General features: G+C 72.4%; 60 protein-coding genes (2 of these 60 only partly in view). 41 read left to right on the forward strand and 19 right to left on the reverse strand.

Annotation, left to right across the window (positions count from 1 at the left end):
• The 4 genes in view from P0Y31_RS13595 to P0Y31_RS13610 are tightly spaced (at most 17 nt apart) and all read left to right on the forward strand, a layout consistent with a single transcriptional unit that may run on beyond the window.
• Positions 1-1562, forward strand: the 3' portion of a protein-coding gene (locus P0Y31_RS13595) for an ABC transporter substrate-binding protein (RefSeq protein WP_275870222.1). 163 nt of this gene lie to the left of the window's left edge; only the last 1562 of its 1725 coding nucleotides appear in the window; the start codon falls outside the window, past its left edge; it ends in the stop codon at positions 1560-1562.
• Positions 1559-2452: an N-acetyl-1-D-myo-inositol-2-amino-2-deoxy-alpha-D-glucopyranoside deacetylase gene (mshB, locus tag P0Y31_RS13600; RefSeq protein ID WP_275870225.1), complete on the forward strand. Its 894-nt coding sequence runs from the start codon at positions 1559-1561 to the stop codon at positions 2450-2452. Before P0Y31_RS13595 ends, mshB begins: the two co-directional genes overlap by 4 nt.
• Positions 2449-2940 (forward strand): flavin reductase family protein, encoded by a 492-nt coding sequence (locus tag P0Y31_RS13605; RefSeq protein ID WP_275870228.1) that lies wholly within the window; start codon positions 2449-2451, stop codon positions 2938-2940. Before mshB ends, P0Y31_RS13605 begins: the two co-directional genes overlap by 4 nt.
• Positions 2941-2957: 17 nt before the next feature.
• The gene (locus tag P0Y31_RS13610; protein ID WP_275870230.1) at positions 2958-4643 is read left to right on the forward strand and encodes a VanW family protein; all 1686 of its coding nucleotides are present in this window, start codon (positions 2958-2960) and stop codon (positions 4641-4643) included.
• A gap of 31 nt (positions 4644-4674) precedes the next feature.
• Here the strand turns inward: P0Y31_RS13610 and P0Y31_RS13615 are convergent, their stop codons facing one another.
• Together P0Y31_RS13615 and P0Y31_RS13620 are read right to left on the reverse strand one after the other, a co-directional pair.
• Entirely contained in the window at positions 4675-5088 is a 414-nt protein-coding gene (locus tag P0Y31_RS13615; protein WP_275870232.1) for a VOC family protein, read from the reverse strand.
• A 32-nt stretch (positions 5089-5120) separates the two neighbouring features.
• Complete coding sequence (locus tag P0Y31_RS13620) at positions 5121-6164, reverse strand: GNAT family N-acetyltransferase (RefSeq protein ID WP_275870235.1); 1044 nt, start codon at positions 6162-6164, stop codon at positions 5121-5123.
• Positions 6165-6184: 20 nt separating this feature from the next.
• Here P0Y31_RS13620 and fdxA point away from each other — a divergent pair, with 20 nt between their 5' ends.
• The 3 genes from fdxA (at position 6185) to P0Y31_RS13635 (ending at position 9057) form a co-directional block, all read left to right on the forward strand.
• Complete coding sequence (fdxA, locus tag P0Y31_RS13625; protein WP_275804680.1) at positions 6185-6511, forward strand: ferredoxin; 327 nt, start codon at positions 6185-6187, stop codon at positions 6509-6511.
• A 3-nt stretch (positions 6512-6514) separates the two neighbouring features.
• Positions 6515-7648, forward strand: coding sequence for a succinyldiaminopimelate transaminase (gene dapC / locus P0Y31_RS13630; RefSeq protein WP_275870237.1), 1134 nt, complete (start codon positions 6515-6517; stop codon positions 7646-7648).
• A gap of 113 nt (positions 7649-7761) precedes the next feature.
• Positions 7762-9057, forward strand: a complete 1296-nt coding sequence (locus P0Y31_RS13635; protein WP_275870240.1) for a citrate synthase — start codon at positions 7762-7764, stop codon at positions 9055-9057.
• Positions 9058-9174: 117 nt separating this feature from the next.
• Here P0Y31_RS13635 and P0Y31_RS13640 read toward each other — a convergent pair whose 3' ends face one another.
• Positions 9175-10089, reverse strand: coding sequence for a hypothetical protein (locus P0Y31_RS13640; protein WP_275870243.1), 915 nt, complete (start codon positions 10087-10089; stop codon positions 9175-9177).
• Complete coding sequence (gene dapD, locus P0Y31_RS13645; RefSeq protein WP_275870245.1) at positions 10076-11008, reverse strand: 2,3,4,5-tetrahydropyridine-2,6-dicarboxylate N-succinyltransferase; 933 nt, start codon at positions 11006-11008, stop codon at positions 10076-10078. Before dapD ends, P0Y31_RS13640 begins: the two co-directional genes overlap by 14 nt.
• A 63-nt stretch (positions 11009-11071) precedes the next feature.
• Between dapD and dapE the strand changes: the two genes are divergently transcribed.
• The 7 genes from dapE (at position 11072) to P0Y31_RS13680 (ending at position 16913) form a co-directional block, all read left to right on the forward strand.
• The gene (gene dapE / locus P0Y31_RS13650; protein WP_275870248.1) at positions 11072-12160 is read left to right on the forward strand and encodes a succinyl-diaminopimelate desuccinylase; all 1089 of its coding nucleotides are present in this window, start codon (positions 11072-11074) and stop codon (positions 12158-12160) included.
• 10 nt (positions 12161-12170) lie between these two features.
• A complete protein-coding gene (locus P0Y31_RS13655; RefSeq protein ID WP_275870251.1) occupies positions 12171-12959 on the forward strand; it encodes a TIGR00730 family Rossman fold protein in 789 nt (262 codons plus the stop codon).
• Between the two features lie 76 nt (positions 12960-13035).
• Positions 13036-13422 (forward strand): DivIVA domain-containing protein, encoded by a 387-nt coding sequence (locus tag P0Y31_RS13660; protein ID WP_275870254.1) that lies wholly within the window; start codon positions 13036-13038, stop codon positions 13420-13422.
• Entirely contained in the window at positions 13419-13889 is a 471-nt protein-coding gene (locus P0Y31_RS13665) for an SRPBCC family protein (RefSeq protein WP_275870257.1), read from the forward strand. Before P0Y31_RS13660 ends, P0Y31_RS13665 begins: the two co-directional genes overlap by 4 nt.
• Positions 13886-14464 (forward strand): DNA-3-methyladenine glycosylase I, encoded by a 579-nt coding sequence (locus tag P0Y31_RS13670; RefSeq protein ID WP_275870260.1) that lies wholly within the window; start codon positions 13886-13888, stop codon positions 14462-14464. The genes P0Y31_RS13665 and P0Y31_RS13670 overlap by 4 nt, the downstream gene beginning before the upstream one ends.
• Positions 14461-15654 (forward strand): hypothetical protein, encoded by a 1194-nt coding sequence (locus P0Y31_RS13675; protein WP_275870263.1) that lies wholly within the window; start codon positions 14461-14463, stop codon positions 15652-15654. The genes P0Y31_RS13670 and P0Y31_RS13675 overlap by 4 nt, the downstream gene beginning before the upstream one ends.
• Positions 15654-16913 carry a mannosyltransferase family protein gene (locus tag P0Y31_RS13680; RefSeq protein WP_275870522.1) on the forward strand — a complete coding sequence of 420 codons (1260 nt, stop codon included), beginning with the start codon at positions 15654-15656 and terminating at the stop codon, positions 16911-16913. Before P0Y31_RS13675 ends, P0Y31_RS13680 begins: the two co-directional genes overlap by 1 nt.
• A 12-nt stretch (positions 16914-16925) precedes the next feature.
• Here P0Y31_RS13680 and P0Y31_RS13685 read toward each other — a convergent pair whose 3' ends face one another.
• A complete protein-coding gene (locus P0Y31_RS13685; RefSeq protein WP_275870265.1) occupies positions 16926-17738 on the reverse strand; it encodes an enoyl-CoA hydratase-related protein in 813 nt (270 codons plus the stop codon).
• Between the two features lie 27 nt (positions 17739-17765).
• Here P0Y31_RS13685 and P0Y31_RS13690 point away from each other — a divergent pair, with 27 nt between their 5' ends.
• A complete protein-coding gene (locus P0Y31_RS13690; protein WP_275870268.1) occupies positions 17766-19493 on the forward strand; it encodes an aminotransferase class V-fold PLP-dependent enzyme in 1728 nt (575 codons plus the stop codon).
• Here P0Y31_RS13690 and P0Y31_RS13695 read toward each other — a convergent pair.
• Entirely contained in the window at positions 19482-20282 is an 801-nt protein-coding gene (locus P0Y31_RS13695) for a PaaX family transcriptional regulator C-terminal domain-containing protein (RefSeq protein WP_275870271.1), read from the reverse strand. The two genes, P0Y31_RS13690 and P0Y31_RS13695, sit on opposite strands and share 12 nt — an antisense overlap.
• A 151-nt stretch (positions 20283-20433) precedes the next feature.
• Between P0Y31_RS13695 and P0Y31_RS13700 the strand changes: the two genes are divergently transcribed.
• The 3 genes from P0Y31_RS13700 to P0Y31_RS13710 all read left to right on the forward strand — a co-directional run bounded on the left by P0Y31_RS13700 (position 20434) and on the right by P0Y31_RS13710 (position 22607).
• Entirely contained in the window at positions 20434-20607 is a 174-nt protein-coding gene (locus tag P0Y31_RS13700; protein WP_275804659.1) for a DUF3117 domain-containing protein, read from the forward strand.
• 117 nt (positions 20608-20724) lie between these two features.
• Entirely contained in the window at positions 20725-22254 is a 1530-nt protein-coding gene (locus tag P0Y31_RS13705; protein ID WP_275870273.1) for a leucyl aminopeptidase family protein, read from the forward strand.
• Positions 22251-22607, forward strand: coding sequence for a hypothetical protein (locus P0Y31_RS13710; protein WP_275870276.1), 357 nt, complete (start codon positions 22251-22253; stop codon positions 22605-22607). The genes P0Y31_RS13705 and P0Y31_RS13710 overlap by 4 nt, the downstream gene beginning before the upstream one ends.
• Before the next feature lie 71 nt (positions 22608-22678).
• On the opposite strand, the gene P0Y31_RS13715 is transcribed toward P0Y31_RS13710, so the two are convergent.
• Positions 22679-23311, reverse strand: coding sequence for an O-methyltransferase (locus P0Y31_RS13715; protein ID WP_275870278.1), 633 nt, complete (start codon positions 23309-23311; stop codon positions 22679-22681).
• Between the two features lie 22 nt (positions 23312-23333).
• Between P0Y31_RS13715 and sigE the strand changes: the two genes are divergently transcribed.
• From sigE to P0Y31_RS13735, 4 genes are read left to right on the forward strand one after another with little or no spacing between them, the layout of a single operon-like run.
• Positions 23334-24188 (forward strand): RNA polymerase sigma factor SigE, encoded by an 855-nt coding sequence (gene sigE / locus P0Y31_RS13720; RefSeq protein WP_275870280.1) that lies wholly within the window; start codon positions 23334-23336, stop codon positions 24186-24188.
• Complete coding sequence (locus P0Y31_RS13725; RefSeq protein WP_275870283.1) at positions 24185-24859, forward strand: hypothetical protein; 675 nt, start codon at positions 24185-24187, stop codon at positions 24857-24859. The genes sigE and P0Y31_RS13725 overlap by 4 nt, the downstream gene beginning before the upstream one ends.
• Positions 24856-26475 (forward strand): trypsin-like peptidase domain-containing protein, encoded by a 1620-nt coding sequence (locus P0Y31_RS13730; protein WP_275870286.1) that lies wholly within the window; start codon positions 24856-24858, stop codon positions 26473-26475. The genes P0Y31_RS13725 and P0Y31_RS13730 overlap by 4 nt, the downstream gene beginning before the upstream one ends.
• Before the next feature lie 19 nt (positions 26476-26494).
• Complete coding sequence (locus tag P0Y31_RS13735; protein ID WP_275870288.1) at positions 26495-26863, forward strand: twin-arginine translocase TatA/TatE family subunit; 369 nt, start codon at positions 26495-26497, stop codon at positions 26861-26863.
• Positions 26864-26947: 84 nt separating this feature from the next.
• Here the strand turns inward: P0Y31_RS13735 and P0Y31_RS13740 are convergent, their stop codons facing one another.
• Genes P0Y31_RS13740 through P0Y31_RS13755 form a run of 4 tightly spaced genes read right to left on the reverse strand, consistent with a single transcriptional unit; the run spans position 26948 to position 30517 of the window.
• Positions 26948-28093, reverse strand: coding sequence for an Mrp/NBP35 family ATP-binding protein (locus P0Y31_RS13740; RefSeq protein WP_275870291.1), 1146 nt, complete (start codon positions 28091-28093; stop codon positions 26948-26950).
• A gap of 10 nt (positions 28094-28103) precedes the next feature.
• A complete protein-coding gene (locus P0Y31_RS13745; protein ID WP_275870293.1) occupies positions 28104-28673 on the reverse strand; it encodes a DUF1003 domain-containing protein in 570 nt (189 codons plus the stop codon).
• Complete coding sequence (locus P0Y31_RS13750) at positions 28666-29940, reverse strand: CBS domain-containing protein (RefSeq protein WP_275804642.1); 1275 nt, start codon at positions 29938-29940, stop codon at positions 28666-28668. The genes P0Y31_RS13745 and P0Y31_RS13750 overlap by 8 nt, the downstream gene beginning before the upstream one ends.
• A gap of 10 nt (positions 29941-29950) precedes the next feature.
• On the reverse strand, positions 29951-30517 hold the full coding sequence (locus P0Y31_RS13755) for a hypothetical protein (protein WP_275870296.1): 567 nt from the start codon (positions 30515-30517) through the stop codon (positions 29951-29953).
• Positions 30518-30569: 52 nt separating this feature from the next.
• On the opposite strand from P0Y31_RS13755, the gene P0Y31_RS13760 reads away from it, so the two are divergent.
• The 3 genes from P0Y31_RS13760 (at position 30570) to P0Y31_RS13770 (ending at position 33734) form a co-directional block, all read left to right on the forward strand.
• Entirely contained in the window at positions 30570-31673 is a 1104-nt protein-coding gene (locus P0Y31_RS13760) for a CoA ester lyase (RefSeq protein ID WP_275870299.1), read from the forward strand.
• The gene (locus P0Y31_RS13765) at positions 31670-32560 is read left to right on the forward strand and encodes a CoA ester lyase (RefSeq protein WP_275870301.1); all 891 of its coding nucleotides are present in this window, start codon (positions 31670-31672) and stop codon (positions 32558-32560) included. The genes P0Y31_RS13760 and P0Y31_RS13765 overlap by 4 nt, the downstream gene beginning before the upstream one ends.
• A 253-nt stretch (positions 32561-32813) precedes the next feature.
• Complete coding sequence (locus P0Y31_RS13770; RefSeq protein WP_275870303.1) at positions 32814-33734, forward strand: L,D-transpeptidase family protein; 921 nt, start codon at positions 32814-32816, stop codon at positions 33732-33734.
• A gap of 7 nt (positions 33735-33741) precedes the next feature.
• Here P0Y31_RS13770 and P0Y31_RS13775 read toward each other — a convergent pair whose 3' ends face one another.
• Positions 33742-34533, reverse strand: a complete 792-nt coding sequence (locus P0Y31_RS13775) for an alpha/beta hydrolase-fold protein (protein ID WP_275870306.1) — start codon at positions 34531-34533, stop codon at positions 33742-33744.
• A 44-nt stretch (positions 34534-34577) separates the two neighbouring features.
• Positions 34578-35417, reverse strand: a complete 840-nt coding sequence (locus P0Y31_RS13780; protein ID WP_275870308.1) for an RIO1 family regulatory kinase/ATPase — start codon at positions 35415-35417, stop codon at positions 34578-34580.
• 251 nt (positions 35418-35668) lie between these two features.
• Here P0Y31_RS13780 and P0Y31_RS13785 point away from each other — a divergent pair, with 251 nt between their 5' ends.
• From P0Y31_RS13785 to P0Y31_RS13800, 4 genes are all read left to right on the forward strand, one after another.
• A complete protein-coding gene (locus P0Y31_RS13785; RefSeq protein ID WP_275870310.1) occupies positions 35669-36562 on the forward strand; it encodes a trypsin-like serine protease in 894 nt (297 codons plus the stop codon).
• A 124-nt stretch (positions 36563-36686) separates the two neighbouring features.
• Complete coding sequence (locus tag P0Y31_RS13790) at positions 36687-37889, forward strand: acyl-CoA dehydrogenase family protein (RefSeq protein WP_275870313.1); 1203 nt, start codon at positions 36687-36689, stop codon at positions 37887-37889.
• A 72-nt stretch (positions 37890-37961) separates the two neighbouring features.
• On the forward strand, positions 37962-38606 hold the full coding sequence (locus tag P0Y31_RS13795; protein WP_275804624.1) for a general stress protein: 645 nt from the start codon (positions 37962-37964) through the stop codon (positions 38604-38606).
• Positions 38607-38652: 46 nt separating this feature from the next.
• A complete protein-coding gene (locus P0Y31_RS13800) occupies positions 38653-39387 on the forward strand; it encodes a PIG-L deacetylase family protein (protein WP_275870316.1) in 735 nt (244 codons plus the stop codon).
• Between the two features lie 3 nt (positions 39388-39390).
• Here the strand turns inward: P0Y31_RS13800 and P0Y31_RS13805 are convergent, their stop codons facing one another.
• A complete protein-coding gene (locus P0Y31_RS13805) occupies positions 39391-40893 on the reverse strand; it encodes an aminopeptidase P family protein (RefSeq protein ID WP_275870318.1) in 1503 nt (500 codons plus the stop codon).
• A gap of 207 nt (positions 40894-41100) precedes the next feature.
• On the opposite strand from P0Y31_RS13805, the gene P0Y31_RS13810 reads away from it, so the two are divergent.
• Both P0Y31_RS13810 and P0Y31_RS13815 read left to right on the forward strand, forming a co-directional pair.
• Positions 41101-41577, forward strand: a complete 477-nt coding sequence (locus P0Y31_RS13810; protein ID WP_275870320.1) for a MarR family transcriptional regulator — start codon at positions 41101-41103, stop codon at positions 41575-41577.
• 144 nt (positions 41578-41721) lie between these two features.
• Positions 41722-42264, forward strand: coding sequence for a MaoC family dehydratase (locus P0Y31_RS13815; protein ID WP_275870322.1), 543 nt, complete (start codon positions 41722-41724; stop codon positions 42262-42264).
• 161 nt (positions 42265-42425) lie between these two features.
• Here P0Y31_RS13815 and P0Y31_RS13820 read toward each other — a convergent pair whose 3' ends face one another.
• Positions 42426-43463, reverse strand: a complete 1038-nt coding sequence (locus tag P0Y31_RS13820; RefSeq protein ID WP_275870324.1) for a hypothetical protein — start codon at positions 43461-43463, stop codon at positions 42426-42428.
• Positions 43464-43506: 43 nt separating this feature from the next.
• Here P0Y31_RS13820 and P0Y31_RS13825 point away from each other — a divergent pair, with 43 nt between their 5' ends.
• From P0Y31_RS13825 to P0Y31_RS13855, 7 genes are all read left to right on the forward strand, one after another.
• The gene (locus tag P0Y31_RS13825) at positions 43507-44358 is read left to right on the forward strand and encodes a PHP domain-containing protein (protein ID WP_275870326.1); all 852 of its coding nucleotides are present in this window, start codon (positions 43507-43509) and stop codon (positions 44356-44358) included.
• On the forward strand, positions 44355-44969 hold the full coding sequence (locus P0Y31_RS13830) for a MarC family protein (RefSeq protein ID WP_275870328.1): 615 nt from the start codon (positions 44355-44357) through the stop codon (positions 44967-44969). The genes P0Y31_RS13825 and P0Y31_RS13830 overlap by 4 nt, the downstream gene beginning before the upstream one ends.
• 9 nt (positions 44970-44978) lie before the next feature.
• Positions 44979-45839 carry a PD-(D/E)XK nuclease family protein gene (locus P0Y31_RS13835; protein WP_275870330.1) on the forward strand — a complete coding sequence of 287 codons (861 nt, stop codon included), beginning with the start codon at positions 44979-44981 and terminating at the stop codon, positions 45837-45839.
• Positions 45840-45844: 5 nt separating this feature from the next.
• Entirely contained in the window at positions 45845-46414 is a 570-nt protein-coding gene (locus P0Y31_RS13840) for a GNAT family N-acetyltransferase (RefSeq protein ID WP_275870332.1), read from the forward strand.
• Positions 46415-46515: 101 nt separating this feature from the next.
• The gene (locus P0Y31_RS13845; protein ID WP_275870334.1) at positions 46516-47298 is read left to right on the forward strand and encodes a ParA family protein; all 783 of its coding nucleotides are present in this window, start codon (positions 46516-46518) and stop codon (positions 47296-47298) included.
• 96 nt (positions 47299-47394) lie between these two features.
• The gene (locus tag P0Y31_RS13850) at positions 47395-48447 is read left to right on the forward strand and encodes an NAD(P)-dependent alcohol dehydrogenase (RefSeq protein ID WP_275870336.1); all 1053 of its coding nucleotides are present in this window, start codon (positions 47395-47397) and stop codon (positions 48445-48447) included.
• An 8-nt stretch (positions 48448-48455) separates the two neighbouring features.
• Positions 48456-49016: a GNAT family N-acetyltransferase gene (locus P0Y31_RS13855; protein WP_275870338.1), complete on the forward strand. Its 561-nt coding sequence runs from the start codon at positions 48456-48458 to the stop codon at positions 49014-49016.
• 143 nt (positions 49017-49159) lie between these two features.
• Here the strand turns inward: P0Y31_RS13855 and P0Y31_RS13860 are convergent, their stop codons facing one another.
• Positions 49160-50662 (reverse strand): DEAD/DEAH box helicase, encoded by a 1503-nt coding sequence (locus P0Y31_RS13860; protein ID WP_275870340.1) that lies wholly within the window; start codon positions 50660-50662, stop codon positions 49160-49162.
• Between the two features lie 193 nt (positions 50663-50855).
• On the opposite strand from P0Y31_RS13860, the gene P0Y31_RS13865 reads away from it, so the two are divergent.
• A complete protein-coding gene (locus P0Y31_RS13865) occupies positions 50856-51584 on the forward strand; it encodes a ferritin-like fold-containing protein (protein ID WP_275870342.1) in 729 nt (242 codons plus the stop codon).
• A 129-nt stretch (positions 51585-51713) separates the two neighbouring features.
• Here P0Y31_RS13865 and P0Y31_RS13870 read toward each other — a convergent pair whose 3' ends face one another.
• The 3 genes from P0Y31_RS13870 to P0Y31_RS13880 all read right to left on the reverse strand — a co-directional run bounded on the left by P0Y31_RS13870 (position 51714) and on the right by P0Y31_RS13880 (position 53133).
• Positions 51714-51983 (reverse strand): GlsB/YeaQ/YmgE family stress response membrane protein, encoded by a 270-nt coding sequence (locus tag P0Y31_RS13870; protein WP_275804597.1) that lies wholly within the window; start codon positions 51981-51983, stop codon positions 51714-51716.
• A 203-nt stretch (positions 51984-52186) separates the two neighbouring features.
• The gene (locus P0Y31_RS13875; RefSeq protein WP_275870344.1) at positions 52187-52411 is read right to left on the reverse strand and encodes a DUF3107 domain-containing protein; all 225 of its coding nucleotides are present in this window, start codon (positions 52409-52411) and stop codon (positions 52187-52189) included.
• 65 nt (positions 52412-52476) lie between these two features.
• Positions 52477-53133, reverse strand: coding sequence for a TetR/AcrR family transcriptional regulator (locus P0Y31_RS13880; RefSeq protein WP_275870346.1), 657 nt, complete (start codon positions 53131-53133; stop codon positions 52477-52479).
• Positions 53134-53197: 64 nt separating this feature from the next.
• On the opposite strand from P0Y31_RS13880, the gene moeB reads away from it, so the two are divergent.
• Together moeB and P0Y31_RS13890 are read left to right on the forward strand one after the other, a co-directional pair.
• The gene (moeB, locus tag P0Y31_RS13885) at positions 53198-54415 is read left to right on the forward strand and encodes a molybdopterin-synthase adenylyltransferase MoeB (protein WP_275870348.1); all 1218 of its coding nucleotides are present in this window, start codon (positions 53198-53200) and stop codon (positions 54413-54415) included.
• Positions 54416-54419: 4 nt separating this feature from the next.
• Positions 54420-54645 carry the 5' portion of an MGMT family protein gene (locus P0Y31_RS13890; RefSeq protein WP_275870350.1) on the forward strand. It continues 119 nt past the right edge of the window, so 226 of the gene's 345 nt are visible here — the first part of the coding sequence; it begins with the start codon at positions 54420-54422; its stop codon lies beyond the right edge, outside the window.

Consider the following 54645-nt stretch of genomic DNA (forward strand, 5'->3'; position numbering starts at 1 on the left):
TGACCTCGCAGAAGGACATGGCCTTCGCGGGGAGGGTCTTCATGCGCACGCTCACGGCGTTCCCGGCCGGTGCCGACGCCGCTGAGCAGAGCCGCCTCGTGGGCGACCTGGCCACGGACACCGGCCGGCCGAGCAAGGACCTGCGGACCTGGTCGTTCACGCTGCGCGACGGCGTGTCCTGGCAGGACGGCTCGCCGGTCACCTGCGAGGACGTGCGCTACGGCGTGGCCCGCTCGTTCGCCGAGCCCATCGCCACCGAGGGCCTGAACTACCCGCTGGCCGCGCTCGACCTGCCGAGGAAGGCCGACGGCAGCGCCACCTACCGCGGGCCATGGAGCGGCGGGGGCGGCTCCGGTGCCAAGGCCTTCGACAAGGCGGTGTCCTGCAAGGGCCGCACCATCACGTTCCGGCTCACGGAGCCGCGCGCCGACTTCAGCCAGATGGTCTCGCTGGCGCCCTTCGCCCCCTACAAGAAGAGCGCCGACAAGAGGGAGGCGTCCAAGCACGCCGTGTTCTCCAACGGGCCCTACCTGCTCAAGGGCGGCTGGGACGAGGGCACGGGCGGCACCTTCGAGCGCAACCCCCACTGGCAGCAGGCGTCCGACCCGGTGCGCCGACCGACCGCGGCGCGGATCCGCTACCAGGAGGGGGTGGAGGCGCAGACCGCGACCCAGCACATCATGGCCGACGACGACGAGAACCGGCGCGCCGTCGCGCTCGACTCGGCCCCACCGGCCATGCAGCACAGCATCACGAGCAGTGACGGCCTGCGAAGCCGGTCGGTGAACCCCCGTCTCGCCCTGGTCGACTACCTGGCCGTCAACGTGGCGCGCGGCCCGCTCACCAAGGCCGAGGCCCGCCAGGCGCTGGCGGTGGCCACCAACCGCGAGGGCTACGTCACCGCCCTGGGTGGCCCCACCGCGGCGACGCCGGCGTACTCCGTCGTGGGGGGCGCGGTGCCGGAGCACCCCGGCAGCGACCTGCTCGAGGCGGGGCCACGGGGCAACACGGCGGTGGCCCGCGCGCTGCTGCGGGACAGCGGCCTGACCCTGCCCGTGCGGCTGCGGGTCGCCTACCGGTCGACCCCGACGGCCGACAAGGCCATGGCAGCGCTGGAGAACGGCTGGGAGGCCGCGGGCTTCGACATCGCGCTCCAGCCGGTCGAGAAGGACTACTTCGCGGCCGTCTCGTCGCCGGGACGCACCCGGGAGAGCGAGGTCATCTGGGCCAACTGGGCGGCCGACTGGCCGTCGGCCTCGACCGTCCTCCCCCCGCTCTTCGACAGCAGGATCAACCTCTCGGCCGCTGGCTCCGGGCGCGACTACGGCCGCTTCTCCGACGACAAGGCCAACGCGCGGATGACCGAGATCCAGGGCGTCCGCGACCGCACCCGGCGCGAGCAGGCCTGGGCGGAGCTCGACTCCAGCCTCGTCCGCGCCGGCGTCTACGTCCCCCTGGTGCAGCACCGGGCCCTGTTCACCGCGGGTTCCGAGGTGACGGGCCTGGCCGCCAACGAGGCGCTCGGCGGCTGGGTCGACCTCGCCCGGGTGGGTGTGCGGTGAGCAACGGACGTGAGGTGCTGCTCTTCGTCCACGCCCACCCCGACGACGAGAGCCTCGCCACGGGAGTGGCGCTCGCACACCACGCCCGGCAGGGCCACGAGGTGCACGTGCTCACCTGCACGCTGGGGGAGGAGGGCGAGATCATCCCCGCCGACCTGGCCCACCTGGCGTCCGACCGCGACGACGCCCTCGGTCCGTGGCGCCGTGAGGAGCTGCGCAGGGCCATGGCGACGCTGGGGGTGCACCACCGCGTGCTCGGGGAGGACCCCGGGCGAGGGGTCCTCTCCCGCTGGCGCGACTCCGGCATGGCCGACACCCCGACGGCCGCCAACCCGGCGGCCTTCGTGAACGCCGATCCCGCCGAGGCGGCAGCCCTCGTCGCCGCCGTGGTCGCCGAGGTCCGGCCCTCGGTCGTGGTGACCTACGACGCGCACGGCGGCTACGGCCACCCCGACCACATCCAGGTGCACCGGGTCACCTGCGCCGCCGTGGCAGGCCTCCCCGAGCGCGAGCGCCCCGCCCTGTATGCCGTGGTGACGCCGCGGTCGTGGGCGCTGGAGGACCGCGCCTGGCTGGAGGAGCACGTGCCCGCAGGCTCCGGCTGGCGCGTCCCGGGCCCGGGTGACCCCTTCCCGCCCTCCGTCGTCGACGATGGAGCCGTGACCCACGAGATCGTCGACCCCTCGGTGCTGCCCCTGCAGACCGCGGCCCTGCGCGAGCACCGCACGCAGGTCAGCGTGGGCGAGGGCTGCTTCGCGCTGTCCAACGACGTCGCCGCCCGGCTCCCCGGCCGCGAGGGGTTCGCCCTGCTCGACCCGTCGACCGGGGGCCTGGTGCCCGCCGCCGACGGTGTGCGCAGGACCTCGCTGCTTCCCGGTGAGGACGCATGAGGGAGGAGCCCACCCAGGACCGCTTCCGCCTGGCCATGGGCCGCTTCGCCACCGGTGTCAGCATCCTCACCACCGTGTCGGGCGGCCACGACCACGCGATGACCGCCAACGCCATCGCCTCGGTGTCCATGGACCCGATGCTCGTCCTCGCTTGCATCGAGGTCGACGCCCGGTTCCACGACGCCGTCAAGGACGCGGGCACGTGGGGGGTCAGCGTGCTGGCTGCCGACCAGCGGCCCACCGCGGACTGGCTCGCCACCCAGGGCCGCCCCCTGCACGGCCAGCTCGACCGCGTGCCGCACCACCGCGGCACCACGGGGGTCGCCCTGCTCGACGGCGCCTTGGCAACGATTGAGTGTCAGACCACCGACATCCACCCCGCTGGCGACCACAGCATCGTGGTGGGCGAAGTAGTGTCGCTGGGAGTTGCCGAGCACCCCGGGGCGGCACTGATGTACTACCGCAGCCGGTACGGGTCCCTGGCGTGAGAGAAGAGAGTGTCCTAGTGCGACGTGGTGAACGGGGCGGGGCCGCCCTGCGCCTGGCCATTGCCCTGGCCGTCCTCGCGGCCGGGTACATCGGCCTGGCCGCCTTCCTGGGCCGGCACGTCCCCGCCAACGCCTCCGTGGCCGGCATCCCGATCGGCGGGAAGTCACCCGCCGACGCGGAGGCGACCCTCAAGCGGCAGCTGGCCTCGCAGGCGTCCGCGCCCGTCCGGCTCGAGGCCGGGGGCAAGACCATCGACATCGACCCCTCCGCCGCCGGACTGTCGCTCGACCTCGAGGAGACCCTGCAGGGGTTGAGCGGCTTCTCCCTCAAGCCCGGCGACATCTGGAACAAGCTCAACGGTGGCGAGGACCAGCCCCTGAGGACCGATGTCGACCGCGACCGCCTGCGCGCCGTGCTCACGGAGACGGCCAAGGGGGTCGACAAGGGCGCCCAGGAGGGATCCATCACCTTCCCCGGCGGACAGGTCAAGGTCGTCGCGCCCGTGTCAGGGGTGTCCCTGCAGGTCGAGGAGACGGGCGACGCCATCGCCGCGGCCTGGCCCACGACCAAGCCCGTCAAGGGGGTCGTCAACACCGTCGCGCCCAAGGTCTCCGCGGAGGAGATCCAGCGGGCCCGCACCGAGTTCGCGTCCAAGGCGATGTCCGCGCCCCTGCGCGTGGCGGTGGGCCGGACCGCGCTCGTCCTGCGGCAGGCGGAGTTCGCACCGGCCATCACCCTGAAGGCCGACGGCGAGGGCCGTCTCGCGCCGGCCTACGACAGCAAGAAGCTGCTCGCCGCCGTGCGGGCGGCGGCCGCGGAGAAGGGGCTGGAGCCCAAGGCGCAGGACGCCACCTTCCGGTTGCAGGGCGGCAAGGCGGTGCTCGTGCCGGCGGTGACCGGGCTGCAGATCGACGAGAAGTCGCTGGTCGACGCCTTCGGGCCCGCGCTCACCTCGAGCAGCCGCACCCTGAACGCCAAGACCACCGTCGTCCAGCCGGAGCTGACGACGGAGGAGGCCCGGAAGATCGCGCCGAAGCAGGCCATCTCGACCTTCACGACGTACTTCCCGAACAACCCGCCGCGCACCGAGAACATCATGATCGCGGCGCGCACCCTCAACGGGGCCTTCGTGCCCCCGGGCAAGTCGTTCAGCCTCAACGAGCGTCTGGGCCAGCGCACCGGTGCCAAGGGCTACAACCCGGCCCCGGTCATCATCAACGGCCGGCTCACCAAGGACTACGGCGGCGGCATCTCCCAGCTGTCGACGACGCTGTTCAACGCGATCTTCTTCTCCGGTGCCCGCATCGAGGAGCACCACCCGCACAGCTTCTACATCGCCCGCTACCCCGAGGGCCGCGAGGCGACCATCTCCTGGCCGGACGTCGACAACCGGTTCACCAACGACACCGCGGGCGGCATCCTCATCCAGTCCTACGTCTCCGGCAACAGCGTTACGGTGACCTTCTACGGCACCAAGACGTGGGACGTCCAGGCCACCAAGGGGCCGCGGCGCAACATCGTCAAGCCCAAGAAGATCGTCGACGACAAGCCCACCTGTGTGCCGCAGGAGCCGACTCCCGGCTTCGACGTCACGGTGACCCGGATCTTCAAGAAGGGCGGCGCAGAGGTGAAGCGCTCGACCTTCAACACCCACTACATCCCCGAGGACGACGTCACCTGCACCCACCCGAAGGCGCAGTAGGCGACGGGGCTCCGCCCGCCGTGCTGCGCGGTCACCGAACCAGGTGCGCGTAGGGGTCCGGTCGCTCGGACTCGCTCCTCAGCACGCAGAACTCGTTGCCCTCGGGGTCGGCCAGCGTTGCCCACCCGGTGCCGGGTCCGCGGTGGTCGCGCAGGTCGTGGACCATGGAGGCACCCATGGCCAGCAGACGGTCCACCTCCTCGTCCATGGTCCGGTCCGTCGGCCAGAGGTCGAAGTGGATCCGGTTCTTGACCGCCTTGCCCTCCGGCACCTCGATGAAGAGCACGCGCTGCCGGCCGTCGGGGGAGAAGACCATGCACTCCTCGTGCCCGGGCTCGTTGGGGTCGCGGGGGTCCTCGGAGAAGCCGAGCACCTGTCCCCACCAGACGGACTGGGCGTGGGCGTCCCGGGAGTCGACGGTCGTGTGCGAGATTCGAGAGGTCATGGCGACACCCTGTCGTTGCCACGGGCGACGCGCTACCGGGTTTGCGGTGCGGTGAGGTACGCGTACGACGAGTGGGTGTCGAAGCCCATCCGCCGGTAGAGCCCGGTCGCCGTGGCGTTGTCGTGCTCGACCTGCAGGTGGATCAGGTGGACACCCTCGCGGCGCACCTGCGCGGCGAGCTGGGCGGTGAGGTGCGCGGCCAGGCCGCGACCGCGGTATGCCGGGTCGGTCCAGACCGCGCCGAGCCCCGCCCACCCGTGCGCGATGCCCAGGCGTCCCAGTGCGATCGGTGTGGTGCCGGCCGCGTCCGGGGGCCGCAGCCCGAGCTGCTGGGACAGGCCGCCGCCGGGGGCGATGTGGCCGAACAGCTGGCGCGGGCTGCCCATGAGCACCTGCTCGGTCACACCCGGCACCGTCGTCCTGGTCCGCTGGTAGGCCTTCAGCCAGTCTCCGGCTGGCTCGGGGCGGGTGAGGACCGCCGGCCCGCCGGGGTCGGCGGCCGCGACCGTGTCGGTGGTGGCCGTGAGGTTCAGCGTGAGGCTGCCGACCGTGTAGCCGCGGCCCAGCAGCACCCGGCCGAGTGCGTCGCCGGCCGGGTCGAAGCCGTGCGGACCCGCGACGACGAACTTCGCCGGGAGGCCGCGCGCGGCATACCAGCGCTCCGCCTCGCCGACGGCGTCCTCGAGCGGCAGCCCCGGGTCGCCGAGGGGCACCACCGAGTTCCCGCGCTGCGTGAAGCCCGACGACGCGCGCAGCTGCCACTCCCCGAGCCGCTCACGCTCCACGGCTCCCCAGGACGGGACGGACACGCGCTGCAGGTCCTCGATGCCGATGGCCCGGTGCGGGGCGCCCCGCCGGGTGGGCTTCGGGGGCACCTCCTTGGCCGCGACCAGCCGGGCCCGCTCGACGACCACGAGGCCACGCGAGGTCTCCACGGTGAGGGTGCGCTCGTCGCTGGCCGTCAGGGTGCCGACGGTGTCGGTGAGGGTGGCTCCGGTCGCGGCGTCGGCGGTCTCGAGCCGCCACCTGACGACGACACGGCCGCCGACGGGGAGTGCTGCGGCGAGGTCGGACACGGGTGCATAGTATGTGCGCTATGACCTACGTGATCGCCCAGCCTTGCGTCGACCTGAAGGACAAGGCGTGCATCGAGGAATGCCCCGTCGACTGCATCTACGAGGGCGAGCGGTCCCTGTACATCCACCCCGACGAGTGCGTCGACTGCGGTGCCTGTGAGCCGGTCTGCCCGGTCGAGGCGATCTACTACGAGGACGACGTCCCGGAGCAGTGGGCCGACTACTACAAGGCCAACGTCGAGTTCTTCGACGACCTCGGCAGCCCCGGCGGCGCCGCCAAGCTGGGTCTGATCAACAAGGACCACCCGATCATCTCCGCGCTGCCGCCGCAGGAGCACGACGAGTGACCTGTGCTGCTTCCTGACTTTCCCTGGGACTCGCTCGCTCCGTACACGGAGCGGGCGAGTGCCGTCTCCGCCGACCTGCCGGGCGCGGGCCTGGTCGACCTCTCGGTCGGCACGCCGGTCGACCCGACCCCCGCCGTTGTGCAGGACGCGCTGCGGGCCGCTGCGGACGCGCCCGGCTACCCCCAGACCTGGGGCACTCCGGCGCTGCGTGAGGCCGTGGCCCGGTGGTTCGAGCGGCGCCGTGGGGTGCCGGGGCTCGACCCGGACGGCGTGCTGCCGACCATCGGCAGCAAGGAGCTCGTCGCGTGGCTGCCGAGCCTGCTCGGCCTGGGCGCGGGCGACGTCGTCGGCTTCCCGCGCGTCGCCTACCCGACCTACGACGTCGGCGCCCGGCTGGCCGGGGCAGTGCCCACCGTCGTCGACGGCCTGGCGGCGCTGGGGCCGCTCACGCCTTCGACCACGCCGAAGCTGTTGTGGCTCAACAGCCCTGGCAACCCCACCGGCAAGGTGCTCGGGGTCGAGCACCTCGCCAAGGTGGTCGCCTGGGCCCGCCGCCACGGCGTGGTCGTCGCCAGCGACGAGTGCTATGCCGAGCTCGACTGGCGGGAGCGGGACCCCTCGAGCGAGGAGCCCCCGACGACGCCGAGCATCCTCGACCCGCGGGTGACCGACGGCAGCCACGAAGGGCTGCTCGCCGTCTACTCGCTGAGCAAGCAGTCCAACCTCGCCGGCTACCGTGCGGCCTTCGTGGCCGGCGACCCCTCGCTCGTCGGGCGGCTGCTCGAGGTGCGCAAGCACGCGGGGATGATCATGCCGGCGCCGGTGCAGAGCGCCATGGCCGCGGCCCTCGACGACGACACCCACGTGGCCGAGCAGAAGGCGCGGTACGCCGCCCGGCGCGCCCGCCTCAAGCCTGCCGTCGAGGGCGCCGGCCTGCGCGTCGACGACTCCGAGGCGGGGCTCTACCTGTGGTGCACCAGGGGTGAGGACGCCTGGGCGACCGTCGGCTGGCTGGCCGACCGCGGCATCCTCGTGGCCCCGGGGACGTTCTACGGTGCCGCGGGTAGCCAGCACGTGCGAATCGCCTTGACTGCCAGCGACGAGCGGATCGAGGCGGCCGCGGAGCGCCTGGCCTGACGGGCGCGTCCGGACTGCCCGTTTTTTCGCCTCGGGAGCACCTGGGGTACCGTCGCTGTTGCGCTGGGCGCGCCAAGCCAGGGTGCCCGCATTCACACTTCGAGGATGGGTTGATGAGCAACGACGGATCCGGTGCCACGCTGAAGACCGGGGACAGCGAGCTGTCCCTCCCTCTGGTCAAGGCCACCGAGGGCAACCACGGATACGACGTCTCCAAGCTGCTGAAGGAGACCGGCAACGTCACCCTCGACATCGGGTTCGTCAACACCGCCTCGTGCACCAGCGCGATCACCTACATCGACGGCGACGAGGGCATCCTGCGCTACCGCGGGTACCCGATCGAGCAGCTGGCCGAGAAGTCGAGCTTCCTCGAGACCTCCTACCTGCTCATCTACGGCGAGCTCCCGAGCCCGCAGCAGCTGAGCGACTTCGACCAGCGCATCCGCCGTCACACGCTGCTGCACGAGGACCTCAAGGCGTTCTTCGGCGGCTTCCCCCGCGACGCCCACCCGATGCCGGTGCTGTCGTCGGCCGTCTCCGCGCTGTCGACCTTCTACCAGGACAGCCTCGACCCGTTCGACGAGGAGCAGGTCGAGATCTCGACGGTGCGGCTCATGGCCAAGCTGCCGACGATCGCGGCGTACGCGTACAAGAAGAGCGTCGGCCAGCCGTTCCTCTACCCGGACAACTCGCTGTCGCTGACCGAGAACTTCCTGCGCATGACGTTCGGCTTTCCCGCGGAGCCCTACGACCTCGACCCCGACATGGTCAAGGCGCTCGACCTGCTGCTCATCCTCCACGCCGACCACGAGCAGAACTGCTCGACCTCCACGGTGCGCCTCGTCGGCTCCTCGAACGCGAACCTCTTCGCCTCCATCTCGGCCGGCATCAACGCGCTCTTCGGCCCGCTGCACGGCGGCGCCAACCAGTCGGTGCTCGAGATGCTCGACGGCATCCAGAAGGCCGGCGGCGACGTCGACGCCTTCGTGCGCAAGGTGAAGAACAAGGAAGACGGCGTGAAGCTCATGGGCTTCGGCCACCGCGTCTACAAGAACTACGACCCGCGCGCGGCCATCGTGAAGGAGACCGCCCACAAGATCCTGAACAAGGACGGCGTCTCCGACCCGATGCTCGACATCGCCTTGAAGCTCGAGCAGACCGCGCTCGAGGACGACTACTTCGTCGAGCGCAAGCTCTACCCGAACGTCGACTTCTACACGGGCCTGATCTACAAGTCGATGGGCTTCCCGACCCGGATGTTCACCGTGCTCTTCGCGCTCGGCCGCCTGCCCGGCTGGATCGCCCAGTGGCGCGAGATGATCCAGGACCCGCAGACGAAGATCGGCCGCCCCCGCCAGATCTACGTCGGCGCCACCGAGCGCGACTACGTCGCTCTCGACCAGCGCTGACGGCTCGGTCGCTCCAGGCCGAACACGAGGCCCGCACCGTGGGACACGGTGCGGGCCTCGTTCTGTCCTCCGCGCGCCCTGCGCGCGGATCCTGGGCGGGTGCCGGTCGGCTCGGGGTCAGGCTGCGGGCGGAGCCGCGAAGGTGATGGTCACCGTGCGGGCGGCGCCCGACCCGGAGACCTTCTGCCACGACCAGCCGTCCTCGTCACGGGTGCGGGTCCACTGGCGGTCGCCGACGCGCACGCGGGTGACACCGTGGGCGCTGGCCTTGGCGACGGCCCACGACCCGACGTTCCACGCCTGCAGGTCCGAGCCGGCCCTGACGGTGATGGTGCGGCCCTGCGGCGTTCCCCGGACGCCGAGCTCGGTGCGCAGCGCGGCGGCCAGCCCCTCCGGGTCGCCGGCCTCGGCCGGGTCGAGGCGGCAGCCGAGACCGGCGGGGGAGTGCCCGCTGAGGGCCGACGCGAGGATGCGGCCCTCCTGCTCGTGGTCGGCGTATGCCGCTGGGTAGGCGCTCTTCTGCACCTCCTGGGCGACCTTGGTGATCTCCATCTGCTCGTAGCCCTTGACCTTCTCCAGCGCGTCGTAGAAGGCGTTCGTGGCGTAGACGGGGTCGAGGATCTGCTGCTCGGTGCCCCAGCCCTGCGAGGGCCGCTGCTGGAAGAGGCCGAGCGAGTCGCGGTCGCCGTAGCGCAGGTTGCGCAGCTTCGACTCCTGGATGGCCGTCGCGATCGCGACGGTCGCCGCCCGCGGGGGCATGCCCCGCTTCACCGCCAGGGCGGTGAGGGTGGCGGCATACCCGGTCTGTGAGGGGTCGAAGTCGACACTGTTGCCCATGGCGGTGGCCTGGCAGCGGGGGCCGCCGAAGTTGTGCAGGAAGCCCTGCACCCCCACGTAGCCGGCCACGACGAGCCCGAGGGCGAACAGGGCGAGCACCGCTCGGGTCAGGATGCGCCGGCCGCGCGAGCGGGGCTGCTCCTCGGAGAGGACCAGCCCGCCGCGCCTGGTGCCGCCTCGCCTAGTCGTTCGCATGCAGCGCGGAGTTCAGGACGATGCCGTGGCCGTCGCGGGCGCGGGCCTCGACGGTGCCGGTGACGGAGTTGCGCAGGAAGAGCAGGCTGTCCTGGCCGGAGAGCTCGAGGGCCTTGACGACCTGGCCGTCGGGCAGGGTCACCTTGGTCCCGGCGGTCAGGTAGAGCCCCGCCTCGACGACGCAGTCGTTGCCGAGCGCGATGCCCAGGCCCGACTCCGCGCCGAGCAGGCAGCGCTCGCCGATGCGCACCCGCTCGGTGCCGCCACCGGAGAGCGTCCCCATCGTGGAGGCGCCGCCGCCGATGTCGGAGCCGTCGCCGACGACCACGCCCTGGCTGATCCGTCCCTCGACCATGGACGTCCCGAGGGTGCCGGCGTTGAAGTTCACGAAGCCCTCGTGCATGACCGTGGTGCCCGGCGCCAGGTGGGCTCCGAGACGGACCCGGTCGGCGTCGCCGATGCGCACGCCGGCCGGCACGACGTAGTCGGTCATGCGCGGGAACTTGTCGACCCCGAACACCTGCACCGGACCGCGAGCACGCATCCGGGCACGCGTCATCTCGAAGCCCTCGACGGCACAGGGGCCCTGGCTGGTCCAGACGACGTTGGCCAGCTTCCCGAACAGGCCGTCGAGGTTGACGGTGTTCGGCTCGACCAGGCAGTGGGACAGCAGGTGAAGGCGCAGATAGGCGTCGGAGGCGTCGGCTGGGGCGGCGTCGAGGTCGATGACGGTCTGCACCAGCTCGCGGCGCACCCGGCGGACCTCGTCCTTGCCGACCAGCGCCTCGAGCTCCTCGGGGGCGGAGGCGTCCGCCGGCGCCTGGCCCAGCGCGGGCTCGGGGTACCAGGTGTCGAGGGTGACACCGTCGTCGGTGATGGTCGCGAGTCCGAATCCCCATGCGCTGCGCTCGTTGCTCATGCGGGACAGCGTAGGCGAGTCGGATGGGCGGACGGTGCACCGGCGCTGGCTAGGCTGGCGCCCATGAGCGCAGCGCCCACCACCGTGCCCACCCTCGACCTCTCGGTCGACGTCACGACCCTGACGGCCGCCCTGTGCGACATCGAGTCGGTCAGCCACGACGAGGCGACCATCTGCGACGCGATCGAGGCGGCACTGGGCCCGCTGGCGCACCTCGAGGTCACCCGCATCGGCAACTCCGTGGTCGCCCGCACGTCACTCGGACGTCCCCAGCGCGTCGTCCTCGCCGGACACATTGACACCGTGCCGCTGACCAAGGACCCGGTGAACCTGCCGACGCGACGGGAGGGCGACGACCTCGTGGGGCGTGGCACCGTCGACATGAAGGGCGGCGTGGCCGTCCAGCTCAAGGTCGCCGCCGAGGTGCGCGAGCCCGCGCACGACCTGACGTTCGTCTTCTACGAGGGCGAGGAGGTCGACAGCCAGTTCAACGGCCTGCGGCTCATCCAGCAGGCCCGCCCCGACCTCCTCGAGGCCGACTTCGCCGTCCTGCTCGAGCCCACCGCGGTCCAGGTCGAGGGTGGCTGCAAGGGCACGCTGCGGGCGCTGGTCACCACCCGCGGCGTCGCCGCGCACTCGGCCCGTCCGTGGAAGGGGCGCAACGCGATCCACGACGCGGGGCAGATCATCGGCCGGCTCACGGCATACGAGCCCCGCAGGGTCACCGTCGACGGGCTGGAGTACCGCGAGGCCCTCAACGCCACCGGCATCAGCGGCGGCATCGCGGGCAACGTCATCCCCGACGAGTGCGTCGTCACGGTGAACTACCGCTACGCGCCCGACCTGTCCGAGGCCGAGGCAGCCGCCCACGTCCGGGAGCTCTTCGACGGCTTCGAGGTGGAGATCGTCGACAACGCCGGAGGGGCCCGCCCGGGGCTCGACCTGCCTGCGGCGAAGGCGTTCGTCGAGGCGCTCGGGGTGCCGGTCCTGGCCAAGGAGGGCTGGACCGACGTGGCCCGCTTCGCCGCCCTCGGCATCCCCGCCGTCAACTTCGGCCCGGGCGACCCCAACCTCGCCCACCACGACGACGAGCGTTGCCCGGTGGCCCAGCTCGTGGCCGCCGAAGCCGCGCTGCTGCGCTGGCTGGCGTAGGTTGCCGGGCATGACCGATACGGAGAGCGGACCGCAGGGCAGTTCGCACCGCGAGGAGTGGGAGTACCACACCGGACCGGTGACGCTGCGCCGGTCGCGCCTGCCCGGCACGACCACCGACCAGCGGCTGCTCGACAACAAGGGCCGCGCCGACTGGGTCCACACCGACCCCTGGCGGGTCATGCGGATCCAGAGCGAGTTCGTCGAGGGCTTCGGCGCGCTCGCCGAGCTCGGGCCCGCGGTCAGCGTCTTCGGCTCGGCGCGCACCAAGGTCGACAGCCCGCACTACGCCCTCGGCCGCGAGGTCGGCCGAGCACTCGCCAGGGCCGGGTACGCCGTGATCACCGGCGGCGGCCCCGGCGCCATGGAGGCGGCGAACCGGGGTGCCCTCGAGGCCGGCGGCGCCTCGGTGGGGCTGGGCATCGAGCTGCCGTTCGAGGCGGGCCTCAACCCGTACGTCGACCTCGGCGTGAACTTCCGCTACTTCTTCGCCCGCAAGACGATGTTCGTCAAGTACGCGCAGGGCTTCATCGTGCTGCCCGGCGGGTTCGGCACCCTCGACGAGCTGTTCGAGGCGCTGACCCTGGTGCAGACGCAGAAGGTGACCTCCTTCCCCCTGGTGCTGCTCGGCTCCGACTACTGGGGCGGCCTGCTCGACTGGCTGAAGGGGACGCTCGCCGACCACGGCATGATCACCGGCGAAGACCTCGGGCTGCTCCAGCTCACCGACGACGTCGACGAGGCCGTGCGCATCATCATCGAGTCCGACCCGAACGTGGCGCCGAAGCGCCCGGAGTGAGACCCGGCCCCAGCGGGGCCGGCCGCCCCCGGCGGGTGGATGTGTCGCGAGCGCCGCGACATGCGACGATCAGGCCGTGATCTGGGTGCTCCTCACTGTCGTCGCCGTGCTGCTCGTCGGCGTGTTCGCAGGCATGCTGGCCGGCCGCATCGGCTACGACCCCCTCGCCGACCCGGTCCGCTCCCAGCCCGATGTCGGGCTGTCGGACGGCTTCACGGCGCGGAGCATCTCCGAGGTGCACTTCGACACCGCGCTGCGCGGCTACCGCATGGACCAGGTCGACCGGGTGCTCGACACCCTGCAGGACCGGATCGCCGAGCAGGAGCGGGAGCTCGCGTCCCTGCGTCCCGCCGTTGCCGTCCCACCGGCGGTGCAGCGTCCGGAGCCCGAGCTGGTGCAGGAGCCGGAGCCCGAGCCGGTGCGGGAGTCGGAGCCGACGTCGGAGCGCGACGGCGGCCGATGACCGCCTTCACCCTCCACCGCACGTGCCCGGCCGGCCCCGTCGAGGTCTGGGACGTGCTGACCGACTTCGCGGGCCACCAGAGGTGGATCCCGATGACGACCATGCGCGTCGACCCGGGTGAGCCCCGCGTGGGCTGGGGGTGGGCCGGCATCAGCGGCATCGGCCCCCTCGGCTTCGCCGACGCCATGGTGCTGACCCGTTGGGAGCCGCCGGCGGAGCAGGGACGGGGTCGCTTCTCGATGCTCAAGGTGGGCCGGGTGCTCGACGGCTGGGCCGACGTGCGCGTCGAGCCTGCCCCCGGTGGGGGTGCCACGGTCACCTGGGCCGAGGACATCTCGCTGCGCCCGCGGCCGGTGCGCCGGCTCAGCCAGCCGCTGGTCGACCGGGCTGCCCGGGCCATGTTCGGCTCGGCCCTCGACGCGATGCTCCGCGAGGCCGCGCGACGCGCCGCCCGGGCCGGCACATGAGCGGCCTGGTGGTGGGCGAGGACGGCCTCGCCCGGTGCGCGTGGGCGGGAGCCGCCCCTGACTACCTGGCCTACCACGACACCGAGTGGGGCGTTCCCGTGCGCGGCGAGCAGGCGCTCTACGAGCGGCTCACCCTGGAGGCGTTCCAGTCCGGCCTGTCGTGGCTGACGATCCTGCGCAAGCGGGAGGCCTTCCGGAACGCCTTCGCCGGCTTCGACCCGGAGCGGGTGGCCGCCTTCGACGACTCCGACCGGTCGCGCCTCATGGCCGACGCCTCGATCGTGCGCAACCGCCTGAAGATCGATGCGGCGGTCACCAACGCGCGAGCCGTGGTCGGGCTGCGCGAGCACGGGGGCCTCGACGCGCTCTTCTGGTCGTTCGCCCCGACCGGCCGGGGGCGCCCGGCCGGTCCGGACGAGGTGCCCGCCACGTCGCCGGAGTCGGTGGCGCTCGCGCGCGCGCTCAAGCGGGCCGGGTTCGTCTTCGTCGGCCCCACGACGATGTATGCCGCGATGCAGGCCTGCGGGGTCGTGGACGACCACCTCGAGGGGTGCCACCGGGCTGGTGCCCGGTGACCCGTTCCCTCGCCCTGCGCGCAGCGGGCGTCTACCTGCTCCTGCGTGCCGTCACCACGGTGATGCTCCTCCTCGCGGTGGACCGGCAGGTGCCGGTGCTGTCGTGGACGGGGCCGACGGTCGACTACTTCGACCTGACCGTGCTGTGGGACGGCAGCTGGTACCGCACGGTGGCCGAGCAGGGCTACCCCCGCGAGCTGCCGCTGCACCCCGAGAGCGGCACGCCCTCGCAGAACGCGTGGGCCTTCTACCCGCTGTTCCCCCTCCTCGCCCGGGGCGTGATGGGCGTGACCGGGCTGTCGTTCCCGGTGGTCGCCTCCAGCCTCGCCCTGCTCTGCGGCCTCGGTGCCGCCGTGCTGATGGCCGGGCTGCTCGCAGACCGGGTGCACCCCCGGGTGGCGCTGGCCGCTGTCGCGGTGTGGGCCGCCTACCCGGCCTCGGTCTCCCTGCAGCTGGCCTACACCGAGTCGCTCGCGATGCTCGTGCTGTGCGGGTTCCTGTGGGCGGTGATGCGCGAGCGGTGGGTCGCGGCCGCCGCGCTCGTCCTGGTGCTCGGCGTCACCCGTCCGATCGCCCTGCCCGCAGGAGCGGTGGTGGCCGTGGCGCTGGCCCTGCGCTGGCGGGCCCGGCGCGCCCGCCGCATCACCCCCGGTGAGTATGCCGCCGGGGCGGCGGCGCTCGTGGCGTGCGGCGTCTCGGGGCTCACCTGGCCGACGATCGCCTGGGCGGTGACGGGCTCACCCACCGCCTACACCGACACGATGGCGGCGTGGCGGGCCGGGGGCGAGATCGTCCCGCTCAAGCCGTGGCTGTGGATGTCGGAGTGGGTCTTTCGTGAGTTCGACCTGGCCGACACCTACGGCCCGGTCGCCCTCGCCCTCACCGTCACCACGCTGGTGGTCATGGTGCTGGGCCCCTGGGCCCGCGCGCTGGGACCGGAGCTGCGGACCTGGTGCCTGGCCTACCCGGCATACCTCGCCCTCGTGCTCGATCCCTTCACCAGCATCTTCCGCTACCTGCTGCCGCTCTTCCCGCTGCTGGTCGTCATGCTCGGAGGGGGCTGGGTGGCTCGGTCGCCGCGGTTCCTGTCGTGGCGGGCCGGGACCCTCGTCGTGCTCGGCGTCATCGGGCAGGCCGTCTGGATCACCGAGCTGCTGGTGTTCGTGCCGCCGTCGGACTACCCGCCGTGATGGCCACCCTCCTGACCGCCGAGCGGCGCAGCGAGCTCGCCGGCCGGGCGCTGCGCCGCCCCCTGCTCACCCTCATGGCCTGGTACGCCGCGACCCGGGTGCTCGCCCTCGTCGCGATGCAGGTGGCCGCCGCGTGGTTCCAGACGCCGGCGGGGGTGGGCCACCTCGACCCCTCGGTCGGCGACATCCTCGGCCTCTGGGACGGCGTCTGGTACCGGCGGATCGCCGAGGGGGGATACCCGCTGCCGCTGCCGGCCGACCCCGACACCGGGCTGCTGACCTACAGCGCGTGGGCCTTCTACCCCGGCTTCCCCCTGCTGGTGCGCGGGCTCATGCAGACCGGCCTGCCCTTCACCGCCGCGGCCGTCGCGCTGAACGTGGCGCTCGGCGCGGTGGCCGTGCTGCTGGTCTGGCAGGCCTTCCGCTTCGCGCTCCACGCCGCTCCGCAGCCGGCCCGAGAGCGGCTCGCCCTGGTTGCGGCGGCGCTGTGGTGCCTCTACCCGGCCACCGGCATCCTGCTCATGCCGTACACCGAGGCCCTCGCCTGCGTGCTGGTGGCCGCTGCCCTGCTGCTGCTCATGCGCCGGCAGTACGTCTGGGTGGGCGTGGTGGCGCTCGCCCTGGGCTTCACCCGGGGGGTGGCGCCCGCCCTGGCCTGCGCGGCCCTGGCCCACCTGGTGATCCGCTGGCGCGAGGACCGTGCGGCAGGGACGGTCCCGTTGCGCGGACAGCGGGGGAGCGCTGCGGTCATGCTGGCCGCCACCGTCGCCTCGGCCGTCGCCTGGCCGGTGCTGGTCGGGGTGGCCAGCGGCCTGCCCGGGGCCTTCTTCGACGTGCAGGCGGCCTGGGGCCAGCAGCCCGACCGGGGGCCCTTCGTGCTGTGGGTGAGCTGGGCCTGGGGTGAGCGCGGCGTCTTCGGTGTGGTGGTCCTGCTCGCCCTGGTCGCGACCTACGTCGCGCTGGTGCTCGGGAGGCACGGCCGCTGGCTCGCCATCGAGCTGCGGGCCTGGGCGCTGGCCTACCCGCTCTACCTCATGGCGGTGGTGCGCCCCATCACGAGCATGTGGCGCTTCCTCCTGCTCGACTTCCCGCTCGCGGCGCTGGTCGCCAGCGTGGCGATGCGCACCTCCACCGGCGCCGCCGTCGTGCCGCACTGGCGGCGCCGGGTCGCGGTGGTCGTGCTCGCGCTGGGGGTGGGCGTCTTCTGGTTCACCGCGGCGCTGCTCACCTTCACCCCGTGGGACGCCGCCCCGCCGTGACCGGTCGGGCCCTCAGGCGCCGGTGAAGACGGGCTTCTGCTTGGCCAGGAACGCGTCGACCGCCGCCTTGTGGTCGGCGCTCTCGCCGGTGCTCGCCATGTACTCGCCCTCCCGGGCCAGCGACTCGCCCAGGGGGTGGCCGGCGCTGTAGGCGACCGCGTTGCGGATGCACCCGTAGGCCATCGTCGGCCCGGCAGCCAGCGTCGAGGTGAGCTGCTCGACCGCTGAGTCGAACCCGTCGGCCGGCACCACCGTGGTGACCAGCCCGAGGTCGAGGCACTCCTGCGCCGGGATGGTGCGCGGCAGGAGGAGCAGCTCCTTGGCCCGGGCGGGCCCGACCAGCCGCGGCAGGGTCCACGACGACCCGCTGTCGCAGGAGAGCGCGATGCCGGCGAAGGCCAGGTTGATGCCGCCGGTGTCGACCATGACCCGGAAGTCGGCGGCGAACGCGAAGGATGCACCGGCGCCGGCAGCGACGCCGTTGACGGCCGCGACGACCGGCTTCTCCATGGTGACGAGCAGCTCGACGATGGGGTTGTAGTGCTCGGCGACGGTGGCGAACAGCGCCTGGTCGGCCGACTGGAGCAGCTCGACGTGCTCGCGCAGGTCCTGCCCGACGCAGAAGGCACGGCCGGTGCCGGTCAGCACCACGCACCGCACCGCCGGGTCCTCGGCCACCTGGCGCAGGGTCTGCAGCAGCAGCTCCTTGGTCTCGACGTCGAGGGCGTTCATGGCGTCCGGGCGGTTGAGCCGCACGGTCGCCACGCCCTCCGGCGAGGTCTCGAGCAGGACGGGCGGCTGGGTCTGCGGGGTCTGGCCTGTCATGGGCCCCATCATTCCTATAGTGAGGGCGTGGGACAGCACCGGGCCGACCGTGTCGTGAGCACCCCCGCCGACCCCGCGCTCCTGCGCCGGATCCGGGACTCGGTCATCGGCGACGACCAGGTCATGCTCGGGCCCTACGGCCCGCGCCGCGTGACGTATGCCGACTACACCGCCTCCGGTCGAGCCCTGACCTTCATCGAGGACTTCATCCGCGACGAGGTCCTCCCGCGCTACGCCAACACCCACACCGAGAGCTCGGGCACCGGCCTGCAGACGACCCGGCTGCGCGAGGACGCCCGGCGCATCATCCGCGACGCGGTGGGCGGCGACGACGACACCATCGTCATGTTCGCCGGTTCGGGCTGCACCGGGGCCATCGACAAGCTGGTGGGCATGCTCGGGCTGCGGGTCCCGTCCAACCTCGAGGACCGCTACCACTTCGCCGAATCCATCGCCCCCCACGAGCGGCCCGTGGTCTTCATCGGGCCCTACGAGCACCACAGCAACGAGCTCGTCTGGCGTGAGTCGATCGCCGACGTCGTGGTCATCCCGCAGGACGCCGACGGCCACATCGACCTCCACCGCCTGGCTGAGGAGCTCACGCGCCACGCCGGGCGGCCCCTGAAGATCGGGTCCTTCTCGGCGGCCAGCAACGTCACGGGGATCGTCAGCGACACCGACGCCATCGCGACCCTGCTGCACGACCACGGCGCGCTGTCCTTCTGGGACTTCGCCGCGGCCGGTCCCTACGTGGACATCGAGATGTACGGGTCCCCGGGCGCCGGCCCCGCGGCCTACAAGGACGCGGTGTTCCTCAGCCCGCACAAGTTCATCGGCGGCCCGGCGACCCCCGGTGTGCTCGTGGTGCGCCGTGAGCTGACCGCGAACCGGGTGCCCGACGTGCCCGGCGGCGGCACCGTCGCCTTCGTCAACAAGGACGAGCACCGCTACCTCGACGACCCGGCGCACCGCGAGGAGGGCGGCACGCCGGCCATCATCGAGTCCATCCGCGCGGGCCTCGTCTTCCAGCTCAAGCAGGCCGTCGGCGTCCAGACCATCCGTGAGCGCGAGGACCACTTCCTCCGGAGGGCCGTGGAGGCCTGGCAGCAGGAGCCGGCCATCGAGATCCTCGGCAACCTCGGCGCCGACCGGCTCTCGATCGTCTCCTTCGTGGTGCGTGCCCCGGGGGAGCGGGGCAGGTTCCTGCACCACAACTTCGTCGTGGCGGTGCTCAACGACCTCTTCGGCATCCAGTCACGCGGCGGCTGCTCGTGCGCCGGCCCCTACGGCCACTACCTGCTCGGCATCGACATCGACCGCAGCCACGAGTTCGAGCGCGAGATCGGCCACGGCTGCGAGGGCATCAAGCCCGGCTGGGTGCGGGTGAACTTCAACTACTTCATCTCCGAGGCCGTCTTCGAGTACGTCGTCGAGGCCGTGCGCCTCGTGGCTCGGGAGGGCTGGCGCCTGCTCGGCGACTACCGCTTCGACCCCGCCACCGGCCGCTGGCACCACCGCCGGGGCCCCGTTGAGCCGCCCCTGCGCCTGCACCAGGTCGGCTACGACGCCGACGGCGTCATGACCTACCCGCGCCAGCACGACACCGCACCCGAGTCGGCGCTGCAGGACTACCTGCGGGAGGCCGAGGACATCTTCCGCGCGGCGACGCCGTGCGAGGGGGACGGCTCGGTCAACGACGACTTCGACCACCTGCGGTGGTTCGAGCTGCCGCCGGCGAGCCTGTCAGGCGCCTGACCGCCGCTGCGCGCCTGCGCCCGGGCCGCCCGCCAGCCAGGTGTCGACCCACGCGCGGGCCTGCGGCAGGAGGGCGCGGGCCTGCCGGTCGAACAGCTCGGCCGCCTCCCTGCCCGGCCAGTGCGCCGGCAGCACCTCCTCGGGCAGCCCGGGGTCGCTGAAGAGGAAGAGCCGCCACGCGTGCACCAGCCCGGACCTCGAGGCGAAGGCCTGCTCGGGGTCGTCGGGCAGGCCCGCCTCGCGGGCCGCCTCGGCGAAGCGTCGGTATGCCGTGCCCAGCGCCTCGAGGTCCCAGACCCGGCTCACGAGCGCCGAGCCCTCGCCCTGGAAGCTCGCCGTGAAGCCGTCGTGGTGGACCCCCTCGCGGCCGAGCACCTCGGCCAGCTCCGGGCTCTGGCGCGGCGCGACCCAGGTGTCGGCCCCGAGCGACCCGTAGCCGAGGAAGCGCAGCGACTGGGCCACCCTGGCCCGGGTGTTGCGGTCGGCCTGGTGCTCGACGGACACCAGGTGCCAGTGCCCGTCCCACGGGGTCTGCGCCGTGCGGTAGATGCGCCCGTGCGCCTCCTCGAGGCGCGCGCGGGCGCGGGCCGTCGCGGCATACCCGCGGCCGTCGCGCTCCTGCGGCTCGAGCCACCCCTCGCGGACCATGCGCGAGACCGCCGTGCGCACCGCGGGGGCGGTGATCTCGAGACTGCCGAGCAGCCCGACGACCGCCGCGATGGGCGCCCACCCGTCGCGTGCGAGCAGGTGGTCGCCGTAGAGGTCGAAGAGGGCTGAGCGCGCGTGCACGATGCACAGTCTGGCGGATGGACGAGTGGTGGATTTCACCATCGGCGCAGTTCACGGGATAATGAACTGACATCTGGCGCGACCGGGACAGACATGCCGGCGTGGACCCGCGTGCCGTCAACAGATCCACGCCCACGGAAGGGGAGTCCCGATGGCGGCAATGAAGCCGAGGACCGGAGATGGCCCGCTCGAGGTCACCAAGGAAGGTCGCGGAATCGTTCTGCGCATGCCGCTCGAGGGCGGCGGCCGCCTCGTCGTCGAGATGACCCCCGAGGAGGCCAAGGAGCTCGGCGCCGCGATCGACAACTGCGAGGGCCTGGCCTGAGCGTCCTGCGGCACTGACGAAGCACCGACGAGACCCCCGACGGCACCAGCCGGCGGGGGTCTCGTCTGCCCACCGCACCCCCGAGTCGTCGCGGGCGGGGTCGATAGGCTCGCAGGCGTGCCTGACGACAACACCCCCGACCTGCTGAACCCCGCCTCGAGCCGCTGGGAGACCACCGAACGGGCCCTGGCCGACGTGCTCGCCGGGGGGGAACCGGCGGGCCTCGTGCTCGCGCTGCCCGTCGCCGAGGGCGGGCTGGCCACCGAGGGCCCCGACGCCGAGGCCGTCGCACTGCTGGGCCTGGACGCCACGTGGCTGGCCGAGGCCTACGAGCCGGAGGCCAAGCCCGGCGCGGTGACCACGGTGCCGCTCCCGCCCGGGCGCCCGGCCCGCGTGCTCGTGCTGGTCGGCACGGGGTCCGGGTCGGACGCAGACCTGCGCACGGCCGGCGCGGCCCTCGGGCGCGAGGCCAGGGGGCGTGAGCACCTCGTGACGCCGATCCCCGCGGGCGGGGACGCCTCGGCGCTCGCCGCCTTCGTCGAGGGCTGCTGCCTCGGTGGCTACACGCCGCCGCGGTGGAGCGGCAAGCCGGCCGACCCGAAGACGGCCGCCGTCGGCGCCGTCACCCTCACGGGCGCCCCGGACGCCGAGGTGGTGCGACGGGCCGTCGTGCGGGCCCGGGCGACCATGTTGGCCCGCAACCTCGCCGTCACGCCGTCGAACATCAAGAACCCGGCGTGGATGGCCACCCAGGCGGAGACCATCGCCAAGCGCACCGGACTGGGTTCGCGCGTGTGGTCGGACGCAGACCTGCGCCGCGAGGGTTTCGGGGGCCTGCTCGCCGTCGGCGGTGGCTCGGCCACGCCCCCACGCCTGGTGCAGCTCGACCACACCCCGTCGGGCGCGTCGCGGAAGACCCCGCGGGTCGTGCTCGTGGGCAAGGGCATCACGTTCGACACGGGCGGCCTCGACATCAAGCCGGCCGAGGGCATGCTCGCCATGAAGACCGACATGTCGGGCTCGGCGATCGTGCTCGCCGTGCTCGCCGCCTGTCGCGACCTCGACGTGCCCGTGCGCGTCACCGGCCTCCTCGCCCTGGCCGAGAACGCCGTCGGGGCGGCGTCCTACCGCCCCGGCGACGTCGTCACGCAGTACGGCGGCCGCACCGTCGAGATCGGCAACACCGACGCCGAGGGCCGCATCGTCATGGCCGACGCCCTCGCCTACGCCGACCGGCACCTCGACCCCGACGTCCTGCTCGACATCGCCACGCTGACCGGGGCCGCGCGGGTGGCCTTCGGCCGCAGCATGGCGCCGGTCTACGCCACCGACGACGCACTGCGCGAGCAGCTCGTCGCCGCAGGTCAGCGCACCGGGGAGACCCTCTGGCCGCTGCCGCTGGTCGAGGACTACCGGCCCGACCTCGACAGCGAGGTCGCCGACATCAACCACATAGCGGGACCGAAGAGCGGCGCGGGCTCGATCACGGCAGCCTTGTTCCTGCGCGAGTTCGCCGGCGACCGCCGGTGGGCGCACCTCGACATCGCCGGCACCGGCCGATCCGATGTCGACCGCGGACTGCTGAGCAAGGGAGCCACCGGCTTCGGAGCGCGGCTGCTGCTGACCCTGCTGGAGGACATGCAATGAATGCCGGATACGGACTGACCGTGCGCTGGTCGCTCGAGGACAGCGACCCCGCGGTGGGCCAGAAGCTGCGCGACTACGTCATCGGCACGTCGATGGCCAAGTTCATGTTCCTCGACGGGCTGGCCTTCAAGACCTGGCGGATGAGCGAGGGCCGCTGGTTCGAGGGTACCTACGTCTTCGACGAGGCGGTCTACCGCGACGACTTCCAGAGCGAGTTCGAGCAGGAGGCGGCCAACTCGGCGGGCACCAGGATCATCGGGTCCGCGCCTGTCACCATCGAGCCGTTCGAGGTCGTGGCGATCGCCGAGGGGCCAGCGGGATTCCGGCGCGGCCCCGGCCCCGGCACCGCCTGAGGCCTCTTCATCCCCGTTCGAGGCAAAAACGCCGGTAGACACCGGCGTTTTACCTCGAACCGGAAGAGTCTCTAGCGCTTGACGGCGGCGAGGACCCCGTCGCCCACCGGCAGCAGCGCAGGCAGGAGCCGGTCGTCGTCGCGCAGGGTCTTGCCGAGGTCGCGCAGCACGGTGGTCTGCTCGTCGCGGGCCGCGGGGTCGGCCACCCGGTCGTGCCACAGCATGTTGTCGAGCACCAGCACCCCGCCGGAGCGCAGCAGCCGGATGGCGTGCTCGACGTAGGCCGGGTACTCCGACTTCTCGGCGTCGACGACGACCATGTCGTAGGCGCCGTCGGTCATGCGGGGCAGCACCTCGAGGGCGCGGCCGCTGATGACGCGGGTGCGCTGCGGGGCGATGCCGGCCTCGCGGTAGGCCTGCCGGGCGGCGGCCTGGTGCTCGGGCTCGACGTCGATGGTCGTGAGGATGCCGTCGGCGGGCATGCCCTGGAGCAGCCACAGGCCCGAGGTGCCGGCGCCGGTGCCGATCTCGATGACCGAACGCGCCTTCGAGGCGGCCGCGAGCAGGCGCAGGACCACCCCCGCGCCGTTGCCGACCGGGGAGGCGCCGAGCTCCTCGCCACGGCGGCGAGCCTGCTCCACCACCGGCGTCTCGGTGACGAACTCCTCGGCGTAGGCCCAGCTGGCAGGCTTCTGTGCGGTCATGCGGGCAACCCTAGCGCCGCAGATGCCCCGATTCGCGCACCCATCCGCGCGGCCACGCCGCACGAATGCCGGGTGGAGCGGACGAGGTGCGCGCCCCGCACACAGGGAACGTTCAGGTTGGTGGGGAACCATCGACGGTGCGCGGTCGTCCAGACCGGCAACCAGCGCGCGCAGCGCGCGCCCTACGGAGGTGAGCGACGTGACCGCGACCGACCAGATCGGCGCGCCGGACCGGGCTGCCGTGGCTGTCTCGCCCGAGCAGCCGTGGGTCCCTCCGACCTGGGAGGAGATCGTCGAGCAGCACTCCGCGCGGGTGTACCGGCTGGCCTACCGCCTGACCGGCAACGTCCACGACGCCGAGGACCTCACGCACGACGTCTTCATCCGGGTGTTCCGCTCGCTGCACTCCTACCAGCCGGGCACCTTCGAGGGCTGGCTGCACCGCATCACCACCAACGTCTTCCTCGACCGGATGCGCCGCAAGCAGCGGATCCGGTTCGACGCGCTCTCGGAGGAGTCCGCCGCCCGCCTGCCCACCCGTGAGGCCGGGCCCGAGCAGGCCTTCGAGGCCAACCACTTCAACGACGACGTCCAGCGCGCCCTCGACGCGCTGCCGCCGGACTTCCGTGCCGCCGTCGTCCTGTGCGACATCGAGGGTCTGTCCTACGAGGAGATCGCCACCACGCTGGGCATCAAGCTCGGCACGGTGCGCTCGCGCATCCACCGTGGCCGCGCCCTGCTGCGCGAGGCCCTGGCCCACCGCGCCCCCGGTACGCGCCCCGTCGAGCCCACGTCGCCCGCCGAGTCCAGCCCGGGCTCCGCGTCCTCCCGGCGGCGCCTGCCGGTGCTGCGGCGAGCGGTGCCGGAGGCGCGGTGAGCAGGATCCCTTCCGGTCCCCGGCCGCTGCAGCGGTGCCTGGGACCCGAGCTGACGGCGTATGCCGACCGGGCCCTGTCCCCGGCTGAGCTGCGGTCGTGGGACCGCCACCTGGTGGCGTGCACCTGCTGTCGCCAGGCCGTGGAGGCGGAGAAGCGGGTGCTCCGTGCCCTCCGGGCATCGGCAGGGCCTGCGGTGCCGAGCGACCTGCGAGCCGTGCTGCTGTCGATGGCCTCCGGTGGCGGCCACGCCGACGGCCCGGCCGGTGCCCCCTGCGCAGACGGCCTGGCCGCGCCCGCCCGTGAGGTGCAGCCGCTGCGCATCCCACCACCACCGGTGCCGGTCGTCGACCGCTGCGCCCCCGCCATGCACCGCTCCGTGATGCGCGCGACCGTCTTCGCCGGGCTGGCTGCCGGCGCCTCGGCCGCCGCGGCCTGGAGCTTCGCCGTGGTCGGCAGCCCACTGGCGCCGACTGGCCCGGCGACCCCGGCGCCCGGAACCGCCGTGCAGCGCGCCCGGCCGGTCAGCCCGTCGTTCACCAGCGCCTCCTTCGGGGCCTCGCTGCGGGCCCGCGCGCAGCTTCCGGTGTCGGCCACGACGGTCGTCTTCAGTGGCGCCGGCAGACCCGTCGTGAGCGGCACCCCGCGCGGTTCGGCAGAATCGGTGCCATGACCGAGCCCCGCGAACGCTGGCACGACGAGCCCGATGGGCGTGATGCCGCGTGGACACCGCCGGCACCCGAGCACCAGCCCGCAGAGAGGGCCGACCAGGCCCCGCCGGTCGACCAGGCCCAGCCGGTCGAACAGACCCAGCCGGTCGACCAGACCCAGCCGGTCGACCTGAGCAACACCCAGGCCATCCCGCCGCCGCCGGTCGGTGCGGGCGAGCCGGCCCTCCAGCCGTCGTGGACCTACGACCCCCAGCCGCCCCCCCACGGCCAGACCGGCTGGCCCGCCGCGCAGCACGAGGCCGGGTGGCCTGCTGCGCAGGGACAGACCGGGTGGCCGGGCCAGCCGGGTCCCGGCGCTCAGGCGTCCGGCCAGTGGGACCAGCCGCAGGGGGACCACCAGCGGTGGGACCACCAGCAGTGGGACCAGGGCTGGCAGCAGGCGGCCCCGACCCAGGACTGGACGCAGTCGCACCATGCCATGACGCAGGGCCGGCCCCCGCGCCGCGGTCCGGGCTGGCCGGCGCTGCTGTCCGTGGCGGTGGTGAGCGCGCTGCTCGCGGGCCTGCTCGGCGGTCTCGCCGGCGGCTGGCTCGGGGCGAACGACCGGCTCGGCTTCGGCGGCCTGGGCGGCTCCCCGTCGCCCCTGCCGACCGTGGGCAGCGGCGCCACCAGCCGCCCGGACGGGTCCATCGCCAACATCGCGGCCAAGGCGCTGCCCAGCGTCGTGACCATCAAGGTGCAGGGCGCCGACGGCAACGGCACCGGCTCGGGGTTCGTCGCCGACCAGCAGGGCCACATCATCACCAACAACCACGTCGTGGCCGGAGCCGCCGGCGAGGGCACCATCCGCATCCAGCTCGCCAACGGCACCGAGATCGCCGCGACGATCGCCGGTCGTGACAGCTCCTACGACATCGCGGTCCTCAAGACCGGACGCAGCGACCTCCAGCCGCTGGTCCTCGGCTCGTCCGGTGACGTCGTGGTGGGGGACCACGTCATCGCCCTCGGTGCGCCCCTCGGCCTCGAGAACACCGTCACCTCAGGGATCGTCAGTGCCCTCAACCGTCCGGTGAGCCCCGGTGGCGACGGTGACGAGCAGTCGTTCATCAACGCCCTCCAGACCGACGCCGCGATCAACCCGGGCAACTCAGGGGGGCCGCTGCTCGACATGCAGGGCCGCGTCATCGGCGTCAACTCCGCCATCGCCCGCGTGCCCGGCAGCTCGGGGGAGCAGTCGGGCAACATCGGCGTCGGCTTCTCCATCCCGGTCGACCAGGTCCGCAAGACCGCCGACCAGCTCATCCGCACCGGCAAGGCGGAGCACCCCGTCATCGGTGTGATCCTCGACCGCCAGTACGACGGCGCCGACGGGGTCAAGATCCTCGAGGAGTCGACGGCGCAGCGCGAGTCGGTGACCCCTGACGGCCCCGCCGGCAAGGCGGGAGTCAAGCCGGGCGACCTCATCATCGAGTTCGACGGTCGCCGGGTCACCGATCCCGACGACCTCGTGGTCCTCATCCGCGCGAAGAGCGTCGGCGACGAGGTCACCATGAAGGTGCGTCGCGGTTCCCGCGAGATCAGTGTCAGGATGACCCTGCAGGGCAACACCGACCAGTGACGAGGGCAGGAACCGGCGCGTGAACATCACCGGATGGGAGTTCATCCTCCTCATCGTGCTCGCCGTGCTCATCCTCGGGCCCGAGCGGCTGCCGGAGTATGCCGCCAAGCTGGGCCGGCTGGTGCGCCAGGCCAAGTCCATGGCCGAGTCGGCGAAGGGGCAGCTGCGCGAGCAGATGGGGCCGGAGTTCGACGACATCGACTGGCGCCAGTACGACCCGCGCCAGTACGACCCTCGGCGCATCGTGCGCGAGGCGCTGCTCGACGACACCCCGTTCGACGCCAAGGCGGCCTCCGCCGACGGCCCCGGCGCCAACGGCGGCCGGGCCAACGGCAGCAGGGCCTACGACCCGACGCGCCCGACCCCGTACGACCTCGACGCCACCTGAGCCCCGACTTCGTCTGCGTCGGGAGCGGTTCCACGGCCCGTGTGGGTCATGAGCCGCTCCCGCGGCATACAGAGTCGTATGCCGTCAGCGGCCGGTGGGGGTCAGGCCGAGTGAGCGGCCGGCGAGGCCGCGTGCCCGGGAGCCCAGGCCGCGCGCGATCGCGCGCAGCACGACCGCGGCCGGGCTGTCCGGGTCGCGCAGCACGACGGGCGTGCCCTGGTCGGCGCCCTCGCGCAGGTTGGTGTCGAGCGGCACCTGGCCGAGCAGCGGCACCTCGGCGCCGACGGACCGGCTGAGCGACTCCGCGACCGCCCGGCCGCCGCCGGAGCCGAAGATCTCCTGGCGGGAGCCGTCGGGCAGCTCGAGCCAGCTCATGTTCTCGATGACCCCGACGATGCGCTGGTGCGTCTGGAGGGCGATCGAACCGGCCCGCTCCGCCACCTCGGCGGCTGCCTGCTGCGGGGTCGTCACGACGAGGATCTCGGCGCCGGGGATGAGCTGGGCCACCGAGATCGCGATGTCGCCGGTGCCGGGCGGCAGGTCGAGCAGGAGCACGTCGAGGTCGCCCCAGAAGACGTCGCCGAGGAACTGCTGGAGGGCCCGGTGCAGCATCGGGCCGCGCCAGACGACCGGCTGGTTGCCGGGCACGAACATGCCGATCGAGATGACCTTCACGTCGTGGCTGACGGGGGGAAGGATCATGTCGTCGACCTGGGTGGGCCGGTGCTCGACGCCGAGCATGCGGGGCACGGAGAAGCCGTAGACGTCGGCGTCGACGACGCCGACGCGCAGCCCGCTCTCGGCGAGGGCCGCGGCGAGGTTGACCGTGACCGACGACTTGCCGACGCCACCCTTGCCGGACGCCACGGCATACACGCGGGTGAGGCTGTTGGGCTTCGCGAAGGGGATCTCGCGCTCGGGGGCACCGCCGCGCAGCTGCTGGCGCAGGGCGGTGCGCTGCTCGTCGCTCATGACGCCCAGGGTGACCTTGACGCCGTTGACGCCGGGCACCTTGGCCAGCGCCGCGGTGGTGTCCTTGGTGAGGGTGTCCTTCATGGGGCACCCCGACACGGTGAGCAGGATCGTCACCGCCACGTGCCCGGCCTCGTCGACCGAGACGCTCTCGACCATGCCGAGCTCGGTCACGGGCTTGCGGATCTCGGGGTCGATGACCGTCGAGAGGGCCGCGTACAGGGCGTCGTCGGTCACGGGGGCAGCAGGGGCGGACATGCCCCCCATGCTAGGTCGCGGGCCGGTCAGGCGCGGAACCGGTGGCCCCCGGCCCGCTGTCGGGCTCGTCACGCCGGCGCACCTCGAGGCCGCGCTCCTCGAAGTCCTCGAGCAGGCCGCGGAGCTCGGAGCGCACGAAGTCGCGCGTCGCCGTGTCGCTCAGGGCCAGGCGCAGCGCGGCGACCTCGCGGGTGAGGAACTCGGTGTCGGCGAGGTTCCGCTCGTCGCGGGCGCGGTCCTGCTCCAGCGCCACGCGGTCACGGTCGGCCTGCCGGTTCTGCGCGAGCAGGATCAGCGGCGCGGCGTACGAGGCCTGCAGGCTCAGCATCAGCGTGAGGAAGATGAAGGCGTAGGGGTCCCAGCGCAGGTCGGGCGGGCCCACGGCGTTCCAGGTGATCCAGAGGGCGACGAACGCCGTCATGTAGATCAGGAAGCGGGGCGTGCCCATGAAGCGCGCGAAGCGCTCGCTCCACACGCCGAAGGTCTCCTGCGAGACCGTGGGCCGCGGCAGGAGCGCCCGCCGCACCTCGCGCGGCTGGTCGAGGCGTGTCGGGGCGGTGCGGCTCGGGCGCTCAGTCACGGGTCACCTCGTGCCGCTCCTCACGCCAGTCGTCGGGAAGGATGTGGTCGAGCACGTCGTCGACCGTGACGGCGCCGACGAGGCGTCCCTCGTCGTCGACGATGGGCACACCGGTGAGGTTGTAGGTGGCCAGCACCCGGGTCACCTGGCCGAGCGGGGAGTGCGGGCGCAGCGGCTCGAGCTCCTTGTCGAGGATGCCGCCGATCGGGTTGTGCGGCGGCTCCCGCAGGAGTCGCTGGATGTGCACGATGCCGAGGAACTTGCCGGTGGGCGTCTCCAGCGGCGGCCGGCACACGAAGACGGTCGAGGCCAGGGCGGGGGAGAGCTCGACCTTGCGGACCACCGCCAGCGCGTGGGCGATCGTCGCGTCGGGGGCGAGGATCACCGGCTCGGTGGTCATCATGCCGCCGGCGGTGTTCTCGTCGTAGGTCAGCAGCCGGCGCAGCGGTGCCGCCTCGTCGGGCTCCATGTGGCCGAGCAGCTCCTCGCGCTGCTCGGGGGTGAGCTCCTTGAGCAGGTCGGTGGCGTCGTCGGGCTCCATCGCCTCGAGCACGTCGGCGGCGCGCTCGCGCTCCAGCGTCGCGAGGATCTGCACCTGGTCGTCCTCGGGCAGCTCCTCGAGCACGTCGGCGAGCCGCTCGTCGTCGAGGGCGGCGGCCACCTCGGCACGGCGCTTGGGCGCCAGGTCGTGGATCACCTCGGCCAGGTCGGCGGGCTTGAGGTCGTCGTAGTTCTCGAGCAGCCGGGCGGCGCTCTGCGCCGGGGTCGAGCGGTGGATGCCGGTGACGTCCTCGACGGGGACCAGCACCGTGGCGCCGCGGCGGCGCCGGAACGGTCCGAGGTGGCCGCGGGCCGGTCCCTGGCGGACGAAGACCTTCGAGACCGCCCAGTCGCGGGTGCGCTCGCGCTCGATGGCGATGTCCTCGACCGTCGCGGTGTAGTCGCCCTCGGGGTCGCGCACCGTCACCTGCCGGTCGAGCAGCTCGGCCATCACGAGCACCTCGTTGGCGCGCTGCTCGAACCGCCGCATGTTGACCAGTCCCGTGGTGATGACCTGGCCGCCGTCGACGGAGGTCACCCGCGTCATCGGGACGAACACGCGGCGCCGGCCGGGCACCTCGACCACGAGGCCGATGACCCGGGGCCGCCGCCGCGAGGCGCCGAAGGTGACGACGACGTCGCGCACGCGGCCCACCTGGTCGCCGAGCGGGTCGAACACGCTCAGGCTGGTCAGGCGGCCGACGAAGACGCGCGACGGGGTGCTCACGCGAGCAAGGCTATCCGGCGCCGCCGCGGTCGTCGGGGAAGCGCGTGCCGCGGCGCCGCTGTGGGCGGCCGCCGAGGTGCCAGGGCCGCCAGCCGGTGGTGGTGGCCTCGCTCGGTGGCACCGGGGCCGCGCCGGAGGTGTCGCCGTAGTGGCCGGGCGCCTCGAGCGGGGTGCCGTAGGGCCGCAGCGCCCGGACGGTGCACGAGGTCGCCCAGCGGGCGACCACGTCGTCGGTGGCGTTGAGGCGGCTGGCCTTGAGCGCGTCGGTCGCGGTCGGCCACTGCGGGTCGTCGGGGGTGAGGGTGCGGGCCGTCGCGTGCACGGTGAGCAGCCGGCCGCCGGTGTCCTTGCTGCGCAGGATGAGCGCCACCTCGTCGGGCAGCCAGGGCAGGGTCTGCTCGCCCGGCCCCGAGACCACGAACACGGTGTCGTCGGCCCAGGCGTGCCACGCCGGCCAGGCCCGGTCGCCCGGCACGTCGATCCACAACAGGCCCGACTTGCCGGCCGCCTCGGCGAACAGCGCGGTGACGTTGACGTGCGGCTGCTCGGTGGTGGTCACCTCGACGGGCTCGGTCACACCGTGAACTGTGTCATAACCGCCGTGCTGGCGTCTGCGCTAGCGTCCGCGCATGCGCAGCGCCAAGGACTTCTTCAAGCCCCTTGCCGTGGGGGCCCCACGACCGGTGACCGAGGTGCCCGCCCGGCCCTCGCGGGTCATCCACTTCTTCGACCCGAGCAACGAGAAGATGGCGGCCAAGGTCCCCGCCATGGTGGGCACCGTCGACGTGCTGCTCGGCAACCTCGAGGACGCCGTCAAGGCCGACAGGAAGGTCGCCGCGCGCGAGGGCCTGGTGAGGATCGCCAAGGCCACGGACTTCGGCGAGAACACCCAGCTGTGGACCCGCGTCAACGCGCTCGACAGCCCGTGGGTGCTCGACGACCTCGTCACGCTGGTCACCGAGATCGGCGACAAGCTCGACGTCATCATGGTGCCGAAGGTCGAGGGGCCCGAGGACATCCACTACGTCGACCGGCTGCTCGCCCAGCTCGAGGCGCGCGCCGGGCTGGAGCGCCCGATCCTCGTGCACGCCATCCTCGAGACGGCCCGGGGCATGGCCAACGTCGAGGAGATCTGTGGCGCGAGCCCGCGGATGCAGGGCCTGTCGCTCGGCCCGGCAGACCTGGCGGCCGACCGGCGGATGAAGACCACCCGCGTCGGCGGCGGCCACCCGGGCTACCTCGTGCGCCAGGACCCGGTGGGTGGCGACGTCCAGGGCCAGCGCGCGACCTACCAGCAGGACCTGTGGCACTACACGATCGCGCGGATGGTCGACGCCTGCGCGATGCACGGGATCCTCCCGTACTACGGCCCGTTCGGGGACATCAAGGACGTCGTCGCCTGCGAGGACCAGTTCCGCAACGCCTTCCTCCTCGGCTGCGTGGGCACGTGGTCGCTGCACCCGGTGCAGATCGAGATCGCCAAGCGCGTCTTCAGCCCCTCGGCCGAGGACGTCGCGCACGCCCGGCGCGTCGTCGCCGCCATGGGCGACGGCACCGGTGCCGTCATGCTCGACGGCAAGATGGAGGACGACGCCAGCCTCAAGCAGTGCCTGGTGATCGTCGAGCTAGCCGAGCGCCTCTCGCGCACCGACCCCGAGCTCGCCGAGCTGTATGCCGCCGTGCCCGACGGCGGTGCCGATGCCGGCACCGGCGCGGAGGGGAGCGCGACGTGAGCGGCGAGCACACGGCATACCGGCCGCGTCGTTCGGTCCTCTACATGCCCAGCTCCAACGAGCGGGCGCTGGAGAAGGCGAAGACCCTCATGGTCGACGCGCTCATCTTCGACCTCGAGGACGCCGTCGCCCCCGACGCGAAGGAGCAGGCTCGCGAGAACGCCTGTGCCGCAGCACGATCAGGGGAGTACGGCCGTCGCGAGGTCACCATCCGCGTCAACGGGATCGGCACCCAGTGGCACGACGCCGACCTCGCCGCAGCGTGCGCCGCGGGCCCGGACGGCATCGTGGTGCCGAAGGTGGGCTCGGGCGACGAGGTGCGCCAGCTCGTCGGTGCGATGGAGGCGGCTGGTGCGCCGGAGCACACGAAGCTCTGGGCCATGGTCGAGACGCCGCAGGCGATGCTGCACTGCGAGGAGATCGCCGGTGCGTCCGAACGGCTCGCCGTGCTCGTCATGGGCACCAACGACCTCGCCAAGGAGCTGCACGCCGAGCACGTGCCCGGCCGGCAGCCGCTGCTGACCGGTCTGGGGCTCTGCCTCTTGGCGGCCCGTGCCACCGGGACGGTGATCCTCGACGGCGTCTACAACAACGTCAAGGACGCCGAAGGGTTCGAGGCAGAGTGCCTCCAGGGGCGGCAGATGGGCTTCGACGGCAAGACGCTGATCCACCCGGGACAGGTCGAGGCGTGCAACGCCGCCTTCGCGCCGAGCGCTGAGCAGGTCGAGGAGGCCCGCGGCATCCTTCAGGCGTGGGAGGACGGCGCGGGCTCGGGCGTGGTGACCTTCGGCGGTCGCATGGTCGAGAGCCTGCACGTCGACACCGCGCGGCGGGTGCTCGAGACTCACGAGGCGATCCGTGCGCTGGAGGCCGAGGCCGACCGCTGACCCGCCGGTGATGCCCTTCCGCAAGACCCGGTCCCTGCGACGCAACCTTGGAGTGCCGCCGCGCGTCTGAGTGGGTGCGGCCGCCCTTCACGAGGAGGGCGGCCGCACCAGCCACGCAGTTGCCAAGGTCTCGATCTGTTCACGAATCGGGTAACCGGCGTGTGGCACGAGCCACAACGGGCGGGGTTCCCCGAGGATGGGTGCCCGGTTCAGACGACAGGCGTCGCGCACGGCGTCGGAACGGGGGACATCGATGGGGCGACACCCAGGGGACGTGGCGGGGGCGGCGGCACGGGCGGCCGCGGTGCTCGCGGCGGCGGCCCTCGGCCTGACCGGCTGCGGCATGGTCACGGTCGAGGGCGCTGAGACCGCGGCACCCTCGACCGTGACCTCGCGCGCGGTCGCGTCGCCGTCGTCCACCACAGCCGCCCCGTCGAGCCCGGAACCGGTGACGGAACCGACGACGACCCCAGCGCCCACGGAGACGCCCTCGCCGACCACGAGCGCCCCGGTGCCGAAGCCCTCGACCACCAAGCCGGCGCCCAGGCCGACCCCCACCGTGAAGCCGACGCCCAAGGAGGGCGACACCCTGCATCCCGGTGACTCCGGTGCCTACGTGCTGTCGGTGCAGCAGCGGCTGTCGTCGCTCGGCTACTGGCTCGGCACACCGGACGGCACCTACGGCTACCTGACCTCGCAGGCGGTGATGGCGCTGCAGAAGTCCGCCGGCCTCGGGCGTGACGGGGTTTTCGGCCCCGCCACCCGCCGGGCCCTGCAGGCGGGGGTGCGGCCGCAGTCGCGCATCGGGGGCACGGGCCTGGAGATCGACCTGCAGCGCCAGGTGCTCCTCGTCGTGCGCGGCGGGGCGGTCACGACGATCCTCAACACCAGCACGGGCAACGGCGAGCCCTTCGAGTACTACGGCCGAACGGCGCGCGCCGTGACCCCTGCCGGCACGTACTCGGTGTTCCGCACCGTCGACGGCAACGACGAGGGCCCGCTCGGCGACCTGTGGCGCCCGCGCTACTTCAACGGCGGGATCGCGGTGCACGGCGCCGCGTCGGTGCCGGCCTACCCCGCCTCGCACGGCTGCGCCCGGGTGAGCAACGCCGCCATGGACATGATCTGGGCCCGGGCCCTGATGCCGGTCGGGAGCCGGGTCGTCGTCTACTGACGCCGGCTCAGCGGCCGCCGTCGAGGCGCGCCGCGACCCAGTCGAGCTGGGCCCTGGCGTGGTCGCGCCAGTAGCCCGTGTCGTGACCCCCGGCGTCGACCGTGAGCCGCGCCGAGGGCAGCCGCTCGGCGAAGGCGCGGTTGGCCTCGACGAACGGGTCGGCGTCGCCGCAGTCGAGCCGGACGGGGAGCTGCGCGAGCACCTCGGTGCGCGAGCGGTCGAAGACGTCGTGGGCCTCGAAGTCGGCCCGGTCGTCGAACGCCCCGGGCGCACTCGCCCCGGGGTCGGTCCAAAGGGCCGCTGACTGCGCCACCACCGCACCGACGGTCCGCGGCCCGAGCACGCTGGCGAGGAGCAGCGAGCCGTAGCCGCCCATCGACCACCCCAGGAAGGCGACGGGCCCGGCATACCCGGTCTGGGCCCGCAGCAGCGGGAGGAGCTCGTCGGTGACCATGCGTCCGGGGTCGGCCCCCGACCGGCGCCGGTGCCAGTAGAGGTCGCCGCCCTCGACGGAGGCGACGGCCAGGCCGGTGCGCGCCACGTGGTCGTGCAGGTGCAGCTCGTCGAAGGCGGTGTCGGCGTTGCCGCCCCGGCCGTGCAGCACCAGCACGACCGGTGGCGGCCGGTCGCCCTCGCGGGGCACGGCGAGCCGCCAGCGCGGCTGGTGCCCGGGCCAGTGGGCCGTCCGCAGGCGGCCGGACCGCCAGGCCACCTCGCCGTCGCCGCACGCGCCGAGCCCACCCGCGAGCGCCGTGCCCAGCGCGCCGGCGAGGACGCTGCGACGGGTGGGGAAGGCCATGACGGCACCCTAGGACGCGCGGGCTCGCCGGCGGACGCCCCGGGTTACCAGCGCGACGTGGCAGCGGCGACGAGGTCGCCGAGCAGCTCGCCCTCCTCGACGTCGAGGCCCCGGCTGCGGAACCACCGGCACATGTTCGCGACGTCGCGCCCGAGGAACTCGAACCCGCGCGGGTTGCCGATGACGTCGACGATCTGCGGCCAGTCGATCAGCACCAGCCGCTCGCCGTCGAGCAGCACGTTGTAGGGCGACAGGTCGCCGTGCGCCCAGCCCCGTTGCGCGAGCAGGGTGAGCGACCCGCGCAGCTGCTCGAACAGCTCGGCCAGCAGGTCCGGCGCGGGCCGGGTCTGGGCGAGGCGGGGCGCGGCCTGCCCGGCGGCGCCGACGAACTGCATCAGCATCTCGCGGTCGCTCAGCTGCACCGGGTAGGGGACCGGCAGGCCGAGCTCCCACAGCGTGCCGAGCGCCTCGAACTCGGCCGAGGCCCACTGCCCCGACAGCAGCTCGCGGCCGAACTCGGTGCGCCGGGCCATGGCCCGCATCTCCCGGCTGCGGCGGACCCGGCGGCCCTCCTGGTAGCCGGCGTCGCGGTGGAACATGCGGTGCTCGCTGGTGCGGTAGCGCTTGGCGGCGAGCAGGGTGTCGTGCGCGGGGCGGTTCGTGCCGTCAGGGATCCACCGGCGGACGACGTGGACGTCGGCCTCCTTGCCGGTCTTGAGGATCCCCAGGTCGGACTCGACGGCGCCGAGCGCGGTGATCACCCAGTCGGGTCGGGGTTTCGGCCCGTGGGTGGCGCCGTCCCAGGTGGACCAGCGCTCGCCCTCCGGCGGGTCGTCGGGGCGGCTGTCAAACGAGAACTTTGCGTTCTCCGAGAATGCGTGCAAGGCAAGACTCCAGGGTGAGAAGGGTGTGGGCACGAAGGCGGCCCAGGACAGTCGTGGACATGTCGCGCCTCCCTTCTTCCGCAGTGGAGTCGGTGCACAGCCGGTATGCCGTGCGGCTTGCTCCCAGCGTGGCAGCCGTCCCGACTGATGCGCCACCGGTTTTCCGGGGGTTCCCTCGGCACGGGATAGGGCGTACCTTGACCCCGGGTTCTCCAGCAGGGGTCTGGGGGAGTGAGTGAGGGGAATCAGCCATGCGCCGTTGTGTTGCCAGTGTCGTCACTGCGCTCGTCACCGGAGGTGCGGCCACCGTGGCCCTCGCCCTGCCGGCTGCAGCGATCAACAGCTACAACGCCCAGCCGGCTCCAGAGCGCACGGAGGTAGGGGCCTTCGTCGCCCTGTGGGACCGCGACGAGGACGGCACTTACGACCGCTTCGACTGGGTGTGCAGCGGGGCCATGGTCGACGACGACACCTTCCTCACGGCCGCGCACTGCACTGACGACTGGCCCGCAGGCACGCGCTTCTTCGTCTCCCTCGAGGAGGACGTCCAGAGCAAGCTCGACGCAGCTGTCGAGGACGGGCTGACTCCGGCCGAGCAGGCGGAGCTGTTCCTCGACGAGGGCTGGATCGTCGAGGGCGACCCGCACCAGGACCCGGCCTACCCCGGCAACTCCGCCGACAGCCATGACATCGGCGTCCTCGACTTCGCCGACCGCGACGTCACGCCGCAGGACGTCTGGAACTTCGAGCCGGCGACCCTGCCCGAGGCCGGGCAGCTCGACAGCCTCGGCTCCCGGGCTCTCGACGCGGCGCAGTGGTGGGCAGTCGGATACGGCACCGAAGAGGCCCTGCGCGGGCCGGGCGGCCACCAGCACCTCGGGGGCGGTGTGCGGATGAAGGCGATGGAGGACTTCAGCGCCCTCAACAAGACGTGGGTGCGCCTGTCCATGAACGAGTCCCGTGACCTCGGCGGGGCGTGCTACGGCGACTCCGGCGGGCCGAACTTCGTCGTGCTCGACGGCGAGTGGGTGCTGGCGGCCACGACGATCACCGGGGACGTCCCCTGCTACGCCACCAACGTGGCGTACCGCATGGACACCGAGAGCGCCCGGGACTTCCTCGAGCCGTTCGTCGACCTTCCCTGACGGCCTGACCCGATAAAGGTTCGGAGGGGTGGTGGGACTCACACGGAGTTCCACTGTCCCCTCTGGTGAGCACTCGGCATACTCGCGGCAGGTCCTATCCCGCGACGCAAGGTGGCGAAAGCGCATGTCCCGACTCCAGCAGACCGATGGCCTGACCGAGGAGCAGAACGAGCTCGTCAAGCTCGTGCGCGAGTTCGTCGACGAGCAGATCATCCCCGTCGCCACCGAGCTGGAGCACAAGGACGAGTACCCCACGCAGATCGTCGAGGGCATGAAGGAGATGGGGATCTTCGGCCTGATGATCCCCGAGGAGTACGGCGGCCTGGGCGAGTCGCTGCTGACCTACGCGCTCTGCGTCGAGGAGATCGCGCGCGGCTGGATGTCGGTCAGCGGCATCATCAACACCCACTTCATCGTCGCCCACATGATCCTCCAGCACGGCACCGAGGAGCAGAAGCAGCACTACCTGCCGAAGATGGCGACCGGCGAGATCCGCGGAGCCTTCTCGATGTCCGAGCCGGGCTGCGGTTCCGACGTCGCGGCGATCAAGACCAAGGCCGTGCGCGACGGCGACTCCGACGACTGGACCATCAACGGCCAGAAGATGTGGCTGACCAACGGCGGCTCGGCGAATCTCGTTGCGGTGCTGGTGAAGACGGACACCGGCGCCGACTCGGTCTACAAGAACATGACGACCTTCCTCATCGACAAGACCGAGGGGTTCGGCGAGACCGCCCAGGGCGTCACGGTGCCGGGCAAGATCGAGAAGATGGGCTACAAGGGCGTCGACACGACGGAGCTCGTGTTCGAGGGGCACCGGACCACGTCGGCCCAGATCCTCGGCGGGGAGCCGGGCAAGGGCTTCTACCAGATGATGGACGGCGTCGAGGTGGGCCGCGTCAACGTCGCCGCCCGCGGCTGCGGCGTCGCCCGCCGCGCCTTCGAGCTCGGCGTGTCCTACGCGCAGCAGCGCGAGACGTTCGGCAAGAAGATCGCCGAGCACCAGGCCGTGCTGTTCCGCCTGGCCGACATGGCGGTCAAGGTCGAGGCGGCCCACGAGATGATGGTCAAGGCGGCCCGCAAGAAGGACTCGGGGGAGCGCAACGACCTCGAGGCCGGCATGGCGAAGTACCTTGCGTCCGAGTACTGCTCGCAGGTCGTCGAGGACTCCTTCCGGATCCACGGCGGCTATGGCTACTCCAAGGAGTACGAGATCGAGCGGCTCTACCGTGAAGCGCCGATGCTGCTGATCGGGGAGGGCACGGCCGACATCCAGCGCATGATCATCGGGCGGCGCCTGCTCGAGGACTACCGGCTCAAGGGCTGAGAGCCGGCGCCCCGAGCCCGCAGTGTGCGCCACCTGCAGGAAACGTCCAGCCTGCTTTGACAGACTGTGGGCATGAGCACCCAGTCGAACGCGTTGTCACGGTCCCGCGCCAGCCTGACGCTGGAGTACCCGATGAGCGTCGGTCGGTACGAGAAGTACGAGGAGGCGCAGAAGGCCGTCGACTACCTCTCCGACCACGACTTCCCGGTGCAGAACGTGCTGATCGTCGGCACGGACCTCAAGCAGCTCGAGCGGGTCACCGGCCGGCTCACCCGCGGCCGGGTCGCCGCCGGTGGCATCCTGTCGGGCATGTGGCTCGGCCTGTTCGTCGGGCTGATCTTCGCGCTGTTCGACCCCCAGGCCTCGGGAACCGGCAGCATCCTGCTGACGGTGCTGTTCGGCGCCGGCTTCGGCCTGATGTGGGCCGTCCTCGGCTACCAGTTCACCGGTGGGCACCGGGACTTCACCTCGGTCACCCAGGTGGTGGCTACCCAGTACGAGGTGCTCGTCGAGCACCGGCACGTGCAGCGCGCCCGCGAGCTGCTCGCCCAGATGGACCCGATGGCCGCGGCCCAGGCCGAGGTCCGGGCGGCCCGGGAGGCCGAGGCCGCGGCTGCTGCTGCCGCGCAGAGGGCCCAGACGACCGCTCCGTCCGCGTCACCGACCGGCGAGGTGCCCCAGCCGCCCCAGCAGCCCCAGCCCCCGGCCGGCAGCTGAGCCGAACCGACCCCGGCAGGCGAGCCCGCGGCATACCGTTGGGCGCATGACGGAGCGCCCGCAGCTGGCCGAGTTCGGTGACGACTTCTCGCGCGTCCTGTGCGTCGTGGCGCACCCGGACGACATCGAGTACGGCACGGCCGCAGCGGTGGACCGCTGGACGAAGGCCGGCAAGGTCGTCACCTACTTCCTGCTCACGCGCGGCGAGGCCGGGATCGACACCATGCAGCCGGCGAAGTCCGGTCCGCTGCGGGAGCAGGAGGAACGCGACGGCGCCGCGCTGGTGGGCGTGACCGAGGTCGACTTCGGTGACTACCGTGACGGGCACATCGAGTACGGCCTGGACCTGCGCCGCGACATCGCCCGGGAGATCCGGCGCCGCCGGCCCGAGGTCGTCATCACCGGCGACTACCACGACCGGTTCTTCGGCGGCATGCCCAACCAGGCCGACCACCGGGCGGTCGGGCTGGCGACGCTCGACGCCTGTGCCGATGCCGGCAACCGGTGGATCTTCCCCGAGCTCGCCGCGGAGGGGTTCGAGCCGTGGGGCGGGGTGGCCCTGGTCGGTTTCGGGGGCTCACCCCAGCCGTCGCACTACGTCGACGTGACGGGCCACTTCGAGGCGGCCGTGTCCTCGCTCGAGGCGCACCGCGAGTACAACGCGGCCCTGGGGCCGGACTTCCCGCCGCCCCGCGACCTCATCCAGATGATCCTGGGCAGAGGCGGCGAGGCGTCCGGGGTCGAGCACGCGCTGCTGCTCGACGTCGTCCAGCGCCGCTGAGGCTCAGCGCTCCCAGATGCGGGCGATCCAGGCCTCGACCTCGGTGGAGGTGCGGGGCATGGCTGCGGAGAGGTTCTCGCACCCGTCCTCGGTGACGAGCACGTCGTCCTCGATGCGCACGCCGATGCCGCGGAACCGCTCGGGGGCCTTGAGGTCGTCGGCCTTGAAGTAGAGCCCGGGCTCCACGGTGAGCACCATCCCGGGCTCCAGCTCGGCGTCCATGTACTGCTCGCGGGTGGCGAGGGCGCAGTCGTGCACGTCGATGCCGAGGTGGTGCGAGGTGCCGTGCACCATCCAGCGCCGGTGGTACTGGCCGTGCTCCTTGTCGAGGGTGCCCTCGACGTCGACGCCCTCGGGCAGCAGGCCCCACTTCTCGAGGTGCTCGGCGATGACCCGGATGGCGGCGGCGTGCACGTCGGAGAACTTGTTGCCCGGCTTGACCGCTGCCAGGCCGGCCTCCTGCGCGGCGTAGACGGCGTCGTAGATCTCGCGCTGGGCGGCGGTGAAGGTGCCGCTGACGGGCAGCGTGCGGGTGATGTCGGCGGTGAAGAGCGAGTCGACCTCGACCCCGGCGTCGAGCAGGATGAGGTCCCCCTCCTTGAGGTCACCGGTGTTCTTGATCCAGTGCAGCGTCGTCGCGTGGTCGCCGGCGGCGCAGATGGAGTCGTAGCCGATGCCGTTGCCCTGGTGGCGGGCGTGCAGCCCGAAGACACCCTCGACCCAGCGCTCGCCGCGGCCCTTCGCGACCGCTTCGGGCAGGTCGGCGATGACGGCCTCGAATCCGACGTGGGTGGCGGCGACGGCCTTGCGCATCTCGCCGACCTCCCACTCGTCCTTGAGCAGGCGGAGGGTGGAGAGGAACGCCGCGAGCTCGTCGTCGGCCTCCTCCAGCGTGGACGCGTCGGCGCCCTCGGTGGTGCGGGCGGCGTCGAGCTGGCGGGCCAGGTCGCGGTCGGCGTCACGCACCAGGCGCACGGTGACCTCGCCGGCGTCCTTCGCCGCGGCGTCGGCGAACTCGTCGATGTGGCGGGCGGTCAGGCCCAGCTCGGTCTCGATGTCCTCGATGGTGGGACGCGCGCCGACCCAGAACTCGCCGTAGCGGGTGTCGGCGAAGAACTCGTCGGTGTCGCGGCCGGCCAGCGGGCGGAAGTAGAGGATCGCCTCGTGGCCGCCACCGTGCTCGGCGTCCCGCGGCTCCAGGACGAGCACGGCGTCCGGCTCGCGGTCACCGCCGAGGCCGGTGAGGTGCGCGAAGGCGCTGTGCGGGCGGAACACGTAGTCGGTGTCGTTGCTGCGCACCTTCAGGCCGCCGGCGGGCACGACGAGCCGCTCGCCCGGGAAGGCCTCGCTGACGCGGGCCCGGCGCGCGGCGGCATACGGGGCGGCCTCGGACGGCGCGGTGGCGCCGGGACGCCGCGGTGCCCAGTCCTCGGCCACGAAGGCGCGGAACTCGTCGGTGGTGGGACGCGCCCGGTTGTCGGCCTGCTTCTGCTCTTCGCTGGTCACCGGTCCATCGTCGCATGAGCCGCGCGGCTGCCGGGGCCGTGGTGTGCTGCGCGGGAATGCGAACCTGAGGTTCCCTTTCTGTGAACCTCGGGTTCGTTTCCCCCGCAGAGGTATGCCGCCCGCTCGCCGCTCGGGTTGCCCGTCGCGAGCCCAGCCGGCTGTGGAAAGCCCGACGGACGGGACCGCGCCCCTGGGCAGACTGGCGGTGTGGCGCGCTTCGTGGGTGAGCGGGGGACACCTGCCGAGCTGGAGGCGCTGCCACACCTCCTGCGCCGCGCGACGGCCTCCATGGATCGCCTCTTGCTGCAGACGCTCGAGGGGCGTGGCTTCGCCGACGTCGGCGCCACCGGGCTGCACGTCCTGCTGCTGGTGCGGAGCCCCCGGCCCGTCAGCCTGCTCGCTGAGTCGCTGCGCATGACGCCTCAGGCCATGGGGCGGGTGGTGAAGCGGATGGAGGCCCGAGAGCTGGTGGTGCGCTACGAGCACCCCTACGACGCCAGGTCGCTCATGGTGGAGCTGACCGACGACGGAGCAGACCTCGCGAGCATCGTGCGCGAGGCGCTGCAGGACGCGCTCCACGTGGTCTCCGACGACCTCGAGGGCGAGCGCCTCGGGCAGCTCGTGGACGACCTCGCCGTGGTCGCGGAGGTGGGGGAGGACCCGCACCCGTGGCAGCGGTGGTGACCTGTGCCCTGTCTCGGCGGGCGGGGAGTGTGAGGGAGGGCACGGCCGCAGCGGGTGCCGGACGGCGCCGCCAGTCGGCAGGATGGGCCGCAACCAGCCGCACCAGCACCACCGCACAGGCACACGCCGCACAAGGGAGTCGGAATGCAGTTCGGGCGCACGTACGAGGAGTTCGAGGTCGGTGCGGTGTACAAGCACTGGCCCGGGAAGACGGTCACCGAGTACGACGACCACCTCTTCTGCCTCATCACCATGAACCACCACCCGCTGCACCTGGACTCGCACTACGCGGAGGAGACCACGCAGTTCGGCAGGAACGTGGTGGTCGGCAACTACGTCTACTCGCTGCTGCTCGGCATGAGCGTGCCCGACGTCTCCGGCAAGGCCATCGCCAACCTCGAGGTCGAGTCGCTGCGCCACGTGGCCCCGACCTTCCACGGCGACACCATCTACGGCGAGACGACCGTGCTCGACAAGTGGGAGTCGACGAGCAAGGACGACCGCGGCGTGGTGCACGTCGAGACCATCGGCTACAACCAGGACGGCAAGGTCGTCTGCATCTTCCGCCGCAAGGTCATGGTGCCCAAGCAGAGCTACCTCGACGCCCGCGGCGGCGAGCAGCCCGGACGCCCGACCCCCCAGCAGGACAAGAACTGGCCGGGGCAGCAGGCCGAGCCCTCCGCCTAGCCCCTGCTGACCTCCCGGGACTGCTTGGCCCCGCGAACGTGGCGAACGCGGCGTCGCGCTCGGCCTTGCCCTGCCTGCCCATGGTGCCCCCGCTCGTCGTTGGTCCGTTCACCCTGCACTACGACGGAGGGGCCACAGAGGTTGCCCTGCGGGCGGACCTCCTACCCGCCGTGGTCCCGGCCCACCGGGATGGCCGGCTCCTCCGAGGAGTGGGACGGGTGCCGCTGCTGGTAGGACAGCGCCCGGCACAGCCCGAGCAGCGCCAGGTTGACGAAGACCAGCAGGTAGCCGGCGAACTCCTCGTCGAGCAGGCGGAAGAACTGCACGATGAACAGCTGGGCGAGCAGGGCGATCTCGAACAGCCGCAGTGCCTGCGCCCGCTGGTCTCGGAGCCACCGCCGCGTCGCCGCGATCGCCACCGCCACCGAGGCCAGCGCGAAGGCGGCGTAGACCACGTCGACGACGTCCGGTCCCTGGAAGATGAGCACGGTGGGCCGCAGCGCCGAGAACACGACGAAGACCAGGAAGGCGACGACCGCGGTGCGCTTGATCGCCTCCAGCCGCGGGAGGCCGATGACGAAACCGCGGACGGCCGCGTAGCCCTGGGAGACGAACGAGCGTGAGGGCTCCTCGCTGGGCAGGGCCTCGAGCGCCTCCCGCAGCGGGGCGGCGAGGGGCTCGGAGGGCCCCACGCTGCGCAGCAGCTCGATGGCGCGCTGGCGCTCGGCGTGGTCCATGTCGTGGGCCGCGGACTCCTTGAGCAGCTCGACCGCGTTGACGACCAGCTCGCGGTCGCTGAGCGGGTGTCGCTGCACCACGAAGGTCACGACCAGGTAGGTGCCCACAAAGGTGCCGTAGATGATGGCGGCGACGGGCTCGTAGAAGTAGTTGTTGTCGCCGGTGACGAACTTGCCGACCTCGTCGATGAACAGGCCGAACCCGATGCCCGAGAGCACCGTCGCGACGTTGCGCACGGCCCTGCTGAGGAAGAGCATGAACATCAGCTGCGCGACGAGCATGGCGAGCCCGCCCCAGAGCAGGTGGGCGAGGTGGAGGCCGTCGCCGCCGAGCTGCGGGAAGCCCGTGGCCACGAGGAAGATCCGCGTCACGGCGATGGACAGCACCGAGCTGACGAGGAAGACCTCGAACCGGTCTGCCCCCTCGGCATCGCGGATCGGGAGGTGGGTCTTCAGGGCCACCCTCCGATCATGGCACGCGGGAGTGAGGCCCTAGCCTTGCCCCGTGGCGATCGACCTGCACACCCACTCCAACGCGAGTGACGGCACCCACGACCCCGCCCGGGTCGTCGCCGAGGCCGCCGCCCACGGCCTGACCACCATCGCCCTCACCGACCACGACACGACCGCCGGGTGGGCCGAGGCCGCCGCTGCCGCCCTCGAGCTCGGCGTCGACCTCGTGCCCGGGGTCGAGCTGTCCACCCAGCACCACGGAGTCAGCGTCCACCTCCTCGGCTACCTCGTCGACCCCGACCACGCCGGGCTGCGCCACGAGATGGAGCGGGCCCGCTCGAGCCGGGACACGAGGATGGAGCGGATGGTCGCGAGGATGGCGGCCGACGGCATACCGGTCGACCTCGCGGTGGTGCGCGCGCAGGCAAAGGCGGGGGCGACCCTCGGTCGTCCCCACCTCGCCGACGCGCTCGTCGAGGTCGGCTACGTGCCGGACCGGGACGCGGCCTTCGCCGACCTGCTGCACGACCGCAGCCCCTACTACGTGCACCACTACGCGCCCGAGGTCCTGCGGGCGATCGCCCTGGTCCGCGAGGCCGGTGGGGTCCCCGTGATGGCCCACCCCTTCGCGAACCGCCGCGGGCGCACCGTCAGCGACCACGTGATCGAGCAGATGGCCGAGGCCGGCCTCGCCGGGCTCGAGGCCTACCACCGCGACCACCTCGGCCCCGAGCGGGCGCACGCGGTCGCGCTCGCCGACCGGCTCGGGCTGTTCGTCACGGGGTCGAGCGACTACCACGGCACGGGCAAGGAGAACCGCATCGGTGAGAACCTCACCGAACCGGAGGTGCTGGCCCAGATCGAGGAGCAGGCCACGAGCGGGACCGCGGTGGTGCGCTCGTGAGCCCGGTCGACCTCGAGATCCTCGTCTCGATGTTCGTCACCCTGCTGGTGATCATGGACCCGCCCGGGATCCTGCCGGTCTTCCTCGGCCTGACCAAGAGCCTGACCCACCGCCAGCGGGTGGCCGCCGCCCGCCGGGCCGCGCTCGTGGCGCTCGGCGTCATCACGGCGTTCGGCGTGTTCGGCCAGCAGATCCTCCAGTACCTGCACATCTCGCTCCCGGCCCTGCAGGGAGCCGGCGGCCTGCTGCTGCTCCTCGTGGCCCTCGAGCTGCTGACGGGCAAGGAGTCCGAGCAGCACGCCGACGTCGGTGTCAACGTGGCCATGGTGCCGCTCGGCACCCCGCTGCTGGCCGGACCGGGAGCCATCGTCGCGACCATGCTGGAGGTGCAGAAGGCCGACCGGGTCGGCGAGTACACCGCCGTGGCGCTGGCGCTGCTCGGCGCCCTCTTCGTCGTGTGGCTGTTCCTCCGCTTCGCCAGCCGGGTGCACGGCCTGCTGCGCGACAGCGGCACGACCCTGCTCACCCGCATCGCCGGCCTGCTGCTGTCGGCGATCGCCGTGCAGATGCTCGCCAACAGCGTCCGGGCCTTTGTCAGCGGCGAGGGATAGCGTGCGCGCATGACCGTGGGGGCACAGCGTTTCGAGCAGCAGGAGCTCGGCGGCATGCCGGCGCGCCTGTTCCGGGCCAGCCCGTCCCGGCTGCACGCGTGGCTCGACTGCCCGCGGCGCTACCGGCTGCAGTACCTCGACCGCCCGCGACCGCAGGCCCGCCCGCAGCGCGCGCACACGTCCGTCGGCGTCGCGGTGCACAACGCGCTGCGTGACTGGTGGGACCTGCCAGCGGCCCAGCGCACCACTGCCGCCGGGGCCGAGCTGGTGCGCACGTCGTGGATCGAGCTCGGCTTCCGCGACGCCGACCAGTCGCAGCGCTGGCGCACCAGGGCCCAGCAGCAGGTCCACGCCTACCTCGAGAACGTCGACCCCTCGCGGCAGCCGCTCGGCATCGAGCGCACCGTGTCGCTGAAGACCGAGCGGCTCGCCCTCCAGGGCCGGATCGACCGCCTCGACGAGCGCGACGGCGAGCTCGTGGTCGTCGACTACAAGACCAGCCGCGTGCCGCCCACCGACGACGAGGCCCGCACCTCCCTGCCGCTGGCGCTGTATGCCGCGGCGGCCTGGAAGATGTTCCGGCGCCGCTGCGTGCGGGTCGAGCTGCACCACCTGCCCACGGGGTCCGTCGCCGCGCACGAGCACACGGGGGAGTCGCTGAAGCGCAAGATCGACGAGGCGGAGTCGATCGCCCGCGACGCGCAGCGGGCCGAGGCCGACTACGCCGAGTTCGGCGTCGACTCGGGCCGCTTCCCCGCCAACGTGACCCCCTTGTGCCGGTGGTGCGACTTCCGGGCGCACTGCCCGGCGGGCCAGGCCGCGGGGCCGGAGCAGTCCGACTGGGCGGCGCTCGACGGGGAGGAGCCGTGAGTGTCATGACGGGCGCCGTGAACATCGAGACCCCACGGCTGTTGCTGCGGCAGTGGCGCGAGGACGACCTCGCGCCCTTCGCAGCCCTGAACCGCGACCCCGAGGTGATGCGCTTCTTCGAGGAGCCGCTGACGCAGGAGCGGTCCGACGGGTGGGCCCGCTACATCGCGGACAGGATCGACGAGCTCGGCTGGGGCCTGTGGGCGCTCGAGCGACGCGACACGGGTGAGTTCATCGGGTTCACCGGGCTGCAGGTGCCGCGCCACGACCTGCCGTGCAACCCCTGCGTGGAGGTGGGGTGGCGCCTCGCCCGCGCGGCGTGGGGGCACGGCTTCGCCACCGAGGCGGGCCGGGCCAGCCTCGCCCACGCGTTCGGGCCCCTCGCCCTCGAGGAGGTGGTCTCCATGACCGCCGTGCCCAACACCCCGTCCCGCCGCGTCATGGAGCGGCTCGGCATGGTGCGCGACGAGGCCGGCGACTTCGACCACCCGGGGGTCTCCGCCGGCCACCCCCTCCAGCGGCACGTGCTGTACCGCATCAGCGCGCAGCGGTGGCGTTCGCTGCCGACGACGTGACCGAGATCGCGCGCGTGTCGTGCCCGCGGGCCAGCAGTGCACCGGCGCCGACCTGAGAGACTGTGCCGCACGGCATACCCGCTCTCGTCGAAAGGTCACCAGTGGCGAAGTCCCGCACGAAGAAGCCGGCCACGGTCATCTCCGTCGCGAACCAGAAGGGCGGCGTCGCCAAGACCACCTCGGTGGCGTCCCTCGGCGCGGCCTTCGCCGAGCACGGCAAGCGCGTCCTGCTCGTCGACCTCGACGCACAGGCCTGCCTGACCTTCAGCATGGGGGTCGACCCCGACGTCGTCGAGCTGTCGGTCAACGAGGTGCTGCTCGGCCAGGCTGCCGTCGAGGACGTGCGGGTGGAGTGCGAGGACGGGGTCGACCTCGTGCCCAGCGTGATCGACCTCGCCGGCGCCGAGGCACAGCTGCTGCCGCGCCCGGGGCGCGAGTACGTGCTGCGGACCGCGCTCGAGGACGTGCGCGAGGAGTACGACGTCATCCTGCTGGACTGCTCGCCGAGCCTCGGGGTGCTCACCCTCAACGCGCTGACCGCGAGCCAGGGACTCATCATCCCCATGCCGTGCGAGATGCTCAGCCACCGCGGCGTGGGCCAGCTGCTCGACACCGTCGCCGACGTCAAGAAGATCCTCAACAAGGACCTCGCGGTCTACGGCATCCTCCCCACGCTCTTCGACGGCCGGAGCAACCACGCCCGGGAGGTGCTCTCCGACGTCGGTGAGCGCTACAGCCTGCCGGTGCTCGACCCGCCGATCCCGAAGACCGTCCGCTTCGCGGAGGCGCCGGCGGTGGGCCGCTCGATCCTGGCCACGTCGCGCACGTCCAAGGGCGCCCAGGCCTACCGGGCCGTGGCCAGGAGCCTGCTGCCGAAGGTCTGAGCGGGCCCGCGCCGAGAGGGGCCCGCCCGCGGCGGAATACGACGGCCCGGCGAGGACTTTTCCCTTGACGGACCATTCGCGACCGAAGGAGACCACGTGTCCCGCACCGCAGCCCTGTCCGCCCCCTCCGCCGGCGCCCCGCTCGAGGCGACCACGATCGAGCGACGTGCCCTGCGCGACGACGACATACGGATCGACATCGCGTTCGCCGGCATCTGCCACAGCGACATCCACCAGGTGCGCGAGGAGTGGGGCAGCGCCTCGTTCCCCATGGTGCCCGGCCACGAGATCGCCGGCGTCGTCTCCGCCGTCGGTGACGGCGTCACGAAGTACAAGGTCGGCGACCGTGTGGGTGTCGGCTGCATGGTCGACTCCTGCGGCGCGTGCGCCCAGTGCAAGGACGGCCACGAGAACTTCTGCGAGAACCGCACCGTCTGGACCTACAACGACACGAACCTCGACGGCGAGCCGGCGATGGGCGGCTACAGCCAGCAGATCGTCGTCTCCGAGCGGTTCGCCGTGCGCATCCCCGACGACCTCGAGCTCGACGTGGCGGCCCCGCTGCTGTGCGCCGGCATCACCGTCTACACGCCGCTCAAGCGCTGGGGCGCCGGGCCGGGCAGGAAGGTCGCCGTCGTCGGCATGGGCGGCCTCGGGCACATGGCCGTGAAGATCGCCAGTGCCATGGGCGCCGAGGTGACCGTGCTCAGCCAGGGCACGAGCAAGGAGGCGGACGGGCGCCGGTTCGGAGCGACGGACTACCGCGCCACCGCGGACGGCAGCGTCTTCACGGACCTGCGCGGCCGGTTCGACCTCATCGTCAGCACCATCAGCGCCAGCTTCGACGTCGACGCCTACCTCGGCCTGCTCAAGCCGTTCGGGGCCTTCGTCACCGTGGGCCTGCCGCCCGAGGCCCAGGCCGTCAGCCTCGGCGCGCTGATCAGCGGCGACAAGGTCCTCGCCGGCTCCAACATCGGCGGCATCGAGCTCACCCAGGAGATGCTCGACTTCTGCGCCGAGCACGGCATCGGCGCCGAGGTCGAGAGGATCTCGGCTGAGCAGGTGAACGAGGCCTACGACCGCGTGGTGGGCTCCGACGTCCGCTACCGGTTCGTCATCGACACCGCCACCATCTCGCCCGCCTCCTAGGGGAGGTCATGGCCGGCCCACCGGGCGGGTATGCCGTGGAGTTCCGGCGCGTCGAGCGCGCCGACTTCCCGCTGCTCGCCCGGTGGCTGGCCACCGAGCCCGTGCGCCGCTGGTGGTGCCACGAATGGTCGCCCGAGGCGGTCGAGCGCGACTTCGGACCCAGCGTCGACGGCCTGGAGCCGAACGAGGACTGGCTCGCGCTGGTCGACGGCGAGCCGGTGGGGCTGGTGCAGCGCTCGCGGGTCGCCGACTACGACGAGAACCTGCGCGACTTCGCCTCGCTCGTGGAGGTGCCGGCGGGTGCCGCCACCCTCGACTACCTCGTCGGTGACCCGCAGCGGCTCGGCCGCGGCCTCGGCACGTCCATGATCGCCGCGATGGTCGAGCGCACCTGGCGCGACCTGCCCGACGCCCCCTGCGTGCTGGTGGCCGTTGTCGCGGCCAACACGGCCTCGTGGCGGGCGCTGGAGAAGGCCGGCTTTCGGGTCGTCGCCTCGGGTGAGCTGCCGCCGGACAACCCGGTCGACGACCCCCTGCACCACGTCCTGCGCCTCGACCGGCCGCACTGACCCGCACCTCACTCCGCCGAGATGGACCTCAGCCCCGCGGCACGCCGTCGTGGGGCGTGACGGGCCCCATCTCGGCGAGAGACACGTATGCCGTGTGGCCCCCGGTCGGGGCCACACGGCATACGTCGTGCGGGAGGTGGGCGTCAGCCCTGCTGCGCCTCGCCGGCGGGCTTGCCGCCGCGGGTGCGACGACGGTTGCGGCTGCGACGCGGCTTGGTCTCGCCCTCACCGGTGGTGGGCTGGGGTCGCTCGCTGCTGCGTCCTGCGCCGCCCGGACGGCCGCCACGGCCACCGGTGCCGCCGTGGTCGCTGCGGCCGGGACCCTTGCGGCCGGCGCCCTTGCCGGTCTCACCGAGGTCCTCGAGCTCCTCGGCCTCGAGGCCGGCGCGCTTCTGCTCCGACTTGGGCAGGCGGCCCTTCGCCTCGCGCGGGATGTCGAGCTCGGAGTAGAGGTGGTCGGACGAGGAGTAGGTCTCCTCGGGCTCGGGGATGCCGAGGTCGAGGGCCTTGTTGATCAGGCCCCAGCGCGGGATGTCGTCCCAGTCGACGAAGGTGACGGCGATGCCGGTGTTGCCGGCCCGGCCGGTGCGCCCGATGCGGTGGACGTAGGTCTTCTCGTCCTCGGGGCACTGGAAGTTGATGACGTGCGTGACGTTCTCGACGTCGATGCCGCGGGCGGCGACGTCGGTGGCGACGAGGACGTCGACCTTGCCGTTGCGGAACGCGCGCAGGGCCTGCTCGCGGGCACCCTGCCCGAGGTCGCCGTGGATCGCGGCCGCGGCGAACCCGCGGTCGGTGAGCTCGTCGGCGACCTTGGCCGCGGTGCGCTTGGTGCGGCTGAAGATGATCGTCAGGCCGCGGTCCTTGGCCTGGAGGATGCGCGCGAGCATCTCGGTCTTGTCCATCGCGTGGGCGCGGTAGACGAACTGCTCGATGGCCTTGACGGTGTGGCCGTCGTCGCCCTCCTCGCTCATGGCGCGGATGTGGGTGGGCTGGGTCATGTAGCGGCGGGCCAGGGCCACCACAGCACCCGGCATGGTGGCCGAGAAGAGCATGGTCTGGCGCGAGGCCGGCGTCATGGCCAGCAGCTTCTCGACGTCGGGCAGGAAGCCGAGGTCGAGCATCTCGTCGGCCTCGTCGAGCACCACGGTCTTGGCGCGGGAGAGGTCGAGGTGGCCCTGCTTGGCGAGGTCGATCAGGCGGCCGGGCGTGCCGACGACGACCTCGACGCCCTTCTGGAGGGCCTCGATCTGCGGCTCGTAGGCGCGGCCGCCGTAGACGGTGAGCACCCGGACGCCGCGCAGCTTGCCGGCGCGCTCGAGGTCCTTGGCGACCTGGACGGCGAGCTCACGGGTGGGGGCCACGGCCAGCGCCTGCGGCTTGCCGGCGTCGGGGAGGCCGTCGAACTCGGGGTCGCGCGGCGAGACGACGCGGTCGAGCATCGGCACGCCGAACCCGAGGGTCTTGCCGGTGCCGGTCTTGGCCTGGCCGATGATGTCGTGGCCGGCGAGGGCCACCGGCAGGGTCATCGCCTGGATGGGGAAGGGGTGGACGATGCCGGCCTCGGACAGGGAGGCGACGATGTCGGGGTGGACGTCGAAGTCCGCGAAGGTGGGCGTGGGTGCGGGCGTGTTGGTGTCAGTCACTCGGGTATCTCTCGATCGGGGACCGTCCCACGTCAGGGGAGGTCTGCACACAGCGGGCCGATCGGAGGTCTTCGAAGTGGGGGCCGCAGGAACCCTCCCGCGGGCGTGAGTCGTGCCGACCGGGCACCGATAACGCTTCGAGTGTAGCCGCAGCGCCGTGGTGCGGCCGACTCCGCCGTCTAGGGTGTGCCCCATGAGCCCGGAGGAGAGCACCCCAGAGCCCCCCGTCGTCGCGGCCACGGACTGGCTGGCCGACCCGCAGTACCGCGAGGCCGTGGTCGACCTGCTCGGAGTCCTCGCCTATGGCGAGCTGACCGCGTTCACCCGCCTCGCGGGCGACTCCGACCTCGCGCCGAGCCAGCCGCTGAGGGCGGCGGTGGCGGGCCTGGCCGTCGCCGAGTTCCGTCACTACGAGTTCCTCGTGAAGCGGCTCGAGGAGATGGGCGCCGACCCCCAGGCCGCGATGGCTCCGTTCATCGCCGCCATCGACGCCTTCCACGAGCGCACCCGGCCCAGCACCTGGCTCGAGGGACTGGTGAAGGCCTACGTCGGCGACGGCATCGCGACCGACTTCTACCGCGAGATCTCCGCCTACGTCGACCCCTCGACGGCGGCGCTCGTGCACGACGTCATGCAGGACGTCGGCCAGGCCGAGTTCGTCGTCAAGGTCGTGCGCGAGGCCATCAAGGCCGACGAGCGCGTCGCCGGCCGTCTGGCGCTGTGGGGGCGCCGGCTCGTTGGTGAGGCGCTCTCGCAGGCCCAGCAGGTGGCCGTGGAACGCGACGCGCTGTCCTCGCTGCTCGTCGGCGGCGTCGGCGCGCAGCACCGGCCGAGTGCCGACCTCGCCGAGCTCGGGCGCATGTTCGCCCGCCTGACCGACGAGCACACCCGGCGGATGGGGCGCCTCGGCCTCGCCGCCTAGACCCACCTTGTATGCCGTGGGAGCGGTTTCGGTGCCGTGGCGCCCGCACAAGCGCTCCTGCGGCATACGAGGTCCGGCACGACGAAGGCCCCGTCCGAGTGGACGGGGCCTTCGGTGCGCCTGTGGCGCTCAGACGTGGTGGGTGTTCCTGCGACCCGTCACCGCGATGTAGCCGGCGATGAGCGCGGCGGCAACGATGATGCTGATGATCCAGCGGATCCAGTCGATCCCACTGGTGGACTCAACTCCGAGCGCTGCGGCGAGGTACCAGCCGATGAGCACGCCGAGGACGCCCAGGACCACGGTGATGAGTGCGCTGATGTTCTGTCGGCCAGGCATGACGACACGAGCGAGTGCGCCAATGACGATGCCGGCGATGATGACACCGATGATTTCCATGTCAGCTCCTTCTGCGCGGTGTTGCCGCGCTGTCGGGGCCGGTTACCCGGCTCACGACAACTGGACCACGGGTGCCGGAAAAGCGCATTTCGAAGGCGAAGGTCAGGGGTCTGCCGAGTGCGTGAAGACGGCAGTGGCCGGCCCATTCCCTCGGTGCTGACGGTTCAGCGCCGAATGAAAGGACCGGCCACTCGCGTGCGCGGTCAGAGGGTGCCGAAGCCGACCCCGCGGCGCTCGCTCTCCCCGAGGGAGACGTAGCCCAGCGCAGCACCGGGAACGATGAGCTGGCGGCCCTTGTCGTCGGTCAGGGTGAGCAGGGTGCCCTTCTCGATCGCCTCGGCCACGGCCTTGGCGACGTCCTGCGAGCTGGCGTCGGTTTCGAACGTGATCTCGCGCGCGACGTTCTGCACGCCGATCTTGACCTCCACGTCAGTGGCCTTTCGTCGAAGCGGTGGCCCACGGCATACGTGTCGTGCGCCTGTCTGCCCACAGGCTAACCAGCCTGGTGCGGTGTTCCTTCCCCCGACACCTTCGGGAAGTAGCCGAGCCCGCGCCAGGCGAGGGTGCCGACGAGGCGGGCGGCCTCGTCCTGGGGGATGGCCGGGCCCTGCGCGAGCCAGTGCCGGGCGCTCACCTGGGCCAGCCCGGTGAGGGCCATTCCGAGCAGGGAGGCCTCGGCGTCGGGCAGGTCGGTGTCCTCGGCGATGACCTCGGCCACCGCGTCGGCGCAGACCAGGCCGATGGCGTCGAGCCGGTTGCGCACCGCCGACTCGTTGGTGAGGTCGGACTCGAAGATGAGGCGGAAGGCGGCGCCGTCCCGGGAGACGAAGTCGAAGTAGGCCGCGATGGCCGCGTAGACCCGCTCCTTGTTGTCGGTGGTCGACGCCAGAGCCTCGCGCACGAGCCCCTCGAGGATGTCGGTGTGGCTGTCGAGCAGGGCGAGGTAGAGCTCGAGCTTGCCCGGGAAGTGCTGGTAGAGAACGGGTTTGGACACGCCGGCGCGCTCGGCGATGTCGTCCATGGCGGCGGCGTGGTAGCCGTTCTCGACGAACGCGGCCTGGGCGGCCTCGAGGAGCTGGGCGCGGCGGGCGGAGCGGGGCAGCCGCTGGCCCCGCGACGCGTCGGGTCGCGACTCTGCGCTGATCGACATGGTGTCCTCTCTCCTGCTCTCCTCGGGCGTGTGCCCCATGGTACGGGTGGGTAACCTCGGTCACATGGCCATCCCGCCGCTGGTCGCCCCAGCGCCCGACCTCACCAGCGAGGAGCGGGCCCGCTACGCGCGCCACATCCTGCTGCCCGACATCGGGCTGGAGGGCCAGCGGAGGCTGAAGAACGCCCGGGTCCTCGTCGTGGGTGCGGGTGGCCTCGGGTCGCCCGCCCTGCTCTACCTCGCGGCCGCCGGGGTCGGCACGATCGGCGTGGTCGACGACGACGTGGTCGACGCCTCCAACCTCCAGCGCCAGGTCGTCCACGGCACGCCCGACGTCGGCCGGCCCAAGACCGAGTCGGCGGCCGAGGCGGTCGGCCGGGCCAACCCGCTCGTGCGCGTGGTGCGCCACGACCTGCGGCTGGACTCGACCAACGCCCTCGACGTCATCGCGGGCTACGACGTGGTGCTCGACGGCACCGACAACTTCCCGACCCGCTACCTGCTCAACGACGCCTGCGCCCTGCTCGGCAAGCCGCACGTCTGGGGGTCGATCTACCGGTTCGACGGGCAGGTCAGCGTGTGGTTCGCGGGCCACGGCCCGTGCTACCGCTGCGTGTTCACCGACCCGCCCCCGCCCGGCTCGGTGCCCTCGTGCGCCACCGGGGGCGTGCTCGGCGTGCTGTGCGCCGCGATCGGGTCCGTGCAGGTTGCCGAGACCATCAAGCTCATTGTCGGACAAGGTGATCCGCTCGTCGGACGCCTGCTCGTGCACGACTCGCTCCGCCAGTCGTGGGACACCCTGCGCGTCGCGCGCAACCCCGACTGCCCCCTGTGCGGCGACCACCGGACGGTCACCGAGCTCATCGACTACGAGGCCTTCTGCGGGGTCGCCGGCGGTGTGCCGGGTGGCGAGTCCGCGGCCGGGGCGGACGAGGTGGCGGCCGGGTTCGGCGAGGTCTCGGCGCGCGAGCTGGCGCAGATGCTGGGCGCCCGGGAGCGGGGGGAGCAGGCCTTCGAGCTGGTCGACGTCCGCGACGAGGGCGAGCTGGAGGTCGTGTCGGTGCCGGGCGCGCGCGCCATCCACCTCGAGGAGTTCCGCGCGGGAACGGCGCTCGAGAAGCTGGCCGACGGCATACCGGTCGTCGTCATGTGCAAGTCGGGGGTGCGCTCGGCGGAGGCGGCGGGCCTGCTGGCCGGCGCCGGGCGCACCGACGTGCACAACCTCACCGGCGGGGTGCTCGCGTGGGTGCGCGACGTCGACCCGAGCCAGCCGGTCTACTGACCACATGGTGACCACGGCCCGCGACTTCGGCCCGCCGAGCGAGTTCGCCGACGACGTGCTCGACGTCGTCGACCAGATCCCCGAGGGCATGGTGATGACCTACGGCGACATCGCCGAGCTGCTCGGCCGTGGCGGTGCCCGCGGGGTCGGCACGGTCATGGCGCGCTACGGGTCCGACGTGCCGTGGTGGCGGGTGATCCGGGCCGGCGGGCACTTCCCGCAGGGTCTCG

Origin of the sequence: Knoellia sp. 3-2P3, from assembly GCF_029223115.1 — a bacterium.
Taxonomy (GTDB): Bacteria; Actinomycetota; Actinomycetes; order Actinomycetales; family Dermatophilaceae; genus Pedococcus_A.

What these genes read in the sequence shown, in the direction of transcription:
- dapD (WP_275870245.1), bottom strand. Translation starts at nt 11,008, where the DNA reads ATGAGCAACGAGCGCAGCGCATGGGGATTCGGACTCGCGACCATCACC.
- P0Y31_RS13615 (WP_275870232.1), bottom strand. Translation starts at nt 5,088, where the DNA reads ATGACCTCTCGAATCTCGCACACGACCGTCGACTCCCGGGACGCCCAC.
- P0Y31_RS13655 (WP_275870251.1), top strand. Translation starts at nt 12,171, where the DNA reads ATGACCGATACGGAGAGCGGACCGCAGGGCAGTTCGCACCGCGAGGAG.
- P0Y31_RS13635 (WP_275870240.1), top strand. Translation starts at nt 7,762, where the DNA reads ATGAGCAACGACGGATCCGGTGCCACGCTGAAGACCGGGGACAGCGAG.
- P0Y31_RS13710 (WP_275870276.1), top strand. Translation starts at nt 22,251, where the DNA reads ATGAATGCCGGATACGGACTGACCGTGCGCTGGTCGCTCGAGGACAGC.
- P0Y31_RS13800 (WP_275870316.1), top strand. Translation starts at nt 38,653, where the DNA reads ATGACGGAGCGCCCGCAGCTGGCCGAGTTCGGTGACGACTTCTCGCGC.
- P0Y31_RS13835 (WP_275870330.1), top strand. Translation starts at nt 44,979, where the DNA reads ATGACCGTGGGGGCACAGCGTTTCGAGCAGCAGGAGCTCGGCGGCATG.
- P0Y31_RS13880 (WP_275870346.1), bottom strand. Translation starts at nt 53,133, where the DNA reads ATGTCGATCAGCGCAGAGTCGCGACCCGACGCGTCGCGGGGCCAGCGG.
- P0Y31_RS13785 (WP_275870310.1), top strand. Translation starts at nt 35,669, where the DNA reads ATGCGCCGTTGTGTTGCCAGTGTCGTCACTGCGCTCGTCACCGGAGGT.
- P0Y31_RS13775 (WP_275870306.1), bottom strand. Translation starts at nt 34,533, where the DNA reads ATGGCCTTCCCCACCCGTCGCAGCGTCCTCGCCGGCGCGCTGGGCACG.
- P0Y31_RS13700 (WP_275804659.1), top strand. Translation starts at nt 20,434, where the DNA reads ATGGCGGCAATGAAGCCGAGGACCGGAGATGGCCCGCTCGAGGTCACC.
- P0Y31_RS13855 (WP_275870338.1), top strand. Translation starts at nt 48,456, where the DNA reads ATGGCCGGCCCACCGGGCGGGTATGCCGTGGAGTTCCGGCGCGTCGAG.
- dapE (WP_275870248.1), top strand. Translation starts at nt 11,072, where the DNA reads ATGAGCGCAGCGCCCACCACCGTGCCCACCCTCGACCTCTCGGTCGAC.
- sigE (WP_275870280.1), top strand. Translation starts at nt 23,334, where the DNA reads ATGCCCCGATTCGCGCACCCATCCGCGCGGCCACGCCGCACGAATGCC.
- P0Y31_RS13680 (WP_275870522.1), top strand. Translation starts at nt 15,654, where the DNA reads ATGGCCACCCTCCTGACCGCCGAGCGGCGCAGCGAGCTCGCCGGCCGG.
- P0Y31_RS13670 (WP_275870260.1), top strand. Translation starts at nt 13,886, where the DNA reads ATGAGCGGCCTGGTGGTGGGCGAGGACGGCCTCGCCCGGTGCGCGTGG.
- P0Y31_RS13790 (WP_275870313.1), top strand. Translation starts at nt 36,687, where the DNA reads ATGTCCCGACTCCAGCAGACCGATGGCCTGACCGAGGAGCAGAACGAG.
- P0Y31_RS13605 (WP_275870228.1), top strand. Translation starts at nt 2,449, where the DNA reads ATGAGGGAGGAGCCCACCCAGGACCGCTTCCGCCTGGCCATGGGCCGC.
- P0Y31_RS13740 (WP_275870291.1), bottom strand. Translation starts at nt 28,093, where the DNA reads ATGTCCGCCCCTGCTGCCCCCGTGACCGACGACGCCCTGTACGCGGCC.
- P0Y31_RS13840 (WP_275870332.1), top strand. Translation starts at nt 45,845, where the DNA reads ATGACGGGCGCCGTGAACATCGAGACCCCACGGCTGTTGCTGCGGCAG.
- P0Y31_RS13730 (WP_275870286.1), top strand. Translation starts at nt 24,856, where the DNA reads ATGACCGAGCCCCGCGAACGCTGGCACGACGAGCCCGATGGGCGTGAT.
- P0Y31_RS13715 (WP_275870278.1), bottom strand. Translation starts at nt 23,311, where the DNA reads ATGACCGCACAGAAGCCTGCCAGCTGGGCCTACGCCGAGGAGTTCGTC.
- P0Y31_RS13760 (WP_275870299.1), top strand. Translation starts at nt 30,570, where the DNA reads ATGCGCAGCGCCAAGGACTTCTTCAAGCCCCTTGCCGTGGGGGCCCCA.
- P0Y31_RS13640 (WP_275870243.1), bottom strand. Translation starts at nt 10,089, where the DNA reads ATGCGAACGACTAGGCGAGGCGGCACCAGGCGCGGCGGGCTGGTCCTC.
- moeB (WP_275870348.1), top strand. Translation starts at nt 53,198, where the DNA reads ATGGCCATCCCGCCGCTGGTCGCCCCAGCGCCCGACCTCACCAGCGAG.
- P0Y31_RS13815 (WP_275870322.1), top strand. Translation starts at nt 41,722, where the DNA reads ATGCAGTTCGGGCGCACGTACGAGGAGTTCGAGGTCGGTGCGGTGTAC.
- P0Y31_RS13795 (WP_275804624.1), top strand. Translation starts at nt 37,962, where the DNA reads ATGAGCACCCAGTCGAACGCGTTGTCACGGTCCCGCGCCAGCCTGACG.
- P0Y31_RS13770 (WP_275870303.1), top strand. Translation starts at nt 32,814, where the DNA reads ATGGGGCGACACCCAGGGGACGTGGCGGGGGCGGCGGCACGGGCGGCC.
- P0Y31_RS13665 (WP_275870257.1), top strand. Translation starts at nt 13,419, where the DNA reads ATGACCGCCTTCACCCTCCACCGCACGTGCCCGGCCGGCCCCGTCGAG.
- P0Y31_RS13865 (WP_275870342.1), top strand. Translation starts at nt 50,856, where the DNA reads ATGAGCCCGGAGGAGAGCACCCCAGAGCCCCCCGTCGTCGCGGCCACG.
- P0Y31_RS13685 (WP_275870265.1), bottom strand. Translation starts at nt 17,738, where the DNA reads ATGACAGGCCAGACCCCGCAGACCCAGCCGCCCGTCCTGCTCGAGACC.
- fdxA (WP_275804680.1), top strand. Translation starts at nt 6,185, where the DNA reads ATGACCTACGTGATCGCCCAGCCTTGCGTCGACCTGAAGGACAAGGCG.
- P0Y31_RS13870 (WP_275804597.1), bottom strand. Translation starts at nt 51,983, where the DNA reads ATGGAAATCATCGGTGTCATCATCGCCGGCATCGTCATTGGCGCACTC.